The 56,234-nt window shown below is 57.7% G+C and carries 56 protein-coding genes (2 of these 56 only partly in view); 30 read left to right on the top strand and 26 right to left on the bottom strand.

Translation table 11 applies throughout. The features are described from left to right. On the top strand, positions 1-969 hold the 3' portion of the coding sequence (locus ACR0C6_RS17475; protein WP_152459625.1) for an alpha/beta hydrolase. Its footprint begins 132 nt before the window's first position; 969 of the gene's 1,101 nt are visible here — the last part of the coding sequence; the start codon falls outside the window, past its left edge; it ends in the stop codon at positions 967-969. Then, the gene (locus ACR0C6_RS17470) at positions 966-2,186 is read left to right on the top strand and encodes an MFS transporter (RefSeq protein ID WP_480620432.1); all 1,221 of its coding nucleotides are present in this window, start codon (positions 966-968) and stop codon (positions 2,184-2,186) included. Before ACR0C6_RS17475 ends, ACR0C6_RS17470 begins: the two co-directional genes overlap by 4 nt. On the opposite strand, the gene ACR0C6_RS17465 is transcribed toward ACR0C6_RS17470, so the two are convergent. The 3 genes from ACR0C6_RS17465 to ACR0C6_RS17455 are packed head-to-tail and all read right to left on the bottom strand — an operon-like array spanning position 2,183 to position 4,466. Next, a complete protein-coding gene (locus ACR0C6_RS17465; protein ID WP_480620430.1) occupies positions 2,183-2,770 on the bottom strand; it encodes a Smr/MutS family protein in 588 nt (195 codons plus the stop codon). The genes ACR0C6_RS17470 and ACR0C6_RS17465 overlap by 4 nt on opposite strands. Then, positions 2,770-3,810, bottom strand: a complete 1,041-nt coding sequence (gene mltA / locus ACR0C6_RS17460; RefSeq protein WP_224858488.1) for a murein transglycosylase A — start codon at positions 3,808-3,810, stop codon at positions 2,770-2,772. Before mltA ends, ACR0C6_RS17465 begins: the two co-directional genes overlap by 1 nt. Then, positions 3,807-4,466 (bottom strand): Tim44/TimA family putative adaptor protein, encoded by a 660-nt coding sequence (locus ACR0C6_RS17455; RefSeq protein ID WP_152459622.1) that lies wholly within the window; start codon positions 4,464-4,466, stop codon positions 3,807-3,809. The genes mltA and ACR0C6_RS17455 overlap by 4 nt, the downstream gene beginning before the upstream one ends. A gap of 108 nt (positions 4,467-4,574) precedes the next feature. Between ACR0C6_RS17455 and ACR0C6_RS17450 the strand changes: the two genes are divergently transcribed. Both ACR0C6_RS17450 and secB read left to right on the top strand, forming a co-directional pair. Further along, positions 4,575-5,075 (top strand): FxsA family protein, encoded by a 501-nt coding sequence (locus tag ACR0C6_RS17450; protein WP_152459621.1) that lies wholly within the window; start codon positions 4,575-4,577, stop codon positions 5,073-5,075. 54 nt (positions 5,076-5,129) lie between these two features. After that, positions 5,130-5,630, top strand: coding sequence for a protein-export chaperone SecB (gene secB, locus ACR0C6_RS17445; RefSeq protein ID WP_152459620.1), 501 nt, complete (start codon positions 5,130-5,132; stop codon positions 5,628-5,630). A gap of 24 nt (positions 5,631-5,654) precedes the next feature. Here secB and dnaQ read toward each other — a convergent pair whose 3' ends face one another. From dnaQ to ACR0C6_RS17425, 4 genes are read right to left on the bottom strand one after another with little or no spacing between them, the layout of a single operon-like run. Beyond that, positions 5,655-6,377 carry a DNA polymerase III subunit epsilon gene (dnaQ, locus tag ACR0C6_RS17440; protein WP_480446499.1) on the bottom strand — a complete coding sequence of 241 codons (723 nt, stop codon included), beginning with the start codon at positions 6,375-6,377 and terminating at the stop codon, positions 5,655-5,657. Then, positions 6,370-6,963, bottom strand: a complete 594-nt coding sequence (gene coaE, locus ACR0C6_RS17435; RefSeq protein ID WP_480620428.1) for a dephospho-CoA kinase — start codon at positions 6,961-6,963, stop codon at positions 6,370-6,372. The genes dnaQ and coaE overlap by 8 nt, the downstream gene beginning before the upstream one ends. Further along, positions 6,960-7,793: a shikimate dehydrogenase gene (locus tag ACR0C6_RS17430; protein ID WP_480446501.1), complete on the bottom strand. Its 834-nt coding sequence runs from the start codon at positions 7,791-7,793 to the stop codon at positions 6,960-6,962. The genes coaE and ACR0C6_RS17430 overlap by 4 nt, the downstream gene beginning before the upstream one ends. Next, positions 7,790-8,389 (bottom strand): Maf family protein, encoded by a 600-nt coding sequence (locus ACR0C6_RS17425; protein ID WP_480446502.1) that lies wholly within the window; start codon positions 8,387-8,389, stop codon positions 7,790-7,792. The genes ACR0C6_RS17430 and ACR0C6_RS17425 overlap by 4 nt, the downstream gene beginning before the upstream one ends. Positions 8,390-8,793: 404 nt before the next feature. Between ACR0C6_RS17425 and ACR0C6_RS17420 the strand changes: the two genes are divergently transcribed. From ACR0C6_RS17420 to ACR0C6_RS17390, 7 genes are all read left to right on the top strand, one after another. Beyond that, positions 8,794-9,243 carry a CopD family protein gene (locus ACR0C6_RS17420; RefSeq protein ID WP_171171524.1) on the top strand — a complete coding sequence of 150 codons (450 nt, stop codon included), beginning with the start codon at positions 8,794-8,796 and terminating at the stop codon, positions 9,241-9,243. Positions 9,244-9,365: 122 nt separating this feature from the next. Then, positions 9,366-10,637 carry a transcription termination factor Rho gene (rho, locus tag ACR0C6_RS17415; protein WP_152459614.1) on the top strand — a complete coding sequence of 424 codons (1,272 nt, stop codon included), beginning with the start codon at positions 9,366-9,368 and terminating at the stop codon, positions 10,635-10,637. Positions 10,638-10,668: 31 nt separating this feature from the next. Further along, a complete protein-coding gene (gene mnmE / locus ACR0C6_RS17410) occupies positions 10,669-11,955 on the top strand; it encodes a tRNA uridine-5-carboxymethylaminomethyl(34) synthesis GTPase MnmE (RefSeq protein ID WP_480446503.1) in 1,287 nt (428 codons plus the stop codon). Between the two features lie 12 nt (positions 11,956-11,967). Further along, positions 11,968-13,836 carry a tRNA uridine-5-carboxymethylaminomethyl(34) synthesis enzyme MnmG gene (gene mnmG / locus ACR0C6_RS17405; RefSeq protein ID WP_480620426.1) on the top strand — a complete coding sequence of 623 codons (1,869 nt, stop codon included), beginning with the start codon at positions 11,968-11,970 and terminating at the stop codon, positions 13,834-13,836. Beyond that, positions 13,833-14,453 (top strand): 16S rRNA (guanine(527)-N(7))-methyltransferase RsmG, encoded by a 621-nt coding sequence (gene rsmG / locus ACR0C6_RS17400; RefSeq protein WP_480446505.1) that lies wholly within the window; start codon positions 13,833-13,835, stop codon positions 14,451-14,453. Before mnmG ends, rsmG begins: the two co-directional genes overlap by 4 nt. Next, positions 14,446-15,249 (top strand): ParA family protein, encoded by an 804-nt coding sequence (locus ACR0C6_RS17395; protein WP_152459610.1) that lies wholly within the window; start codon positions 14,446-14,448, stop codon positions 15,247-15,249. The genes rsmG and ACR0C6_RS17395 overlap by 8 nt, the downstream gene beginning before the upstream one ends. A gap of 20 nt (positions 15,250-15,269) precedes the next feature. Then, positions 15,270-16,166 carry a ParB/RepB/Spo0J family partition protein gene (locus ACR0C6_RS17390; RefSeq protein ID WP_480446507.1) on the top strand — a complete coding sequence of 299 codons (897 nt, stop codon included), beginning with the start codon at positions 15,270-15,272 and terminating at the stop codon, positions 16,164-16,166. Here the strand turns inward: ACR0C6_RS17390 and ACR0C6_RS17385 are convergent. Genes ACR0C6_RS17385 through rph form a run of 4 tightly spaced genes read right to left on the bottom strand, consistent with a single transcriptional unit; the run spans position 16,156 to position 18,980 of the window. Further along, positions 16,156-16,509 carry a YbaN family protein gene (locus ACR0C6_RS17385; protein WP_152459608.1) on the bottom strand — a complete coding sequence of 118 codons (354 nt, stop codon included), beginning with the start codon at positions 16,507-16,509 and terminating at the stop codon, positions 16,156-16,158. The genes ACR0C6_RS17390 and ACR0C6_RS17385 overlap by 11 nt on opposite strands. A gap of 2 nt (positions 16,510-16,511) precedes the next feature. Further along, positions 16,512-17,666 (bottom strand): radical SAM family heme chaperone HemW, encoded by a 1,155-nt coding sequence (gene hemW / locus ACR0C6_RS17380; protein ID WP_480620424.1) that lies wholly within the window; start codon positions 17,664-17,666, stop codon positions 16,512-16,514. Then, a complete protein-coding gene (gene rdgB / locus ACR0C6_RS17375) occupies positions 17,656-18,270 on the bottom strand; it encodes an RdgB/HAM1 family non-canonical purine NTP pyrophosphatase (protein WP_480446509.1) in 615 nt (204 codons plus the stop codon). Before rdgB ends, hemW begins: the two co-directional genes overlap by 11 nt. After that, positions 18,267-18,980 (bottom strand): ribonuclease PH, encoded by a 714-nt coding sequence (gene rph / locus ACR0C6_RS17370; protein ID WP_425079459.1) that lies wholly within the window; start codon positions 18,978-18,980, stop codon positions 18,267-18,269. The genes rdgB and rph overlap by 4 nt, the downstream gene beginning before the upstream one ends. A 112-nt stretch (positions 18,981-19,092) precedes the next feature. Between rph and hrcA the strand changes: the two genes are divergently transcribed. Then, entirely contained in the window at positions 19,093-20,157 is a 1,065-nt protein-coding gene (gene hrcA, locus ACR0C6_RS17365; RefSeq protein WP_152459604.1) for a heat-inducible transcriptional repressor HrcA, read from the top strand. 10 nt (positions 20,158-20,167) lie between these two features. Continuing rightward, positions 20,168-20,731 (top strand): nucleotide exchange factor GrpE, encoded by a 564-nt coding sequence (locus ACR0C6_RS17360; protein ID WP_171116719.1) that lies wholly within the window; start codon positions 20,168-20,170, stop codon positions 20,729-20,731. A 58-nt stretch (positions 20,732-20,789) separates the two neighbouring features. On the opposite strand, the gene mutS is transcribed toward ACR0C6_RS17360, so the two are convergent. Continuing rightward, positions 20,790-23,402, bottom strand: a complete 2,613-nt coding sequence (mutS, locus tag ACR0C6_RS17355; RefSeq protein WP_480620462.1) for a DNA mismatch repair protein MutS — start codon at positions 23,400-23,402, stop codon at positions 20,790-20,792. A gap of 161 nt (positions 23,403-23,563) precedes the next feature. Between mutS and ACR0C6_RS17350 the strand changes: the two genes are divergently transcribed. Together ACR0C6_RS17350 and ACR0C6_RS17345 are read left to right on the top strand one after the other, a co-directional pair. Further along, positions 23,564-25,819: an NADP-dependent malic enzyme gene (locus ACR0C6_RS17350; protein WP_171230141.1), complete on the top strand. Its 2,256-nt coding sequence runs from the start codon at positions 23,564-23,566 to the stop codon at positions 25,817-25,819. Positions 25,820-25,822: 3 nt separating this feature from the next. Further along, positions 25,823-26,695 (top strand): ribokinase, encoded by an 873-nt coding sequence (locus tag ACR0C6_RS17345; protein WP_480620422.1) that lies wholly within the window; start codon positions 25,823-25,825, stop codon positions 26,693-26,695. Here the strand turns inward: ACR0C6_RS17345 and msrA are convergent. From msrA to ACR0C6_RS17325, 4 genes are all read right to left on the bottom strand, one after another. Beyond that, on the bottom strand, positions 26,692-27,363 hold the full coding sequence (msrA, locus tag ACR0C6_RS17340) for a peptide-methionine (S)-S-oxide reductase MsrA (protein ID WP_480620420.1): 672 nt from the start codon (positions 27,361-27,363) through the stop codon (positions 26,692-26,694). The two genes, ACR0C6_RS17345 and msrA, sit on opposite strands and share 4 nt — an antisense overlap. A 190-nt stretch (positions 27,364-27,553) precedes the next feature. Continuing rightward, positions 27,554-27,835: an SCP2 sterol-binding domain-containing protein gene (locus ACR0C6_RS17335; RefSeq protein ID WP_152459599.1), complete on the bottom strand. Its 282-nt coding sequence runs from the start codon at positions 27,833-27,835 to the stop codon at positions 27,554-27,556. A gap of 79 nt (positions 27,836-27,914) precedes the next feature. Beyond that, complete coding sequence (locus ACR0C6_RS17330; RefSeq protein WP_480446713.1) at positions 27,915-28,319, bottom strand: DUF1810 domain-containing protein; 405 nt, start codon at positions 28,317-28,319, stop codon at positions 27,915-27,917. A gap of 32 nt (positions 28,320-28,351) precedes the next feature. Next, a complete protein-coding gene (locus ACR0C6_RS17325) occupies positions 28,352-29,578 on the bottom strand; it encodes an argininosuccinate synthase (RefSeq protein WP_152459598.1) in 1,227 nt (408 codons plus the stop codon). Between the two features lie 201 nt (positions 29,579-29,779). Here ACR0C6_RS17325 and ACR0C6_RS17320 point away from each other — a divergent pair, with 201 nt between their 5' ends. Further along, positions 29,780-30,487 carry a hypothetical protein gene (locus ACR0C6_RS17320; protein ID WP_480620418.1) on the top strand — a complete coding sequence of 236 codons (708 nt, stop codon included), beginning with the start codon at positions 29,780-29,782 and terminating at the stop codon, positions 30,485-30,487. Positions 30,488-30,545: 58 nt separating this feature from the next. Next, positions 30,546-31,772 carry a threonine ammonia-lyase IlvA gene (gene ilvA, locus ACR0C6_RS17315; protein ID WP_480620416.1) on the top strand — a complete coding sequence of 409 codons (1,227 nt, stop codon included), beginning with the start codon at positions 30,546-30,548 and terminating at the stop codon, positions 31,770-31,772. On the opposite strand, the gene ACR0C6_RS17310 is transcribed toward ilvA, so the two are convergent. Further along, a complete protein-coding gene (locus ACR0C6_RS17310; protein WP_170345824.1) occupies positions 31,769-32,098 on the bottom strand; it encodes an Hpt domain-containing protein in 330 nt (109 codons plus the stop codon). The genes ilvA and ACR0C6_RS17310 overlap by 4 nt on opposite strands. Before the next feature lie 163 nt (positions 32,099-32,261). On the opposite strand from ACR0C6_RS17310, the gene ACR0C6_RS17305 reads away from it, so the two are divergent. Beyond that, positions 32,262-33,536, top strand: coding sequence for a PP2C family protein-serine/threonine phosphatase (locus ACR0C6_RS17305; RefSeq protein WP_171233540.1), 1,275 nt, complete (start codon positions 32,262-32,264; stop codon positions 33,534-33,536). Here ACR0C6_RS17305 and ACR0C6_RS17300 read toward each other — a convergent pair. Then, positions 33,533-33,976, bottom strand: coding sequence for an NUDIX hydrolase (locus tag ACR0C6_RS17300; RefSeq protein ID WP_171230133.1), 444 nt, complete (start codon positions 33,974-33,976; stop codon positions 33,533-33,535). The two genes, ACR0C6_RS17305 and ACR0C6_RS17300, sit on opposite strands and share 4 nt — an antisense overlap. A 76-nt stretch (positions 33,977-34,052) precedes the next feature. On the opposite strand from ACR0C6_RS17300, the gene hslO reads away from it, so the two are divergent. From hslO to ACR0C6_RS17260, 8 genes are all read left to right on the top strand, one after another. Next, on the top strand, positions 34,053-35,039 hold the full coding sequence (gene hslO / locus ACR0C6_RS17295) for an Hsp33 family molecular chaperone HslO (RefSeq protein WP_171230132.1): 987 nt from the start codon (positions 34,053-34,055) through the stop codon (positions 35,037-35,039). Then, positions 35,014-35,628, top strand: a complete 615-nt coding sequence (locus ACR0C6_RS17290) for a CoA pyrophosphatase (RefSeq protein WP_480446515.1) — start codon at positions 35,014-35,016, stop codon at positions 35,626-35,628. The genes hslO and ACR0C6_RS17290 overlap by 26 nt, the downstream gene beginning before the upstream one ends. Continuing rightward, positions 35,625-36,779, top strand: coding sequence for a CCA tRNA nucleotidyltransferase (locus tag ACR0C6_RS17285; protein WP_480620414.1), 1,155 nt, complete (start codon positions 35,625-35,627; stop codon positions 36,777-36,779). Before ACR0C6_RS17290 ends, ACR0C6_RS17285 begins: the two co-directional genes overlap by 4 nt. A gap of 191 nt (positions 36,780-36,970) precedes the next feature. Beyond that, positions 36,971-38,809, top strand: a complete 1,839-nt coding sequence (locus tag ACR0C6_RS17280) for an ABC transporter ATP-binding protein (RefSeq protein ID WP_480620412.1) — start codon at positions 36,971-36,973, stop codon at positions 38,807-38,809. After that, positions 38,806-40,638 carry an ABC transporter ATP-binding protein gene (locus ACR0C6_RS17275; RefSeq protein ID WP_171230128.1) on the top strand — a complete coding sequence of 611 codons (1,833 nt, stop codon included), beginning with the start codon at positions 38,806-38,808 and terminating at the stop codon, positions 40,636-40,638. Before ACR0C6_RS17280 ends, ACR0C6_RS17275 begins: the two co-directional genes overlap by 4 nt. A gap of 39 nt (positions 40,639-40,677) precedes the next feature. Further along, positions 40,678-41,907 carry a class I SAM-dependent RNA methyltransferase gene (locus tag ACR0C6_RS17270; RefSeq protein ID WP_480620410.1) on the top strand — a complete coding sequence of 410 codons (1,230 nt, stop codon included), beginning with the start codon at positions 40,678-40,680 and terminating at the stop codon, positions 41,905-41,907. A 21-nt stretch (positions 41,908-41,928) separates the two neighbouring features. Further along, the gene (locus ACR0C6_RS17265; protein ID WP_152459586.1) at positions 41,929-42,714 is read left to right on the top strand and encodes an ion transporter; all 786 of its coding nucleotides are present in this window, start codon (positions 41,929-41,931) and stop codon (positions 42,712-42,714) included. A gap of 59 nt (positions 42,715-42,773) precedes the next feature. Further along, positions 42,774-43,292 carry a L,D-transpeptidase family protein gene (locus tag ACR0C6_RS17260; protein ID WP_480620408.1) on the top strand — a complete coding sequence of 173 codons (519 nt, stop codon included), beginning with the start codon at positions 42,774-42,776 and terminating at the stop codon, positions 43,290-43,292. On the opposite strand, the gene ACR0C6_RS17255 is transcribed toward ACR0C6_RS17260, so the two are convergent. From ACR0C6_RS17255 to cysQ, 7 genes are all read right to left on the bottom strand, one after another. After that, positions 43,289-44,728, bottom strand: coding sequence for a nodulation protein NodH (locus tag ACR0C6_RS17255; RefSeq protein WP_480620406.1), 1,440 nt, complete (start codon positions 44,726-44,728; stop codon positions 43,289-43,291). The two genes, ACR0C6_RS17260 and ACR0C6_RS17255, sit on opposite strands and share 4 nt — an antisense overlap. Before the next feature lie 6 nt (positions 44,729-44,734). Continuing rightward, complete coding sequence (locus tag ACR0C6_RS17250; RefSeq protein WP_480620404.1) at positions 44,735-46,435, bottom strand: DUF5927 domain-containing protein; 1,701 nt, start codon at positions 46,433-46,435, stop codon at positions 44,735-44,737. Further along, positions 46,432-47,418 carry a glycosyltransferase family 2 protein gene (locus ACR0C6_RS17245; protein WP_480620460.1) on the bottom strand — a complete coding sequence of 329 codons (987 nt, stop codon included), beginning with the start codon at positions 47,416-47,418 and terminating at the stop codon, positions 46,432-46,434. Before ACR0C6_RS17245 ends, ACR0C6_RS17250 begins: the two co-directional genes overlap by 4 nt. Positions 47,419-47,596: 178 nt before the next feature. Then, positions 47,597-48,640 (bottom strand): glycosyltransferase family 2 protein, encoded by a 1,044-nt coding sequence (locus ACR0C6_RS17240; RefSeq protein ID WP_480620403.1) that lies wholly within the window; start codon positions 48,638-48,640, stop codon positions 47,597-47,599. 7 nt (positions 48,641-48,647) lie between these two features. After that, on the bottom strand, positions 48,648-49,631 hold the full coding sequence (gene galE, locus ACR0C6_RS17235) for a UDP-glucose 4-epimerase GalE (protein ID WP_480620401.1): 984 nt from the start codon (positions 49,629-49,631) through the stop codon (positions 48,648-48,650). Between the two features lie 70 nt (positions 49,632-49,701). Beyond that, complete coding sequence (locus tag ACR0C6_RS17230) at positions 49,702-50,502, bottom strand: 3-deoxy-manno-octulosonate cytidylyltransferase (protein ID WP_480620399.1); 801 nt, start codon at positions 50,500-50,502, stop codon at positions 49,702-49,704. Next, positions 50,502-51,299, bottom strand: a complete 798-nt coding sequence (gene cysQ, locus ACR0C6_RS17225; RefSeq protein ID WP_224858559.1) for a 3'(2'),5'-bisphosphate nucleotidase CysQ — start codon at positions 51,297-51,299, stop codon at positions 50,502-50,504. Before cysQ ends, ACR0C6_RS17230 begins: the two co-directional genes overlap by 1 nt. Before the next feature lie 122 nt (positions 51,300-51,421). On the opposite strand from cysQ, the gene ACR0C6_RS17220 reads away from it, so the two are divergent. Further along, positions 51,422-52,246: an ABC transporter permease gene (locus tag ACR0C6_RS17220; protein ID WP_152459578.1), complete on the top strand. Its 825-nt coding sequence runs from the start codon at positions 51,422-51,424 to the stop codon at positions 52,244-52,246. Here ACR0C6_RS17220 and ACR0C6_RS17215 read toward each other — a convergent pair. Next, positions 52,243-52,845: an alpha-ketoglutarate-dependent dioxygenase AlkB family protein gene (locus ACR0C6_RS17215; RefSeq protein WP_480446524.1), complete on the bottom strand. Its 603-nt coding sequence runs from the start codon at positions 52,843-52,845 to the stop codon at positions 52,243-52,245. The genes ACR0C6_RS17220 and ACR0C6_RS17215 overlap by 4 nt on opposite strands. A 212-nt stretch (positions 52,846-53,057) precedes the next feature. Between ACR0C6_RS17215 and dnaK the strand changes: the two genes are divergently transcribed. From dnaK to dnaJ, 3 genes are all read left to right on the top strand, one after another. Next, on the top strand, positions 53,058-54,965 hold the full coding sequence (dnaK, locus tag ACR0C6_RS17210; protein ID WP_152459576.1) for a molecular chaperone DnaK: 1,908 nt from the start codon (positions 53,058-53,060) through the stop codon (positions 54,963-54,965). A gap of 180 nt (positions 54,966-55,145) precedes the next feature. Next, positions 55,146-55,871 carry an FkbM family methyltransferase gene (locus ACR0C6_RS17205; protein WP_480620396.1) on the top strand — a complete coding sequence of 242 codons (726 nt, stop codon included), beginning with the start codon at positions 55,146-55,148 and terminating at the stop codon, positions 55,869-55,871. A 3-nt stretch (positions 55,872-55,874) separates the two neighbouring features. Beyond that, positions 55,875-56,234 carry the 5' end (the start) of a molecular chaperone DnaJ gene (gene dnaJ, locus ACR0C6_RS17200; protein ID WP_152459574.1) on the top strand. 789 nt of this gene lie beyond the right edge of the window, so 360 of the gene's 1,149 nt are visible here — the first part of the coding sequence; it begins with the start codon at positions 55,875-55,877; the stop codon falls past the right edge of the window.

The raw sequence follows: 56,234 nt of genomic DNA, 5'->3' as shown, positions 1-56,234 counted from the left end.
GCGCGTGAGGCTGATGGCTCCTATGGATTCCGACGCGGTGAAACGCTCAGGTTCCTGGAAACGACGGTTTCTATTCCACCCACGCATACTCCGGGTACGCTCCGCTTCTCCTACGCGAACCCGAATCCGCGGAAAGAATTCGTTCTGGCAGACGTGACCGAGTTGGATGGACCGCAGGGGCTACGCAAACACCTGCGAGGACAGGATGATGTCACGATCTTTGTGCACGGCTACAATTCGACCCAGACAGAAACGATCTTCCGCGCGGCGCAACTGACACATGACATCGGCCTCCCCGGATCAACGCTGGTGTATTCCTGGCCCAGCCGCGCGACGGGCTATGGATATGCCTATGATCTGGACAGTATGCTGTTCGCCCGCGACGGGTTGGAACAGACCATCCGCGAACTGAAAGCCATGGGTGTCAAACGCGTTATTCTGGTCGCGCATTCCATGGGCGGTGCGTTGACGATGGAGATGATGCGGCAAACCGAATTGCAGGAACCCGGCTGGGCCAAGCGAAACATCGAAGGGGTCGTTCTGATCTCGCCTGATCTTGATCTTGATCTGTTTCGCTCGCAGATGAAACGTATCGACAACCCCCCCGATCCGTTCATCGTAATGGTGTCGCAAAAGGACAAGATCCTGAACATCTCGGGCCGCTTGCGTGGCACGGATGAGGGCCAGCGGTTGGGGAACATCAGTTCGGTTGACTCGCTCGAGGAATTCCCGATCAGCGTGATCGACACGACTGCTTTCAACAGTGACGCGGCATCCTCGCATTTCGTTGCCGCGACCTCTCCGGCTTTATTGTCGATCCTCAACTCGTTGCGGCGTGTCAACAATACCTTCGGGCGTGAAGATCGACCGACCATTGATATTCTGGTGCCACCCAGCGAGCGCAATCCAGACGGGGCCACTGAAATTGTTCTGACGGAAACCGGGCAGGCACAGGTTACCACTCCGTGACGCGGTTCAATCTGCGTCGGTATCTTCTGGACAATGCCACCTGGCTTGGCGCCGGCGTTCTTCTGACGTTTTTATCCAGCTTCGGGCAGACATTCTTCATCTCGATCTTTGCCGGTGAAATCCGCGCGGAATTCGGCCTCGGCCACGGTGCGTGGGGTGGGCTATACACATTGGGCACAACCCTGTCGGCCATCGTGATGATCTGGGCCGGAGGGCTGACGGATATCTTTCGCGTCCGGGTGCTGGGTCCAGCGGTTCTGGCTGGGTTGGCCCTGGCCGCCCTTGCCATGGCGCTGAATACCTGGCTGCTCCTGTTGCCAGTGGTGATTTTTCTGTTGCGCCTGCTGGGTCAGGGGATGAGCACACATCTGGCCGCGGTCGCCATGGCGCGGTGGTTTACGGTCACGCGGGGCAAGGCGCTTTCCATTGCATCCATCGGCTATGCCATCGGTGAGGCCCTGCTGCCCCTGATCTTTGTTGCAGCCATGGTTTACCTTGACTGGCGTTGGCTGTGGGTGGTCGCGGCGGGGATGACTGCCTTGGGAATACCCGTGTTGATGCGGCTGTTGCGCGAGGAACGAACACCGCAAAGCCTTGCCAGCGAATCCTCTGCCATTGGGATGCAGGGTCGCCACTGGAGCCGTCGCGACGCGCTGTTTGACCCCTTGTTCTGGTTCATGGTGCCCGCCGTGCTTGCGCCATCGGCATTCATCACCGCGTTTTTCTTCCATCAGGTTTATTTCGCCGAGGTCAAAGGCTGGCAGCATATCCAACTGGTCGCTCTGTTCCCGATCTTTACCGGGGTATCACTGCTGTCGATGTTTGCTGCGGGCTGGGCATTGGACAAATGGGGCACTGCGCGCATCATGCCATTCTATCAGCTTCCGATGGCGGTTGGGTTTGTGGTTCTGGGCATGACTGAATCAATCAGCGGCGCGACGATCGGGTTGGTGTTTCTTGGCCTGACGGTCGGAGCGAACAGCACGTTGCCCAGCGCGTTCTGGGCAGAATTCTATGGGACCCGGCATATCGGGGCCATCAAGGCGTTGGCTGCGGCTGTCATGGTACTGGGGTCAGCCATCGGCCCCGGTCTAACCGGCGTTCTGATTGACCTTGGTATCCTGCTGAGCATTCAGTTTTTCTGGATTGGCCTGTTCTTCGTGCTGGTATGCAGCCTTGTTTGGGTCGGTATTTCCCGCGCCCGTCGCGACCTTTAACGCACGCGCCTGAGATACACGTAATACGCCCCGTCTCCGCCGTGGCTGATATGAGCCGGCGTGACCTGCAACACCGCCTGGGCCAGCGGTGGGATCGACAACCAATGGGGAACCTGATTTCGCAGAACGCCGCGCGGCGTCGGAATCGGACCGGGCTCGTCCCGATCCTTGCCTTTGCCGGTCACGACCAGAACCAGGCGCTTACCCTGTGCCTGCGCGCTCAGGACAAATCGGATCAGCGCCGGATGGGCCGAAGCCACCCGCATACCGTGCAGATCCAGCTTGCCTTCGGGTTTCAGCTTGCCGCGCTTCATCCGGCCAAAGGCCTTGTTGTCCATCTGAACCGGTGCATTGCGCAACGTATCCGTCACCGAAGGCTTCAGGTCGTTCGGTTTCGGTTTCGACTGATGGGCCTGTCCAAGTTCGAATGACTGAAAACGCGGTTTCGGCGTTTTCTTGGGCTTGGGTTTCGGCAAAGAGGTCGGATGGATCGTCTGCGGGATCTCGGGGTGCAGCCTCTCGGCCTGTTTGGCGACCTTGCGCCACAGCTCGATCTCTTCGCTTGTCAGTTTGCGCCGGGTCATCAGAATTCATCCGGCAGCAGGGCATAGGCACGCTGGATGGGCAGCAACAGCACCATCCGGCCCGGATCCTTCAGCTTGCCCGCGGCCTGCCCGGCTTCGTCCCCCGTTCCGAAAAAGATATCGGCCCGCTGCGCGCCTTTGATGGCCGCACCTGTATCCTGCGCGATCATCAGGCGGCGGATCGGTTCCTTGCCGTCCTTTTCCACCCAAACCGGTGCGCCCAGCGGGGTATAGGCCGGATCAACCGCGATGCTGCGCATGGTCGTGACAGATCGGTTCATGGCGCCCAGCGGCCCAAGCTCGGGCGCGACACGTGAAACTTCGCGGAAAAACACGTATGATGGGTTGTGGAGCAGCAATTCCGCACCGGCCTCGGGGTTCTTGCGCACCCAGGCGCGGATCATCTGCGCGCTGACCTCATGCGCGCCAAGAATGCCGCGCCGCACCAGTTCCACGCCAATTGACCTGTAGGGATGCCCGTTCGCACCGCCATACCCGACGCGCAAAGCGCCGCCATCCGGCAATCGAACGCGGCCCGAACCCTGGATTTGCAGAAAAAACAACTCTACGGGGTCATCGACCCAGGCAATCTCAAGCCCGCGGCCCTGCATGACATCACTGGTCAGGATTTCTCGCCGGCTCAGCCAGGGCCCCTCAGCGCGGGCCTCGGGCGGCATTTTGTAGATGGGATACTTGAAACGATCCGTCCGGGTGCGCGCACCATCAAGTTCGGGTTCGAAATACCCCGTGAACAGGGCATCCTCACCATCCTCGACCAGAACAGGGCGAAAAAAGAGCTCAAAGAACGACCGTGCCGCTTCGGCATCATAGGTTCTTGCCACACCGCACAGGGCCCGCCAATCGGGATCCTTCAGATCCCCGCAGGTGTTCAGAAAAACTGACAGGGCTGCACCGTGGTCATCCTCGGCCCAGCCACGCAGATCATCGAACGACAGAATGGATCGCGTTGCCTCGGCCCCGGCAGCGCTGGCAGTGGTCATTGCACCCACCAGTAAAAGCGACCGGAGCGTGGCAATCATGCGTCCGTGGCAACAAGCAGCCAGTTCGGGTCGTCCTTGCCCATCACACGGGCAAAGGTCCAGCTGTCCTTTTGGCGTTTCACGGTGTTGGGGCTGCCTTCGACGATATCGCCACCGCGATCCCGCACGACCGATGTCAGTTCACCCACGAATTTCATGGTGATCTCGGCCTGATTGGTATCCTTGTCGAATTTCACATCCGTCAGGGTCGTCTCTCGGACACCGATGAACTCGGCCTCGATCGTCAGGCCCTGATCTTCTCGTGCGGCGACGCCCGCAACGAAGGATTCAAAAACTTCTTCCGACAGGAATGGCTGGATCTCGTCCAAGTTGCCCTTCTCAAACCCCATCACGATCATTTCATAGGCACCGCGGGCACCCTGAACAAACTCGGTGACGGAAAAACCGGGTTCAACGCGTTTCATCGCCGCCAGCGTCTGTGCCAGCTCGCTGTCTTCCGGGACATGGTCTGTGATGTCATGATCCGGGCCGCCTTCGATCACTTCGAAATCGCGGCGCGACTTATGCGCTTCGGGCTGCTGCTGCACAGGCGGTTTCTCAAAACCTTCACGCGTGCCCAACACGCTCTTGAGGCGCAGGATCAGGAAAACGGCAATTCCGGCCAGGACCAGCAACTGGATCATGGGTTCGTTCATTTCATCCTCTTTTCAGAACCGCGGCTTTGTATACGCGGCCTCATGCCACTATGTAGGTGACCGTAGGTGGCAAGTCCACAGCCCGGCCTAAGGGAAAGGATAACGCAAATGTATCTGTTCTTGGCATTTTTGTTGGTGCCCATCATCGAGATCGCGCTGTTTATTCAGGTTGGCGGGTTGATCGGCTTGTGGCCAACCCTTGCCATCGTAGTGCTGACGGCGGTTTTGGGCACTGTTTTGGTGCGGACACAAGGTCGCATGGCGTTGGGAAACCTGCAACGGTCGTTTGCCGAACTGGACGACCCGACCGAGCCGCTGGCCCATGGTGCGATGATCCTGTTGTCGGGCGCTTTGTTGCTTACACCGGGATTCTTTACTGATGCCATTGGATTTGCGTTGCTTGTTCCCGGCGTGCGGGTTGCGGTTTTCAGGTATCTCAGATCGAAAGTCACCGTTACCCAGTTTCAGATGGGTCAAGGCCCCGGTTTTCAGTCTCGGGGAAATCCGTTCGATCAGGGTGACATCATAGATGGTGACTTTACCGAGGTCCGCCCAAAAAATGATCCGTCAAAGCCGTCTAAATGGGTGGAAGGCCCCCACCGGCATTGAGGTGCCGCGCCCAACTTGATAAGCAGTGGCGAATTTCATTTTTGGAGTAGATCCATGGCCGAAGAAAAAGCTGCAGAAAACACTGCGGCCAAAGCCGCCCCGCAAGTTCAGATGCGTGTTCTAGGGCAGTTCATCCGCGACATGTCCTTTGAGAACGTTATGGCCCAGAAGGGTGTTTCCGGTGACGTACAGCCCGAAATCGCGGTTCAGGTGAATCTGGATGCCAAGAAGCGCCCGGCTGACCACCAGTTCGAAGTGTCGATCAAGCTGAACCTGACATCCAAAGCCAAAGGCCTGGAAGATGTTCTGTTCCTGTGTGAACTGGACTATTGCGGCCTGTTCCACGTGGAAGGTGTGCCGGAAGACCAGTTGCACCCGTTCCTGATGATCGAATGCCCGCGGATGCTGTTCCCGTTCCTGCGCCGCATCGTCAGCGACATCACCCGTGACGGCGGTTTCCCACCGGTGAATCTGGACAATATCGATTTCGTCGCCCTGTACCGCAACGAATTGATGCGTCGTCAGGCCGAACAGTCCCAGAAGACAGACGCCTGAGGGTTTGGCCCGTGCCTGACAGGGTCAGGTGCGGGTCCACAGGGCATTGTCGCCCAGTTTTTCTATGAATGCATCATGTGCCGCGCGTTCATCCTCGGTAATGCGAGACGGCAGTGGCGTTGCTCGTGGTGCCGGTCGCCAATCATCGCCGCCGCCTGCCACGGATGATGCAGATGTTGACAGTCCAAAATCGGGCTGTCGTCCTCCGATCAGCTCAAGATAAACCTCGGCCAGGATTTCCGAGTCGAGCAACGCGCCGTGCAGCACACGGTTCGAGTTGTCGATATTGAAACGACGGCAAAGCGCATCCAGTGAGGCCGGCGAACCGGGAAACCGTTTGCGCGCAATCGCCAGTGTATCCAGCGCCTGTTCCATCGGGATGAGCGGGGCACCCATCCATTTCAGTTCGGCATTCAGGAACTTCATGTCGAAAGATGCATTGTGGATCACCAGCCGCGCATCGCCGACGAATTCGCGAAAAGCGTGACCGATCTTGGCAAAAACCGGTTTGTCTTTCAGCGTCACTTCACCCTTTTCCGGCGGACGCGGGCTTTCCAACAGGTCCGGGCCGATGCCATGCACGCCAAATGCCTCTTCCGGCATCGAGCGTTCGGGGTTGATGTAGACGTGATACGTCTCACCCGTTGCGACGTGGTTCCACAGTTCAACGGCGCCGATTTCAACGATCCGATCACCGCTTTCGGGATCGAAACCCGTGGTTTCGGTGTCGAGTACAATTTCACGCATCTGCCATCCCCGCCCGTATTTGCCTGACCACATCCTGCACCTGCGCGCGGGCGTGGTCCAGAGTGTCGGTCACGATAACGTAATCCGACCGCGCGCATTTTTCTTCATTCGGCATCTGCTTGGCGCGGATTTGCTCGAACTGCGCCTCGGTCATTGTGCCCCGTTCCATGACGCGCCGCTTTTGCTCGTCGGCCGGGATCGAAACACACGCCACCGCGTCCATCGCCGCGTCACCGCCCGTTTCAAACAAAAGCGGAATGTCGAACACCAGGATGTCGTTTGTCGCGGTATCACGAAATGCAGCGCGGTCAGCAGCGACCAGAGGGTGGACGATGGCTTCGATGGCCTTCAGCGCAGCGGGATCCGTGGCAATTACCTGTTTCAGCGCCTCCCGGTTGACCGCACCGTCCTGAATGGCCGACGGAACCATTCGTTCCATGGGGCCAACGGCCGCGCCCCCCCTGGAATACAGGCGATGCACCGCCGCGTCCGCATCCCACAAGGCACAACCTTCTTCGACGAACATCTGCGCCGTTGTGCTCTTCCCCATGCCGATGGAACCGGTCAGGCCAAGCGCAAAACTCATGCCAAGGCCGCCGCACGTGCATCAGCATCAACTTCGGGGCGCACACCGAACCAGCGTTCAAAACCGGGCACTGCCTGATGCAACAACATGCCCAGCCCATCGACTGCGGTGCATCCCGCCTGTTCAGCGGTTTGCAACAGCCGGGTTTTCAATGGCGCATAAACCAGATCCGTCACCACGGCACCGGGCTGCAACCCATCAAGCGGAACCCGCAATTCCGGTTGGCCCTGCATGCCCAACGAGGTGGTGTTCACCACGAGTTCTGCGTTTTCGATGACATTTCCGGCCTGAACCCAATCCACCACGCGGATACGTTGACCGAATTCCTCTTTCAGATGATCCGCCCGGGCACGGGTTCGGTTGGTCAGCAGGATTTCCGGAACGCCCGCGTCAGACAATGCCTGCAACACGGCGCGCGCGGCTCCTCCGGCGCCGAAGACAACAGCCGGCCCGTCCTTTGCATTCCAGTCCGGCGCACCGGTGCGAAGATTCTCCATGAACCCGTACCCGTCAGTGTTATCCGCGTGGATCGAGCCATCTTCACGAAACACCAGAGTGTTCGCCGCACCTATCACCGTTGCGCGGTCAGACGCATGATCCGCGATCCTCAAGGCGGCTTCCTTGTGGGGAACAGTCACATTGGCGCCGACAAAACCCGCCTTGGGCAGGGTGCGCAGCACAGTTTCCAGGTCGGCGGGTGCCACATCCATCGGGATGTAATGACCGGCAAGACCGTATGTCTTCAGCCAATGACCATGCAATTTGGGGGATCGTGAGTGACCAATGGGATGTCCAATCACACCGGCCAAAGGAACCCGATAGTCCGTCATTGATCGATTACCCCTTTGACAGCCAGAAAGTTGAGCAGCTCCAACAGGGGCATACCCAAAACGTTAAAATAGTCGCCGTCAATGGTGGCGAACAGGCGGACACCTTCTTCCTCCAGCTTGTAAGCTCCGACGGCGTGGCGGATACTGTTCCAGTTTCGCGCGACGTAATCCTTCAGATAGGCGTCGGAACTGGCCCGCATCCGCAATCGCACCTGCCCCACATGCCGCCAGACCGGCTGAGCATTCTGAAAGATCACCGCTGCGGACAAAAGCATGTGCCGCTTGCCTCGCATGGCTTTCAGCTGGGCCAACGCCTGTTCGGGGGTTTCCGGCTTTGACATCAGCTGACCGTCAAAATCCAGAACCTGATCACATCCCAGAACCATGGCACCGGGGTTTTTGTCGCTGACCTTCCGGGCCTTCATTTCTGCGAGTGTGTCGGCAATGTCCCGTGGAGATGCGTTTTCAGCCAGCAGGGCGCGTTTGGCCGTCTCTTCATCCACGCGCGCGGTTTGAACCACAAACGGTACGCCTGCATTTTCAAGCAGCTGCGCGCGAATGGCGGATCCGGAAGCAAGAAGAATGGGGACAGACATGTGGAAAACCCCGTGCGCAAATCATTGAGAGTTCAGGGGTGCTTTGTATGGTTTTCCGGTTGACACGCAACCCCGTGGATTTCGCGCCAGAGATCCCCGAGTCGCTCAAATCCAATCCCGTCCGGACAAGGATAAGTCAGTTTCTCTGGAAAACCCCGATATCCCAAATTCTCCTACCAGTTATCCCCAAGCGGAACAAGGAATGATGTGAATAAGATATTGATTTTAAATGCTAAAAATATCCACCAACAGAATCACCTGAAAAATTCCGTGTTCTGTCCACCTGGGGAAAACACTTGTGTAAAAAAGTAATCCACGGATTTTACTCACCCTACAAAACCATCATCCTTTTTCTTTTCCTATTTTTTTATTAGGGAGGGTCCCGAACAACGCCCGGAGCCGAAATGACCGATCTTCTGTTCACTTTGTACCCATGGGTGAAATCGCTCCATATCATGGCGGTGATTTCGTGGATGGCGGGTCTGTTCTATCTGCCCAGGTTGTTTGTCTATCACGTCGAAAAGGCGCAGGCCGTCGAAGGCGCACAGGACATTTTCTTTGAAATGGAAGAAAAACTGCTGCGTGTGATCATGAGACCGGCGATGATCGTGGCTTGGGTTTGTGGTTTGATCATGGTGTTTACGCCGGGCATCGTGGGATGGGACTGGAGCTGGCCCTGGGTCAAGGGCGCGGCGGTGATCGGCATGACCTGGTTCCATCACTGGCTGATGGCGCGACGCAAGGATTTTCTGGAAGGGCGAAACACGCTCAGTGGGCGGCAGTTTCGCATGATGAACGAGGTCCCGACCGTTTTGATGGTTGCCATCGTTCTGGCGGTTGTTCTGAAGTTCTGAGGGCCTGTTTGACTCCGCCCCGCACTGCGCTTATGTAGGGATCAACACGCCCGTCCGGGCGGCGTATCTTCCATACTGAAATTCCACTTCGTGCCGCGTTGCCTGCGGTGAAGGTATATATCATGACAACCGAATCCCTGAATCTTGCTGATCTGAAAGCCAAAAGCCCCAAAGACCTTCTGGCGATGGCCGAAGAGCTGGAGATCGAAAACGCCTCGACCATGCGCAAGGGCGAGATGATGTTCCAGATCCTGCGCGAACGCGCTGATGAAGGCTGGACCGTTGGTGGCGATGGCGTGCTTGAAGTGCTTCAGGACGGTTTCGGCTTCCTGCGCTCGCCCGAGGCGAACTATCTGCCCGGCCCGGATGACATCTATGTCTCACCCGAGATGATCCGCCAGCACTCATTGCGGACAGGGGATACCGTGGAAGGCGAGATCAAAGCCCCGGATGAGAATGAGCGCTATTTCGCGCTGACGAAGGTGACCAAGATCAACTTCGAAGACCCGGAAAAGGCCAAGCACAAGATCCTGTTCGACAACCTGACGCCGCTTTATCCGGATGAGCGGCTGAAGATGGAGATCGAGGATCCGACCATCAAGGACAAGTCCGCACGGGTGATCGACCTGGTCGCGCCGATCGGCAAGGGCCAGCGGTCGTTGATCGTGGCGCCGCCGCGCACCGGTAAGACGGTGATCCTGCAAAACATCGCGCATTCGATCGAGCGCAACCACCCGGAATGCTACCTGATCGTCCTGCTGATCGACGAACGCCCGGAAGAAGTCACCGACATGCAGCGTTCAGTGAAGGGCGAGGTCGTATCCTCGACCTTTGATGAACCCGCGACCCGCCACGTGGCCGTGTCAGAAATGGTCATCGAAAAAGCCAAGCGTTTGGTCGAACATAAACGAGATGTTGTTATTCTTCTCGATTCGATCACAAGACTTGGTAGAGCCTTTAACACAGTGGTCCCATCCTCGGGTAAAGTTCTGACCGGTGGTGTGGACGCAAACGCCCTGCAACGGCCCAAGCGTTTCTTTGGCGCGGCGCGGAATATTGAGGAGGGTGGTTCGCTGACCATCATCGCGACCGCACTGATCGATACCGGCAGCCGGATGGACGAGGTCATCTTTGAAGAATTCAAAGGTACAGGCAACTCGGAAATCGTTCTGGATCGCAAGATCGCGGACAAGCGTGTGTTCCCGGCCATCGACATCCTCAAATCCGGCACGCGGAAAGAGGATCTTCTGGTCGACAAGGGCGATCTGGCCAAGACCTTCGTTCTGCGGCGTATCCTCAACCCGATGGGCACGACCGACGCAATCGAGTTCTTGTTGTCCAAGTTGAAGCAGACAAAGACAAACAGCGAATTCTTCGATTCCATGAACACCTGACACTGGTCTTTAACTCTAGCGAGGCCTTCGAATGGATACGATATTCGCCTTGGCCAGCGCGCAGGGCAAAGCCGGGGTGGCGGTCATCCGCCTCTCGGGTCCGGACTCCCATTCAGCAGCGGCGCGCCTGACGGGTGGTGCGCTGCCAAAGCGTGGCATGGTCCTGCGCACTCTGACCGATCATGGCGGAGCGCGTTTGGACGACGGATTGGTCTTGACCTTCCAGGCTCCGGCCAGTTTTACCGGTGAGGACGTGGCCGAGCTTCAGATTCATGGAAGCACCGCCTCTGTTAACGCCGTGCTGCGTTGCCTGTCGGATACGGAAGGGTTGCGCATCGCTGAACCGGGTGAGTTCACACGCCGGGCACTGGAAAACGGCAAGATGGACCTGACTCAGGTCGAAGGCCTGGCCGATTTAATCGATGCAGAAACGGAAGCACAACGTAAGCAGGCGCAGACCATTCTGGCGGGCGAGCTGGGCACATTGGCCGAACGGTGGCGTCGGGATTTGATACGGGCTGCGTCCCTGTTGGAGGCTGTCATCGATTTTGTTGATGAAGAAGTTCCAACCGATGTGACGCCGGAAGTGCGCGAACTGATCCAAGGCGTCATGTCGGACCTTCATCGCGAAGCAGATGGCGTCAAGACTGCCGAGCGAATTCGTACAGGGTTCGAGGTTGCGATCGTCGGCCTTCCAAATGCGGGAAAATCCACCCTTTTGAATGCCTTGGCGGGCCGTGAGGCGGCCATTACTTCAGAATATGCCGGGACCACGCGTGATGTGATCGAAGTTCGCATGGATCTGGCTGGATTACCGGTGACCTTGCTGGATACGGCAGGGCTGCGAGAGACTGAAGATCATGTCGAAAACCTGGGTATCGAGCTTGCGCGCAGCAGAGCGGAGGCCGCCGATCTTCGCGTTTTCCTGTCTGAAACACCGAAGGACCTGGGGGTGGAGATGCGGGAAGATGATATACATGTTTTGCCCAAAGCAGATCTTAGAGGGATCGGGGAAAAGGGTGTGTCAGGGAAAACTGGCCAGGGAATAGATGCGTTAGTAGACCAGATATCGTGTGTTCTGTGCCAGCGAACCACTACCCATGGTATTGCAACTCGGGAACGTCACCGCATTGCAATCACCAGAGCATTGGACTCACTCACATCTGCAATCGCGGTTCTGGAATCAGGCCCAGACCTGTATGATATCGCGGCAGAGGAGCTGAGAACCGCCATACGCGCTCTTGAATCCCTGGTGGGCAGAATAGACGTGGAGACTCTGTTGGATGAAATCTTCTCGAGCTTCTGTTTGGGAAAATAAGGAGTGTTTCACGTGAAACATTCGAAGTTTGATGTCATCGTCATCGGCGCGGGTCACGCCGGAACCGAGGCCGCCCATGCATCAGCCAGAATGGGCGCAACAACTGCGCTTGTAACGCTGTCTGCAACGGACATTGGCGTCATGTCCTGCAATCCAGCGATTGGCGGTTTGGGGAAAGGCCATCTTGTGCGAGAGATTGACGCCTTGGATGGCGTCATGGGTCGCGTGGCGGATCAGGCCGGCATTCAGTTTCGGCTATTGAACCGTCGTAAAGGGCCAGCCGTTCAGGGGCCGAGAGCGCAGGCGGATCGCGCCCTTTACCGTCTTGCCATGCAACAGGTAACAGAGAAACAGGATAACCTGTCTGTCGTTGTCGGCGAGGTTGTCGATTTTCTGATGAACGGCGAAAAAGTTGCAGGTGTTGTTCTTTCTGATGGATCAGAGCTTACCGCCCGCGCCGTTATTCTGACGTCCGGTACGTTTCTAAGGGGCGTCATCCATATCGGTGACGTGTCTCGCCCAGGCGGGAGAATGGGGGATCGGCCTTCCATCAAACTGGCTGAGCGGTTGGATGGATACGATCTTCCCATGGGGCGATTGAAAACCGGCACACCGCCGCGTCTGGATGGGCGAAGCATTGATTGGTCCGATCTTGAAAGGCAGGACGGCGACGATGAACCAGCCCTGTTTTCTTTCATGTCGAAATCCGTTGTCGCGCCCCAGATTTCTTGCGGAATTACGCATACAAATGCGCGAACACATGAGATCATTGCGGCAAATCTTTCGAAATCTGCCATGTATGGCGGTCACATCGATGGCGTAGGCCCGCGTTATTGCCCTTCGATCGAAGATAAGATCGTACGCTTCGCCGACAAGGAATCGCATCAAATCTTCCTTGAACCCGAAGGGGTCAACGACCACACAATCTATCCGAACGGCATATCGACATCTCTGCCCCAGGATGTTCAGCTGGACTATGTGCGGTCAATCAAAGGCTTGGAAAATGCAGAGATTCTGCAACCGGGATATGCGATTGAATACGACTATGTTGATCCGCGTGTCCTGAGCGCTTCTTTATCCTTGCCGGATGTTTCCGGACTATATCTAGCGGGCCAGATAAATGGGACCACAGGATATGAGGAAGCCGCGGCTCAGGGCATGGTGGCGGGCCTCAACGCGGCGTTGGAGACCCAAGGGCGGGAGCCCATCCATTTTACACGATCCGACAGTTACATAGGCGTAATGATCGACGATTTGACAACTCGAGGAGTTGCTGAACCTTACCGCATGTTCACGTCACGCGCGGAGTTCCGGCTATCTCTGCGCGCCGACAATGCTGATCAACGGCTGACACCAATTGGTTTGGAATTGGGGTGCGTCGGAGAAGAGCGCAAGGTACAGTTCGAAGATAAAATGCACCACCTTGAGAGTGTGAAGTCAAAGCTGACGAAACGGACTTATACGCCCAAGGAAGTTCTCGCTGCCGGTATAAACGTTAATCAGGACGGAAACCGGAGGGATGGGATGGCAATTCTGGCATTCCCTGATACCTCGTTTGAAGATTTGTTGCCTCTCGTTCCTGATTTGCAGGACGTCGACCCAAAAATCAGGCTCCAGATCGAGCGGGACGCCTTGTATGCCAACTACATTGCCAGGCAAAAGCGGGACGTCGAAGCAATGAAGCGGGATGAATCCTACGTTATCCCGCATGAGTTCGATTATTTTTCCTTGGACGGCCTGTCGTCGGAGATGAAACAGAAGCTGTCGCAAGCGAAGCCCGCAAATATCGCACAGGCAAGCCGTGTCGAGGGCGTCACGCCAGCAGCACTGACGCTTGTTCTGGCAAAACTACGCCGGGATCAAAGAGCTCGCCACGCATGAAGGTTGATTTTTCGAAGTTTGAAGACCTGAATGTTTCACGTGAAACATTCGATCGCCTCGTGACCTATGTTGATCTGGTGAAGCGCTGGAATCCCAAGATCAACCTCGTGTCTAAGAACAGTTTGGAGCATATCTGGGACCGGCATATTCTTGATTCCGTGCAAGTCTATCGGTGCGCTGACAGGTTTGACACCTGGGCAGACCTGGGAAGCGGAGGCGGATTCCCTGGTATGGTCTGCGCCATCATCGCCGCGGAAGAAAATCCAGGCGCCGCATTCAATATGATCGAGAGCGACCAGCGGAAATCAGCTTTCTTGCGCAGCGTTGCGCGGGAATGCGGCATAAAATGCACGGTGACTTCAAAAAGGATTGAATCGGTTGATCCTTTGGCTGCAAACATAGTTTCCGCCCGAGCGCTGGCTGACTTGCGCACCCTGTTGTCCTTTTGTGACAGGCATTTACACACCAACGGGACAGCGTTGTTGCCCAAAGGCGCAAATTGGAAAAAAGAGCTGGAAGACGCACGTGAGGAATGGAATTTCAAGGCTGAGGCGATTACAAGTTTAACTGAACCTCAAGCCGTTATCCTTAAGATAAATGGAGTATCACGTGGTTGATTTATCTCGACCTTCAGGGCCTCGGATAATTGCTGTTGCCAATCAGAAGGGCGGGGTCGGAAAAACAACCACAGCAATCAACCTTGCAGCAGGATTGGCCGAATCCGGGTGTCGGGTCCTGGTGGTTGACCTAGACCCGCAGGGGAACGCTTCGACGGGTTTGGGTGTCGAAGATCGAGACTGGACAACTTATGATCTGATCCTAGACGACGCGCCATTGGAAGCCGTCGTTCAGGAGACTGAAATCGAAGGTCTTTTCGTTGTTCCGGCGACCGTTGATCTGAGTTCCGCCGATATTGAACTGATCTCCAACGAAAAACGCAGCTATCTTTTGCATGATGCTTTGAGGCAGCCAGCCATAGATGCGTTTGAACTGGATTTTGTGCTTATCGACTGCCCGCCGTCCTTGAACTTGCTGACCGTGAATGCAATGGTTGCGTCGCATTCGGTGCTTGTGCCGTTGCAGAGCGAGTTCTTTGCCCTTGAAGGGCTTTCACAACTGATGCTGACGATTCGAGAGGTCCGCCAAACGGCGAACCCAGATCTGAGAATCGAAGGTATTGTGTTGACCATGTATGACAACCGCAACAACTTGTCCCGTCAGGTTGAAAAGGACGCGCGTGACAATCTGGGTGAGATGGTCTTTAAAACGAAGATACCCAGAAATGTGCGGGTCAGCGAAGCGCCGTCATATGCGCTGCCTGTTTTGCAATATGACTCGGGATCGCTTGGGGCCATGGCCTACCGGCATCTTGCTCGTGAGATCTTGCACAAGAACAATAAGACCGCTGCCTGAGCGGGAACGAGGAGGGCGACATGAGCGCCAAGAAAGCAAAGTCCAGAGGTTTGGGGCGGGGGTTGTCTGCCCTTATGGCGGATGTGAATCCTGAATCAGAAGGCCGGATTTCAACGGATGCACGCAGACCGGATCTGAAAGTCCCGATTGAAAAGCTGAAAGCCAACCCCAACCAGCCGCGCCGGACATTCATGCCCGAGCAGTTGGACGAGCTGGCAGCGTCGGTCAAGGAAAAAGGTATCATTCAGCCGTTGATCGTTCGCGCGACGGGGCCCGATGAATACGAAATCGTCGCGGGGGAACGCCGTTGGCGCGCGGCGCAGATGGCGCAGCTGCATGATATCCCGGTGATTGTACGCGATTTCGATGATACGGAAGTGTTGGAAGTTGCGATTATCGAAAACATCCAACGCGCGGATCTGAACGCGGTGGAAGAGGCCGCCGGCTACAAGCAGTTGATGGACCGGTTTGGTCACACGCAGGAAAAGCTTGCCGAGGCCCTGGGCAAAAGCCGCAGCCACATCGCAAATCTTTTGCGGCTTCTGTCCTTGCCGTTGGATGTGCAAACCCTTGTTATTGAAGGTAAATTATCCGCCGGGCACGCCAGGACACTGATTACGGCGGAAAATCCGTCGGAACTTGCGAAACAGATCGTCAAAGATGGCTTGTCGGTGCGCGCAACCGAGGCGTTGGTCAAAAAGCAGCTACAAGGCAGTGCCGAGCGTTCTACACCCCGCTCCAGAAATCTGGATGCCGGAAAGGATGCAGACACACGTGCCTTGGAAAAAGACCTGTCCGCGATCCTGGCGATGAAAGTGTCAATCAATCACAAGGCCGGAACGGAAACGGGACAAGTTGTTCTGACCTACGAAAACCTGGATCAGCTGGACGACTTGTGCGCCAAGCTCAGCCGTTAGGCCGTGACCAGATAAAGATCATGACACCGCCCAGCACAACCGCCTGAATGATCAACACGAAAAGCGGAGCGGACAACAAAACAGAGAGTCCGAAAACGGCGGCGATCGAGACGGTTGCCGCCTTTTTTGCGGCTGGGCGAATGGCGCCGGAGCTTTGCCAATCAAGAATCAGTGGCCCAAAAAGGTTATGGGTCACAAGCCAATTGTGCAGCCGCGAGGATGAACGGGCGAAGAAAAACGCCGCAAGCAGAAGAAAAGGCACCGTAGGAAGTAGGGGCAGGACAACCCCAACAGCTGCCATGGCAACACAAAGCAATCCCAGTCCGGCCCAAAGATACTGCATGCTCAGTCCAACAGCTCCCGGATGACTGCGTTCAATACGGCGCGCCCATCTGATGTGGCGATGAGGCGCCCGTTGCTGCGCCGAACCATGTTGATGTCGGTCAGATGATCTATGGCTTCAGAGGGAAGAGAGCGGCCAGACAAGGCTTGCCATCTGTCCATATCTAGTCCCTCAGCAATCCTCATACCCATCATAAGGTATTCATTTGCCTGATCTTCAACGGGCAACGCGCTGCGGTTCTTTTCACCATTGCCCTGATTGGCGGCATCAAGCCAACGCTGGGGGTTCAGATAGGTTTCGGTCGCGTATTTCTGACCATTCAGGGTAATCCTCCCATGGGCACCGGGGCCGATGCCCACATAATCGCCGTATCGCCAGTAAATCAGGTTGTGCTGCGATTCTGCGCCCGGTCGGGCATGGTTCGAAACTTCATAGGCCGGCAAGCCATGTGCTTCGCAGATTTCCTGCGTGGCCAGATACATGTCGGCGGTACTGTCATCTTCGGGCAGGCCACGTAACTTACCGACGGCGTATCGATCCCCAAAGGCCGTCCCGTCTTCGATCGTCAATTGATAGAGCGACAGGTGGTCGATGGCCATCGATAGCGCTTGGGTCAGCTCCTCTTGCCAGGCGTCCAGCGTCTGGTGTTGGCGCGCATAGATCAGGTCAAAGCTGACCCGGTTGAAACAGTTGCGGGCGATGTCAAAGGCGGCGCGGGCCTCTGCCACGGTGTGGATGCGGCCCAGCCGCCTCAGGTCTTCGTCATTCATCGCCTGAATGCCCATCGAAACCCGGTTCACGCCCGCATCGCGATAGGCGGCGAACCGCCCGGCCTCGACCGAACCGGGATTGGCCTCGAGCGTGATTTCCATGTCATTGGCGGGCCGCCACAGGGCGCGGGCGGTGTCGATCACGGCGGCCACGGTTTCAGGCGCCATCAGCGACGGGGTGCCGCCGCCAAAGAAGATCGTGTTCAGAACCCGATCTGGCGTTTCGGCGGCAGATCGGTGAAGTTCGGATAGATAGGCGTCAAGCCATTGTTTTTGATCAATATTCTTGGAAACATGGCTGTTGAAGTCGCAATAGGGGCATTTGGCCTCGCAAAAGGGCCAATGCACGTACAGGCCAAAGCCCCCGTTGCGCCAATCATCCGCCAAAGCAGCCTTTCACGAACATTTCCACCGCGCGACCGCGATGGCTGATCTTGTTCTTTTCCCAGCGATCCATCTCGGCAAAGGTAATGTCGTAGCCGTCGGGGACAAACATCGGGTCATAGCCGAACCCGTCCTTGCCGCGGATCGGCCAGACCAGATGACCGGGCGCGATGCCTTCGAACACTTCGTCGTGCCCGTCGGGCCAGGCCAGAACCAATGTGCAGCGGAATTGGGCCGTGCGGGGGTGCGGCGCGTTTTTTGCTTCAAGCTCATCATGGGCGCGGGTCATGGCCATCAGGAAATCGCGGCCATTTCCGGTTTCGGCCCAGTCGGCGGTGTACACGCCCGGCGCGCCGTCCAGCGCATCGATGGTGATCCCGGAATCGTCCGACAGGGCGGGCAGTCTGGTGGCCTGTGCGGCGGCGTGGGCCTTGATCCGGGCATTGCCGACAAATGTGTCCTCGGTCTCTTCCGGCTCGGGCAGGTCCATCTCGGCCGCGCCCACGACCGTCACGCCAAAGGGCTCGAGCAGATGGGCCATCTCCTCAAGCTTGCCTTTGTTGTGGGTGGCGACCAGCAACCTGTCGCCGTCGAACTTGCGGGTCATGCGGTGGCGGCCTTTTGCGCGGCCGCAAGTTCGGACACGCCTTTTTCCGCCAGATCCATCAGTTGATCCATTTGGGCGCGGCTGAAAACCGAGCCTTCGGCGCTCATCTGCACTTCGATCAGTTTGCCGGATCCGGTCATGATGAAGTTTCCATCTACGCCCGCTTCGCTGTCTTCGGGGTAATCAAGGTCCAGCACCGGCTGACCGGCGTAGATACCGCAAGACACGGCGGCAACCGGATCAACCAACGGGTCCGAGATCACGTCGCCTGCCTTCATCAGCTTGTTCACCGCCAGCCGCAGCGCGACCCAGCCGCCGGTGATCGAGGCGCAGCGGGTGCCGCCATCGGCCTGGATCACATCACAGTCCACGGTGATCTGACGCTCGCCCAGAGCAACCCGATCAACGCCGGCGCGCAGGGCGCGGCCGATCAGGCGCTGGATTTCGACCGTGCGGCCCCCTTGTTTGCCCGCGGCCGCCTCGCGCCGCATCCGCGTATTGGTGGCACGGGGCAGCATGCCGTATTCGGCTGTGACCCATCCCAGGCCCGAGCCCTTGATAAACGGCGGCACGCGATCTTCGATCGTGGCGGTGCACAGAACATGCGTGTCGCCCATTTTGATCAGGCAGGAACCTTCGGCATGTTTCGTGACTCCCGTCTCGATTGAAACGGCGCGCATTTCACTTAAATCTCTTCCAGAGGGTCGCATCGGAATTCCTTTGTTTGCTGGGTTGGGGATAACGCCCCGCAGCGTTACGATGCAACCCCGATTGACCTTTCATTTGCCTGCTATTTAATGACGAACGAGCAGGGGAAGACGGATGAGCGAAGCGAGCAAGATTCTGGACGAGATGAACGACCGGTCACGAGAAGTGTTCCGGCTGATAGTCGAGAGCTATCTGGAAAGCGGAGAGCCCGTCGGCAGCCGTACTTTGACGCGTACGTTGTCAGAAAAAGTCAGCGCTGCAACCGTCCGCAATGTGATGCAGGATCTGGAGTTTCTGGGCCTTCTGGATAGCCCCCATGTCAGCGCCGGCCGAATCCCGACGCAGCAAGGCCTGCGAATGTTTGTGGACGGATTGCTTGAGGTCGGTGACCTGGGTGCCGATGACCGGCAGAAACTGGAGCAGACATTAGGCTCTAACACAGGTGATGTTGGTGGAATGCTGGACCGTGTCGGCTCTGCCTTGTCGAACGTTACACAAGGAGCCTCGCTGGTTCTGACGCCCAAGCATGAATCGGAAATCAAACATATCGAATTTGTTTCTCTGGGCCATGATCGGGCTTTGGTGGTTTTGGTTTTCTCGGACGGACATGTGGAAAACCGGCTGTTCACGCCGCCACCCGGGCAAACGCCCAGTTCCATGCGCGAGGCCGCGAATTTCCTGAACGCACTTATCGAGGGGCGGACACTCAGCGAAGTGCGGCGGCAAATGCAGACGCAGATCGATGCGCGCAAGCAGGAAATCGACACTCTGGCCCGTGAGATGGTCGAAAGCGGAATGGCCGTCTGGGACGGAGACGGAAGCGACTCGGCCCGTTTGATCGTGCGCGGGCGCGCGAATCTGTTGAACGAACCCGGTCAGGCCGAGGAACTTGACCGTATCCGCACCCTGTTCGATGACCTTGAGCGCAAGCGAGACATCGCCGAATTCCTTGAATTGACCGAAGAAGGCGAGGGTGTGCGCATTTTTATCGGGTCTGAGAACAAACTTTTCTCACTTTCGGGTTCCTCTTTGGTGGTGTCTCCTTATATGAACGCTGATCGAAAGATAATCGGTGCGGTGGGGGTTATCGGACCCACACGTCTGAATTATGGGCGGATCGTACCGATCGTGGATTATACGGCGCAACTGGTCGGCAAACTGATATCCGACCGGAGCTAGAGGGTAAAAGATGGCAGAGCCGAAGAACGAAGATTTTCTGGATGATATCGCAACCGCCGAGGCCGAAGAGCTGGCCGAAGAGCTGATGGATATCAGCGAAGAAGAACTGGAACTGGACGCGCTGCGGGCCGAACGGGATGACTATAAAGACAAGTTCATGCGCGCGCTGGCGGATGCCGAAAACATGCGCAAGCGCAGCGACAAGGCGCGCCGCGATGCGGAACAGTATGGCGGGTCCAAGCTGGCCCGCGATATGCTGCCCGTCTATGACAACATGAAGCGCGCCCTTGAAGCTGCGACGGATGAGCAAAAAGAAGTGGCTGCTGGTTTGCTGGAAGGCGTCGAATTGACCATGCGCGCATTGAAGGACGTGTTCCAGAAGCATGGAATCGAAGTGATCACACCCGAAGTGGGCGACCGGTTTGATCCGAACGTGCATGAGGCCATGTTCGAGGCACCTGTTCCCGGAACCAAGGCAGGAGATATCATTCAGGTATCCGCCGAAGGGTTTATGTTGCACGATCGTCTGCTGCGCCCGGCGCAGGTGGGCGTGTCGTCAACCCCGGCAAGCTGATACGCGCCCAAGGGCGCGTGCCTTCGGCGAGAGTATTTGGGAAAAGATGAAGGGGCGGTCAGGATTTGGCCGCCTCTTTCAGTTTGTAGATCAGATCGAGGGCTTCGCGCGGGGTCAGGTCGTCCGGCAGGATCTGGTCCAGCATATCGGTTACGGGCGACGCCTTCGGGACCGGCTGCGGGGGCGGCGCGGCGGAAAACAGCGGCAGATCGTCGATCAGCACCTTCTGCTTGCCGCCTTCGCGTTCCGTTTTCTCCAACTGGTCCAGAACCACGCGGGCGCGTTCGACCACGGATGCGGGCAGCCCGGCCAATTGCGCGACCTGCACGCCATAGGAGCGGTCGGCGGCGCCCTTGTGGACCTCGTGCAGGAATATCACCTCGCCGTCCCATTCCTTGACCGCGACAGTGGCGTTTTCGACGCCCTCCAGCTTGCCGGCCAGCGCGGTCAGCTCGTGGTAATGGGTGGCGAACAGCGCACGGCTGCGGTTGGCGCCGTGCAGATGTTCCAGCGTGGCCCAGGCGATGGACAGGCCGTCATAGGTGGCGGTGCCGCGCCCGATTTCATCGAGGATCACCAGCGCCCGGTCATCGGCCTGGTTGAGGATGGCCGCGGTTTCGACCATCTCGACCATGAATGTCGACCGGCCCCGCGCCAGATCGTCAGAGGCGCCCACGCGGCTGAAAAGCTGGCTGACCACGCCGATATGAGCCTGCTCGGCCGGGACGTAGCTGCCCATCTGGGCCAACAGGGAGATCAGCGCATTCTGGCGCAGGAAGGTCGATTTACCGGCCATGTTCGGGCCGGTCAGCAGCCAGATGGCGGCGCCGTCCTCGGCGCTGAGGTCGCAGTCATTGGCGATGAAGGCATCACCGGACTGCTGGCGCAGCGCGTGCTCCACCACCGGGTGGCGGCCCGCGACGATATCAAAGGCGCGCGAGCCGTCCACCTGTGGGCGGCACCAGTTCTCTCCCCGCGCCAGATCGGCCAGCGCGGTGGTCAGGTCCAGCTCGGCCAGCCCGCGCGCAGCCTGATTGATGCGGGCGGCTTGCGCCAGAATCTCATCAGAAAGCCTTTGATAGAGCCGCTTTTCGATCTCCAATGCCAAATTGCCGGCGTTCAGGATGCGGGTTTCGATCTCGCTGAGTTCAACTGTGGTGAACCGCACCTGGTTGGCGGTGGTCTGGCGGTGGATATAGGTCTCGCTGAAGGGCGGGTTCAGCATCTTTTCGGCATGGGTGGCCGTGGTTTCGATGAAATAGCCCAGCACGTTGTTGTGCTTGATTTTCAGCGAGGCGATGCCGGTATGTTCCGCATATTTCTGCTGAAACCCGGCAATGACCGAGCGGCCTTCGTCACGCAGGGTGCGGGCCTCGTCCAGTTCGGCGTCAAAGCCCGGCGCGATGAAGCCGCCATCGCGCGCCAGCAGCGGCGGGTCGGCGACCAGCGCCTGATCCAGCAGGTCGAGCAGTTCGTCGAAGCCCACGAGGTTCTGCGCCGCGGTCGCCAGAAGCACCGGCAGGTCCTGACCGGCACAGATCTCGGCAATTGCCTGCGCCTGCGCCAGCCCGTTGCGGATGGCGGCAAAGTCGCGCGGGCCGCCTCGGTCCAGCGACAGGCGCGACAGGGCGCGGTCCAGATCGGGCGTCTTGCGCAGCGCCTCGCGCAGATCGGCGGTGATCAGGCTGTCCCGGGCGGCAAAATCGACCGCGTCCAGCCGCGCATGGATCACATCCAGGTTGCGCGAGGGGCTGGACAGGCGTTGTTCCAGCAGGCGCGCACCGCCCGGGGTTACGGTTCGGTCCACCACCGACAGCAGCGATCCGGCCCGCCCGCCGGACAAAGACCGTGTCAGTTCCAGGTTGCGGCGGGTGGCCGCGTCGATCTGCACGACGCGATCTTCGGATTCTTTCAGCGGCGTTTGCAACAGGGGCAATTTGCCCTTCTGCGTGATCTCCAGATAATCGATCAGCGCGCCCATCGCGGACACTTCGGCGCGTCCAAAGCTTCCGAACGCGTCCAGCGCGCCCACGTGAAACAACCCGCAGATGCGTTTTTCAGCCGCCGTGCTGTCAAAACTCGCCCGTCCGACAGGGGTGAGAGAAATACCCAAATCGCGGACCGGCTCATTCAGTTTTTCCTGCACGCTGTCTGCCACGATCAGTTCCGACGGGGCCAGCCGGGCCAGCTCGGGGCTCAGCCGGACCGAGGTCAGCGGCATCACATGAAACGCCCCGGTCGATATGTCCGCCCAGGCCAGCGCGGCCTCGTCGCGCACCTCGGCATAGGCGGCCAGAAAGTTGTGGCGGCGCGCCTCCAGCAGGGCGTCCTCGGTCAGGGTGCCGGGGGTGACAAGGCGCACCACATCGCGCTTTACCACCGATTTAGAGCCTCTTTTCTTGGCCTCGGCCGGGCTTTCCATCTGTTCGCAGACGGCGACGCGAAAGCCCTTGCGGATCAGTGTCAGCAGATAGCCTTCGGCCGAATGCACCGGCACTCCGCACATCGGAATATCTTCGCCATTGTGTTTGCCGCGTTTGGTCAGGGCGATGTCCAGCGCCTCGGCGGCGTTCACGGCGTCTTCAAAGAACATCTCGTAGAAATCGCCCATGCGGTAGAACAGCAGGGCATCCGCGTGGGCTTCTTTGATTTCCAGATATTGCGCCATCATCGGCGTGACGTTGGACAAGGCTGCTCCCCTCTGGCGTATTCCGGCGCGACCTTACAAACCCGGCCCCTGCGACGAAAGGTGAAAACGTATTGTCGTTGAGACGCGCCTTTGCCTGCGCTATGAGGCAAAAGCCCAACAGATGTAAAGAAACGACATATCCGATGCCCAAAGCGAAGATCACCAAAGAAGAGGCGCTGGCCTTTCACCTCGACCCGACCCCCGGCAAGTGGGAGGTGCAGGCCACCGTCCCGATGACCACGCAGCGGGATCTGTCATTGGCCTACAGCCCGGGTGTGGCCGTCCCATGTGAAGCCATCGCCGAGGCGCCGGAAACCGCGTATGACTATACCAACAAGGGCAATCTGGTTGCTGTGATCTCGAACGGGACGGCGGTTCTGGGTCTTGGCAACCTTGGCGCGCTGGGCTCGAAACCGGTGATGGAGGGGAAATCCGTTCTGTTCAAGCGGTTCGCCGACGTGAACTCGATCGATATCGAGCTGGACACCGAAGATCCGGATGAATTCTGCCGCGCGGTGCGACTGATGGGGCCGACCTTCGGCGGCATCAATCTGGAAGACATCAAGGCGCCTGAATGTTTCATCATCGAACAGCGCCTGAAGGAAGAGATGGACATCCCCGTCTTTCACGACGACCAGCACGGCACGGCCGTGATCTGCGCGGCCGGGTTGATCAACGCACTGCATATCTCGGGCAAGAAGATCGAGGATGTGAAGATCGTTCTGAACGGGGCCGGGGCGGCGGGGATCGCCTGTATCGAATTGCTCAAGGCGATGGGCGCCCGCCATGAAAACTGCATCGTCTGCGACACAAAGGGCGTGATCTATCAGGGCCGTACCGAGGGCATGAACCAGTGGAAATCGGCACATGCGATCACCACGGATCTGCGGACTCTGGAAGAGGCCATGAAGGGCGCGGACGTGTTTCTGGGCGTGTCGGTCAAGGGCGCGGTCACGCAGGAGATGGTCGCAAGCATGGCCGACAATCCGGTGATCTTCGCCATGGCCAATCCCGATCCGGAAATCACCCCGGAAGAGGCGCACGAGGTCCGTGTGGACGCCATCGTGGCGACCGGGCGCAGCGATTATCCAAACCAGGTCAACAACGTTCTGGGCTTTCCCTATTTGTTCCGCGGCGCGCTGGACATTCACGCCCGCGCCATCAATGACGAGATGAAGATCGCCTGTGCCCATGCGCTGGCCAATCTCGCGCGCGAAGACGTGCCGGATGAGGTCGCGATGGCTTATGGCAAATCGCTGACCTTCGGGCGCGACTACATCATTCCCACGCCGTTTGATCCGCGCCTGATCCACCGTATCCCGCCCGCTGTTGCCAAGGCGGGAATGGATACCGGCGCGGCCCGCCGTCCGATCATCGACATGGACGCATATGAGCTGAGCCTGAAGTCCCGGATGGACCCGACCGCAAGCATCCTACGCGGGCTGAATGCCCGGGCGCGACAGGCGCAAAGCCGCATGATTTTTGCCGAGGGCGATGATCCCCGCGTGCTGCGTGCCGCCGTCATGTACCAACGTTCAGGCTTTGGTAAGGCGCTCGTGGTCGGTCGGGCGGATGATGTTAAAGACAAACTGGAAGCCACCGGTCTTGGCGATGCTGTGCGGGAAATCGAGGTTGTGAACGCTGCCAACACCGCGCATCTCGAGACCTATTCGAATTTCCTCTATGAGCGTTTGCAGCGTAAAGGCTTTGACCGCAAGGATATTCACCGACTGGCAGCGCGGGACCGCCATGTGTTCTCATCCCTGATGCTGGCCCATGGCCACGGAGACGGGTTGGTCACAGGTGCAACACGAAAATCGGCACACGTAATTGATCGTATCAATCATGTGTTCGATGCCGATGCCGCCCATGGTGCTGCCGGTGTGACGGCACTTCTGCATAAAGGCCGGATCGTTCTGATCGGTGATACACTGGTGCATGAATGGCCGGACGAAAACGATTTGGCTAACATTGCCGAACGTTCCGCTGCAGTGGCCCGACATATGGGTCTGGAGCCCCGGGTTGCTTTTGTCAGCTTCTCGACATTTGGATACCCGGTTTCGGAACGTGCCGAGAAGATGCACCGAGCGCCGGCGGTTCTGGACCAGCGCGGCGTCGATTTCGAGTATGAGGGCGAAATGACAGTGGATGTTGCCCTGAACGTGGATCAGCAGGCGGCTTATCCGTTTTCCCGCCTGACTGGGCCTGCGAACATCCTGATCGTTCCTGCGCGGCACTCAGCGTCGATTTCGACCAAGCTGATGCAGGAAATGGGAGGTGCCACCGTTATCGGGCCGATCCTGTCGGGCGTCGACAAGCCGATTCAGATTTGCTCGACCGTCTCAACCGCGAACGATATTCTGAACATGGCCATTCTGGCCTCGTGCGACATCGGATAAACCATGACAATATGGAACCTCGGCTCGATCAACGCGGATATGGTCTATGACTTGCCGCATCTGCCTGCGCCAGGGGAAACTCTGGCCGCCCACGGGCTGGACCGGTTCCTTGGCGGAAAAGGTGCCAATATGTCGGTGGCGGCTGCGAGGGCCGGATCTCGCGTCAGCCATATCGGCGCCGTCGGGCATGATGGGCGCTGGGCGAAGGATCGACTGACGGAATATGGCGTGGACACACGCTATATCTCTGAGGTGAATCTGCCGACGGGGCATGCGATCATTGCGGTGGACGCCGAGGGTGAGAACCTGATCATCCTCTATCCGGGGGCCAACCACGCCTTGGATATCAGCCATCTGGGGCAGGCGCTGTCATCGGCAAGCACCGGTGATCTGCTGATCTTGCAGAATGAAACCAACGCACAGGTCGAAGCCGCGCAGTTGGGGCGTAAACTTGGATTGACCGTATGTTACGCCGCCGCACCGTTTCAGGCACAGGCGGTTCAGGCGGTTTTGCCCTATCTGGATTTCCTGATCCTGAACGAGATCGAGGCCGAACAATTGCGGCAGGAAACCGGGATGGGTGCGGCTGATCTGCTCGTGCGGCATGTCATTGTCACGCTGGGCTCAAAAGGTGCCAGGTATTTGCAGCAGGGCAATGACCCGGTAGAATTTTCGGCTCACAAGGTGCAGGCCGTGGATACCACCGGGGCAGGTGATACTTTTACCGGTTACGTGCTGGCTGGAATGGATCGCGGAATGCCGATGGAACAGGCCATTCTGCAAGCGAACCGCGCCGCTGCCTTGATGGTCACGCGGCACGGGACCGCGGATGTCATTCCCGATCTGAGAGAAGTGCGCGACGCGACCTTCGATTAAGAACCGGCAAAAGGCGCATCTGAACCCCAAAGCTGTTTGACACGCGCGTCACGGCCACAGGCTTTGCGATATGCTTTATAGGCGTTTTGCTGACGTTTGGGCCCAAAGCGGGTAAAGATCAGCTTGTTCCCTTTGTAGTAATCCTGATGATAGGCCTCGGCAGGGTAAAACGTGCCCGCGTTCAGGATCGGGGTGACCACCTTTTGGCCCAATGCCCGCTCTGCGTCTTTCTTCGCCTGTTCCGCCAACGCCTTTTCGCCTGGGTTAGAGACGAAAATTGCGGTTCGATAGCTGTCGCCCCGGTCGCAGAACTGACCACCGGCATCCGTGGGGTCAACCGAGCGGAAGAACATGTTCAGAAGCGTTTCACGTGACACCCGGGCCGGATCGAAAGTGATCTGAACCGCTTCATAATGGCCGGTTCCACCTTTGGAGACCTGATCATAGGTGGGGTTGGCGGATTTGCCGCCGGTATAGCCCGACACGGCCGCAACAACGCCCGGCACCGATTCAAAATCGGACTCGACACACCAGAAACAGCCTCCCGCAACTGTCAGCGTTTCGGTCCCTGCCGCGGGGGCGGGCAGAGCGCGTAACATCGCAGCCAGCGTGATCAGGGTGAACAGAATGGCCGGTTTGAAGGCATCCAGAAAAGCGGTTCGCGACATGTCGGGTCTCCTTTCGGCACCAAGGTGACCCGAACCCGAAGGACATTCAATTGCCTGACATCTGATGTCACGGGCTGGTGAGGCAAGTTTATCGGCGGCGGATTTCGGAGAGAAACCTTGCGCAGGCCGTCTTGTCGGTGGGACAGGGCGCTCTAGCGAGGTGGAATTCCGCGATCAACCTGCCTTCGGATTAACCCAGAAGCTGCCCCAGTTTCATCGCAACGCCCATATTGCCCGAGATTTTGAGCTTGCCCAAAGCGACACCTGTCATCGGGTTCAGTTTTCCGGTCAGAAGCTTGGTCAGGTTGTCCTGCGAGATGCGGATCGTGCAATCCGTTTCCTGGTCCTGTGTCGATGCCTGACTGTCGGCCAGAACAATCACGCCGTCCTCGCCACAATCGAACTTCAACGAGCCGTCAAAGGTTTTGCCGTTCAGGCCTTTTTGAATTTCGTCGGCGATATGCTGAAGCATCCGGGTTCCTTTCGCAGTTTCCGAATGCGTAAAACGTCAGGTATCGAACAGGCAAGGCTGACCCGACTGGAACTTCCGATCACGAAGCGCCAAGGCTCTGAACGGTTCGCGCGCAGGGCTCGCCATCGTAGAAAGCGTCAAGAATTGCCTGAAACTCGACCGGAGCATCTGCCACCGAGGAAAACAATGTCATTGAAGAGCGAAGTTTTTTCGCGTCAACCCCACCCAGAATGTCGCTGGCATCGCGCCCCTGATGCAGCAACATCAACGAGGCCGCTTGCGTCAGACGGTGGCGCAGTACCGGGTGGTTCAGATAGCGCGTGGCTTCATCCAGATCTTCGATGCCGTAAAGCTGCGCCATATGGGACTGGCCCAGCTCGGCCAGTTGCGGAAACACGAACCACATCCAGTGGCTGGTCTTCTGCCCCTGTTCCAGTTCGCGCAGGACATCGGCCCAGACCGTGTCCTGCGCTTCGATGAACATTTCCAGTTCGTCGTTCAGACCGTCATCTTCGGTCACTTGGACAACCGCTTGTCGCGCGCGGCCAGCAGTTTCAGCCGCAACGCGTTCAGTTGGATGAAGCCCGCGGCGTCTTTCTGATCATAGGCACCCGCGTCTTCTTCGAAGGTCACATGCGCCTCGGAATACAGCGAGTGATCCGACCAGCGGCCCACGGTCGAGGCCAGACCCTTGTACAGCTTCACGCGGACGGTGCCGGTGACGTGTTCCTGGCTCTTGTCGATGGCGGCTTGCAGCATTTCACGTTCAGGCGAGTACCAGAAGCCGTTGTAGATCAGTTCCGCATATTGCGGCATCAACTGGTCCTTCAGATGCATCGCGCCGCGGTCCATGGTGATGGATTCGATGCCACGATGCGCCTCAAGCAGGATGGTGCCGCCGGGAGTTTCGTAGATGCCGCGCGACTTCATACCGACAAAGCGACCTTCAACAAGGTCCAGACGGCCGATGCCGTGCTTGCCGCCATATTCGTTCAGCTTGGTCAGGATGGTCGCGGGGCTCATCGCCTCGCCATTGATGCTGACCGCGTCGCCTTTTTCAAAGCCGATCTCGATGAATTCAGGCTGATCGGGCGCGTCCTCGGGATGGACGGTGCGCTGATAGACATAGTCGGGCGCCATATCGGCGGGGTCTTCCAGAACCTTGCCCTCGGACGAGGTGTGCAGCAGGTTGGCATCGACCGAAAACGGCGCCTCGCCGCGCTTGTCCTTGGCAATCGGGATCTGGTTCTGTTCGGCGAATTCCAGCAGCTTGGTGCGGCTGGTCAGATCCCATTCACGCCAGGGTGCAATCACTTTGATGTCGGGGTTCAGCGCATAGGCCGCCAGTTCGAACCGCACCTGATCGTTGCCCTTGCCGGTCGCACCATGGGCCACGGCGTCAGCGCCGGTGGCTTCGGCGATTTCGACCAGACGTTTCGAAATCAGGGGGCGCGCGATGGATGTGCCCAAAAGGTACAGACCCTCGTACTGCGCATTGGCGCGGAACATCGGGAAGACGAAGTCGCGCACGAATTCTTCGCGGATATCCTCGATATAGATGTTCTCGGGCTTGATCCCCAGCAGCTCGGCCTTTTTGCGAGCGGGCTCCAGCTCTTCACCCTGACCCAGGTCGGCGGTGAAGGTGACGACCTCACAACCATATTCGGTCTGCAACCATTTCAGAATGATCGAGGTATCAAGGCCACCGGAATAGGCCAGAACAACTTTCTTGGGCGCGGACATCTGACTTCCCCTTATGCGTAGAACGATTGGCCCCTAGCGGGTTTTGCGCGCGGGGGCAAGTTGTGAGGATTGACGCAGTACCTGAATTGGGGTGAAACGGGTGCAGAGAATAACAAGCATTGATTGAAGGGGCGGTTTCAAATGTTGGGATGGCAGATTTTCTTGCATTCTGTGCGGATGGTATTTGGAAACATCAAGCAGGTGCTACAGATTACGGTTGGTCCTGCTCTTATTGCGACAATCATCATCGTGGGCGTGTTCTGGGCGCTTGGTATTCCGCTTGAGGCGCTTGAAGACAACGCAGGCGCGTTGCCGTCAGGTGCAACCGCAGGTTCAGCCTTTGTTTTTGCGGTCGTTTTGCTGGCGGTAATGTCCGTCACGATGTTCTGGATTGCGGTGTCATGGCACCGCTTCATCCTGTTGGAAGAGTATCCCACGGGAATACTCCCGACATTCCGCTTCGACAGGATTCTTGCCTATTTCGGTCGCTTTCTGATGTTGGGGGTTTTGATGGTGATCGCTTATATCCCCATGGGTCTGGTCGCTGCTGCACTAGGCGAAAGCCTTGCGGTGCTTTCGACCATTTTGGTGATTGTTTACACTTTTTTTCTGGTCGTGTGCTTCTATCGCCTGTCAATTATTCTGCCCGCGGCGGCGATAGGAAATCCCATATCGATCGGTGAGGCATGGAACAACACATCCGGGGTCAGTGGTGCAATCTTGTTGCTGCTGCTTGTCGCCCTCCTGTTCCAGATTCTGGTGCAGCTGGCTTTCACCCTTCTGGCAATAATACCGGTGCTGGGTGTATTGCTGACCGTGTTCTTTGGCACGCTCATTCTGCCGATGATCAATGTCAGTATCCTGACCACGATGTACGGAATCTTCATCGAAAAACGCGAACTGTCCTGAGCGGCGTACACATATGTATTCCTTGCCCTTGCCGCGATGATGGGGCAGGGAAATCGACATGACTGATTTCATGACCCGCGCCCGCGCTGCCGAACAGGCGATGCGCACCGTGTTTCCGGCAACACCGTTGCAGCGGAATGCGCATCTGTCTGACCGTTATGGGGCCGATATCTGGCTCAAGCGCGAAGACCTCAGCCCAGTGCGGTCTTACAAGATCCGTGGTGCGTTCAATGCCATGCGCAAGCAGCAGGGGCAGGACCTGTTCGTCTGTGCCAGTGCTGGCAACCACGCGCAGGGTGTGGCGTTCATGTGCAAGCATCTGGAGGTGCGCGGTGTGATCTTCATGCCGGTCACGACGCCGCAGCAGAAAATCCAAAAGACCCGCATTTTCGGCGGCGACAATATCGAGATCCACCTGACTGGCGACTATTTCGACGATACTCTGGCCGCCGCGCAAGCATGGTGCGCGCAGCAGGGCGGGTATTTCCTGTCACCCTTCGATGACGCTGATGTCATTGAAGGCCAGGCCTCGTTGGCGGTCGAGATCGAAGAGCAAATGGGAGGCGTGCCGGATCACGTCGTTTTGCCGGTTGGCGGCGGCGGCATGTCCTCGGGCGTGGCCACATGGTTCGGGGATCGCAGCCATTGTCTGTTTGTCGAACCGGCCGGAGGTGCCTGTCTGCGCGCTGCTTTGGCTGCGGGCCATCCGGTCTCGCTGGATCATGTGGATACCTTCGTCGATGGCGCAGCGGTTGGACGGATCGGTGAGAAACCGTTTGAATTGCTGAAGTCTCGCCATCTGTCGGATGTGCTGGTTCTGTCCGAGGACCGAATCTGCACCACCATGATCGAGATGCTGAATGTCGAAGGCATCGTTCTGGAGCCCGCCGGCGCGCTGGCGATCGAAGCGGTGGGCGATATCCAAAGCTTTGTGCGGGGCAAGACCGTGGTCTGCGTGACATCCGGTGGCAATTTCGATTTTGAACGCCTGCCCGAGGTCAAAGAACGCGCCCAACGCTATTCCGGGGTGAAGAAGTATTTCATCCTGCGCCTGCCGCAGCGCCCCGGCGCGCTGAAGGAGTTTCTGGGTATTCTCGGCCCCGAGGACGATATCGCCCGCTTCGAATACATGAAAAAATCGGCGCGCAATTTTGGTTCGGTCCTGATCGGGATTGAAACCCGCAAGCCTGAAAACTTCATGCGTCTATTTGCGCATCTGGATGAGGCAGGGTTCACCTACACCGACATAACCGAAGACGAAACGCTGGCGCAGTTCGTGATTTAATCCAGATTCTGGCGCAGCTCAGCCTCGAATTTCTGTTTCGAGCTGTCAAATACGGCCAGAATAGCGGGCAGATCGACATCCTCGCCCTGACCCGCGGCCGCCTGCCGTTCGCCGTCCTGACAGAGTTTCGAGAACTGGTCGAATCCAAGACTGAGCGCGCTGCCCTTCAGGAAATGCAGATTCTGTTCCAGCTCGGACCGGCTTGTATCCTGATGCAGGCGGGCGATGACCTCCTGCACTTCTTCCAGAAAGATGTCGACCACCTCATCAAACTCATCCGGGCCAACCTCGTCCCGCAATTGTCGGACTCTGCCCCAGTGGATCATACTGCGTCACCTGCCGTTGAACATGCGTTTCCAAGAATAGGCAACACCAGTAAAAACCGGGTTAACGGCCAAGCGGGATTGCGGCCTTCGGTCTTCACCGGATGTTAAAACCGTCGCCACTAGGATCGCCCAGTGTGAATGAACGCATCAGGTCAGAGGGTAAATGGTGCCAAGGGCGAGTCTTGAGGAAACCAGATCAGATCTGGATTTCGGCGCGATCCGTAAAGTGCTGGTGGTTGATGACAGCCGTCTGCAGCGGCGCATCCTGGTCGCATCGCTCAGAAAATGGGGCTTTGAGGTGGTCGAGGCCGATACGGGCGATGCCGCCCTGGCGCATTGTCTGGACGATCCGCCCGATCTTGTTCTCAGCGATTGGGTCATGCCGGGGATGAGCGGGCTTGAGTTTTGCAACGCGTTTCGCGCCCTGGATACCGATCAATATTGTTATTTCATCCTTCTGACTTCCAAAAGTGAAAAGCAGGAGGTTGCGCGCGGACTGGATGCCGGGGCAGACGATTTTCTGATCAAACCCCTGGAGGCGGATGAGTTGCGGGCGCGCATATCCGCAGGCGCGCGCATTCTGGACATGCAGCGCGAGCTTTCGCAGAAAAACCGCCTGATCGAATCCGCGCTCGAAGAACTCAGGCTGGCGCATGACGCGATCGATAAGGACCTCATTCAAGCCCGAAAAATCCAGGAATCGCTGGTTCCGGAATTTACGCGGAGCTTTGGAAAATCCCGGGTCAGCCTGTTGTTGAAACCCTGCGGTCATATCGGAGGAGACCTTGTTGGCATGTTCTCGCCCGGGGTCAATCGGCTGGGGTTCTACAGCATAGATGTATCCGGGCATGGCATCACCTCGGCCATGATGACGGCGCGTCTGGGCGGTTATCTTTCCAGCAAGCATTTCGATCAAAACGTCGCAATGGAGAAGAGGTTCAACAAATTCTACGCTCTGCTGCCACCGGAAGACGTCGCAAGCATGCTCAATTCCCGATTGATGGCGGATGAAGGGATCGAGGAATATTTCACGATGGTCTACGCCATTGTGGATCTTCGAAACGGGCACCTCAAGATGGTGCAGGCCGGGCATCCGCATCCGCTTCTGCTGCGGCAGGATGGCAGCACTGAATTTCTGGGTGATGGCGGGTTGCCGATCGGGCTGATCGAAGATGCGAGTTTTCAGCAAATCGAGATTCACATGAAACCCGGCGACAAACTGTTGGTGTATTCGGACGGATTTACCGAATGTCAGCTTGCCGAAGGCGGTTTGCTGGAGGAAGACGGTTTGCGACAGATGGCCCAGCAGTGCATTTCTGAAAAGGGTGGGTCGGAGTTTCTGGACGACATGTTCTGGCGATTGACCCAGGAGATTTCGCCCAAAGATGGCATTGGGGATGACGTATCCGCCGTTTTCTTTGAATATAACGGGTCTTAAAGCAAACTGAGATGCATTTCCGCAAAGTGCCGGTCACCGTCATTGCCCAGCAATTCAACGGCATCGGCGGCTTCCATCCACAGTGCTTCGTGGAATGCCTCGCTCGGCGGGCCTTTGCGGCGTACGGGACGGGCGCGGTAGATCAGGCAGACCTTTTCGGCCCACAGATCGTATTCGGGCATATAGGTGAACCGGCGAAAAGCGCCGATGCGACGCGGGTTGGCAACATGCCACCCGGTTTCTTCATAGACTTCGCGATGCAAGGCCGAAATCGGTGATTCGCCCGGATCGATGCCTCCACCCGGCAATTGCAGATCCGGGCCCGGTTCGGTCTGACAGGTCAACAGCAATTGGCCGCCACGTGGCAAAAGGGCATATACGCCAACCCTTCGGGTGTATTTCCGCCCCGTCTCGGGGGTTTCACCGAACCGCCTGATCATGTATGGCCCCTTTCAACCCGATCTGTACGACCTATATGGTGCCGGTATGCCAACCCGTGGCGTGTAAGGAAACCCCATGTCTCTTGGAACAAAAATCGCGTGGGACGATACCGTCCTGCCCTTTCAACTTGATGCATCCGACATGCGCGGCCGCGTGGCCCGTCTGGATGGCGTGCTGGATGGTATCCTGAAACAGCATGACTATCCCGAGCAGGTCGAGGCGCTTGTGGCCGAGATGGCCTTGCTGACCGCGTTGATCGGCCAAACGGTTGCGTTGCGCTGGAAACTGTCGTTGCAGGTACAGTCCAAAGGGGCGGTGCGCATGATCGCAACCGACTATTATGCGCCGCAGGAAGAGGGCCAGCCCGCCCAGATACGGGCTTATGCCAGCTTTGACCGGGACCGGCTTTCCAATTCTGCGCCTTTCGATCAGGTGGGCGAAGGGTATTTTGCCATCATGATCGATCAGGGAGAGGGCACGCAGCCGTATCAGGGCATCACTCCGCTGGCCGGTGGATCGCTGAGCGCCTGCGCCGAGGCATATTTCGCGCAATCCGAACAGCTGCCGACGCGGTTTTCGCTGAGCTTCGGCAAATCGACCGAGCCGGGCGTGGGCGAGCATTGGCGTGCAGGCGGCATCATGCTGCAACACATGCCCAAAGCGTCGCCCTTTGCCGCGTCGGGTGAAGGAACCGGTGACATCCTGACCGCTGCCGATCTGGTCGATGGCGAAGAAGGTGAAAACTGGGGTCGCGTCAATATCCTGCTGGATACCGTCGAGGATTTGGAGATGATCGGCCCCTCTGTTGCGCCGACCGACCTTCTGGTTCGCCTGTTTCACGAGGAACAGCCGCGTGTCTATGATGCGCAGTCCGTTCAATTTGGCTGCACCTGTTCCGAGGATCGTGTGCGACAGAGCCTGTCGATCTATTCGGCCAAGGATATCGAAAAGATGACCACGCCCGAGGGCGAAGTCACCGCGGATTGTCAGTTCTGCGGGGCTCATTATGTGTTGGACCCGGCAACTGTCGGGTTCGATGCCGAAGACCCCAAAGGTGCATGACCCGGTTGAAAAGATCCGGGCGGCCCTGCGCCGCCCCGGTCACGGGTCCAGCGACTTTGACCTGAACCCGGATACCGTTCTGCCGCCCGGACGACGGTTGCGACCCGCCGGTGTTCTGGTGGCCATTTCACTGGCTGATGACACACCGCAGGTCATCCTGACCAAACGCTCATCCGCGCTGAAGCATCACCCGGGCCAGATCGCCTTTCCCGGTGGCAAACAGGACGAAACCGATGCTGACGTTACGGCTGCGGCGCTGCGGGAAGCTGAGGAAGAGATCGGCCTGCCCCCGGAAATGCCCGAGATCCTGGGATTTCTGCCGACGCATGAGACCGTGACCTCGTTCACTGTGACACCGGTTGTCGCGGTTTTGCGGGACAGGTTCCAACCCGTGCCTGAACCCGGCGAAGTGGACGAAGTTTTCGCGACCCCCCTTGCCCATCTTTTGAATCCTGAGAATTATCTGATCGAGTCGCGCCGATGGCGCGGCCAGAGACGCAGATACTACGCAGTTCCGTACGGCCCCTATTACATTTGGGGCGCGACCGCCCGCATATTGCGCGGGCTTGCTGCACGGGTGAATGAATGATGCAGATTGACGAAGCCTGGATCAGTGAACCAGCGACGCAAAGGGTCTGTTCGGCTCTGACCTCTTCCGGGGCTCAGGCGCTTTTCGTGGGTGGATGCGTGCGCAACGCGCTGCTTGGCGCACCAGTGTCGGATATCGACATTGCCACCGATGCAAGGCCCGAGCAGATCGTCGAACTGGCGCAGGCTGTCGGGCTCAGGGCCATTCCGACCGGCATCGAGCATGGTACGATCACAGTGGTCAGCGCGGGCATCCCGCACGAGGTCACCACCTTCCGCCGTGACGTGGAAACCGATGGCCGCCGCGCGGTCGTGGCATTTTCCGATCACGTCGAAGAAGACGCGGCGCGACGGGATTTCACCATGAACGCGCTCTATGCCCAACCCGATGGCACCGTGCTGGACCCTCTCAATGGTCTTCCCGACCTTGAGGCCCGGTTGGTGCGGTTCATTGGAACCGCCGAGAACCGCATTCGCGAAGACTATCTCCGTTCGCTTCGCTACTTCCGTTTTCACGCCTGGTACGGGGATCCGGATGGCGGTTTCGACCCCGATGCCCTGGCCGCCATCGGCGCCAATCTTGACGGGCTGGAGTCGTTGTCGCGCGAGCGGATCGGGGCAGAGCTGCTGAAATTGCTGGCGTCACCTGATCCGGCCCCTGCCGTTGCGACCATGCGCAGTACCGGTGTTTTGGCCCGGGTGTTGCCGGGGGCGGACGATCGGTCTTTGGCCCCTTTGATCGCGCTGGAACAGGCAGCTGGAGCCGATCCCGATCCGGTGCGACGCCTCGCAGCCATTGCCTCGCCCGATGAAGCCGCGACATTGCGGTTGAGCCGTTCGCAGTTGCAACGCCTGATCAGGATGCGTGAAGAGGCACAGTCCACAACCAGTATTGCTGAACTGGGATACCGTTATGGCGATGAAGGGGGATTGCACGAGACGCTTTTGCGCTGCGCCTTTCTGGAACAACCCTGGTCCGAAGATTTGCGGCGCGATCTGCATGCAGGCGCAGCAGCGCGTTTCCCTGTCCAGGCCAGAGATCTGATCCCCAACTTCACCGGCCCGGCGCTGGGCAAGAAGCTGGCTGAGCTGGAAAAACGCTGGATCGCATCCGGTTTTGCGCTGTCACGCGAAGAGTTGCTGGCACATTAGCGCGAAGTCTCAAAAGGGGATGACATCTCGGATCCTTTGTGCTTAGGTTCGCCTGTCACATGGATGGAGGAATGCGAATGTATTACGGGATCTGGTTCGGCTAAAGCCGGGACACCTGCCCCGTAAAGGGTGGTGTTCGGGCGCCATCTTTCTTCGCACGTCTATTTTCCTGCTCAATCGGAGCACTTTCCATGTTTCGCTATTTCGAAAACCTTGTTGACCCTTTTGTTGCCTATCGTGAGGCTGACGCACCGCCGACGCGGTTGTGGCCCTTCATGCTGGATTATTCGCGGCCCTTTTTCCAGGTATTTTTCTGGGCGGCGCTGGTTTCCATAATCGTCGCGGGTGTTGAAATCGGGCTGATCTACTACATGGGTCGCGTAGTGGATCTGTTGGGCGGCACGCCGGCAGAGGTCTGGCAAAATCACGGAACGGAATTGTTGTTGATGGCAGCCTTTGTGTTGCTGTTGCGTCCGCTTCTGCATTTGGTCGACGTACTTCTGCTGAACAATACGATTTTGCCGAACTTTGGTACGCTGATCCGTTGGCGTGCGCACAAACACGTGTTGCGTCAGTCGGTTGGCTGGTTCGAGAACGACTTTGCCGGGCGGATTGCCAACCGGATCATGCAGACACCTCCTGCGGCGGGTGAAGTGGTGTTTCAGGTTTTTGACGCGATTTCCTTTTCGCTGGCCTATTTGATCGGTGCGGCGATCCTGCTGTACGCGGCGGATCCGCGTCTGTTGATCCCGCTGCTGATCTGGTTCGGATTCTACGCCATGCTGGTGCGCTGGACCGTTCAGCGTGTTGGTCCGGCGTCAAAAGCGGCCTCGGATGCGCGTTCGACGGTCACGGGGCGGGTGGTGGACAGCTATACCAACATCCATTCGGTCAAAATGTTTGCCCATGGCCCGCAAGAGCTGGACTATGCCCGCGAGGCGATCGAGGAAACCCGTCGGACATTTCAGATCGAAATGCGGATTTTCACTATTATGGATGCCGTTCTGGTCACTTTGAACGGTATGCTGATCGTGGGTGTTGTGGGCTGGGCGATTGCCTTGTGGATGCAAGGCAGCGCTTCGGTCGGTGTCGTTGCGGCGGCTACCGCCTTGACCCTGCGCCTGAATGCCATGACCGGATGGATCATGTGGGCCCTGACCAGCTTTTTCCGCCAACTTGGTATCGTGTCCGAGGGGATGGAGACCATTGCCCAGCCCATCGACTTGCTTGATGCGCCTGACGCGAAACCCTTGCGGCTTACCAAAGGTGAGATCCAGATCCGCGACCTCTCGCATCACTATGGTCGCGAGGCCGGCGGTTTGGACCATATCGACCTGACCGTCCGGCCCGGTGAAAAGATTGGTTTGATCGGTCGCTCGGGTGCTGGCAAATCGACACTGGTAAAGCTGCTGTTGCGGTTCTACGACGTCGAACGCGGTGCGATTTATATTGACGGTCAGAACATTGCGCATGTCACCCAGGACAGTCTGCGCAGCCATATCGGTATGGTTCAACAAGACAGCGCCTTGCTGCATCGCTCGGTCCGCGACAACATCCTTTATGGCCGGCCAGATGCGTCCGAGGCGCAGATGATCGCCGCCGCCAAACAGGCCGAAGCACATGAGTTCATCCTCGATTTGCAAGATCCGCAGGGTCGGACCGGGTACGACGCGCATGTCGGTGAACGGGGGGTGAAGCTGTCAGGTGGCCAGCGGCAGCGTGTGACGCTGGCGCGGGTGATCCTGAAGGATGCGCCGATCTTGTTGTTGGATGAGGCGACATCCGCCCTAGATTCCGAGGTCGAAGCGTCAATTCAGGAAACCCTATACGGCATGATGCAAGGAAAAACCGTGATCGCCATTGCCCACAGGCTCAGTACCATCGCGCAGATGGATCGCATTCTGGTGATGGATGCAGGCCGTATCGTCGAGGAAGGCACGCATTCCGATCTTCTGGCGCAAGGTGGCCTTTACGCCCAATTCTGGGCGCGGCAATCTGGTGGTTTCATGAACCCGGAGGCTGCTGAATGAGGATTGCCGACCTCATCTATCCGTTCAGGAACATCGAAACGCCCCCACCGCAGACGTTGGGGGCGTTCATCCGCTGGAGCCTGTCCGGGGCGTGGCCAATGCTGTTTGTTGCGGCGTTCTTCTCGGCCATTGCAGGCGCGATGGAGGCGGTCACGGCTTGGATACTGGGCCGCGTGATTGATGTGGCGACCGCCAGCGGGCCCGAGAATTTTCTGACCGCTGCCAATATGTGGATGATCCTCGGTGCGGTCGCTTTCTTCATGTTGCTTCGCCCGATCCTGTTTGGCCTGTCATCCTTGTCGAACAACTACATTGTCATGCCAAACATCACACCTTTGGTTCTGGCCAAGCTGAACCGTTGGACCCTGGGTCAGTCGGTGACCTATTTCGACGATGATTTTGCCGGTCGGATCGCGCAAAAGCAGATGCAGACATCGAACGCCATGGCTTCGGTCGTGTCGGAAACGATCAGCGCGATTGTGTTTGCCCTGGCGTCTCTGGTGGGGTCTTTGCTTTTGTTGGGGTCTATTCATCCTTTGGTGATGCTGCCCTTCGCAGCATGGCTGGCTGTGTATTTCATGCTGGTGCGCTGGTATCTGCCGCGCATCCGCAAACGTTCCGCCGCGCGGGCCGGGGCGCGGGCGATGGTGTCTGGGCAGGTGGTCGATACGATCACCAACATCAAAACCGTGAAGCTGTTCGCCCACTCGGAATTCGAAGATCAGGCGGCGCGTGAATCGATGGTGGATCTGCGTGAAAAATCGCTGGATTTCGGCAAGTTGTCGGCAAGTTTCCGGTTCATCCTCATGACGCTGGCCGGTGTCCTGCCTGTCTTGCTGCTGGGCGCGACCTTGTGGCTGTGGCAGGGCGGCATGGCGACCGCCGGGGATATCGTGGCTGCCGGGGCGGTTTCGATCCGTATTGCTCAGATGACCGGTTGGGTCAGTTTCACCTTGATGGGGCTGTATGCCAATGTCGGTGAAATCGAAAACGGGATGAAAACGCTGACCAAGCGTGACCGGGTCGAAGATACGCGCGGGGCGAAGGACCTTGATGTGACCGAAGGGTCGATTTCTTTCGAAGGCGTCAGCTTTGCTTACGGTCGCGATATCGGTGGCGTCACGGATTTGAGCCTAACCGTCAACCCGAGCGAAAAACTGGGCATTGTCGGTGCATCAGGGGCGGGGAAATCCACGCTCGTCTCACTGTTGCTTAGGCTCTATGACAGGGAAAGTGGCGCCATTTGTATCGATGGCCAGGACGTGTCTCAGGTAACGCAGGACAGCCTGCGCCGACAGATAGGTATGGTCACGCAGGAAACGGCGATGTTCAACCGGTCTGCTCGTGAGAACATTCTGTATGGCCGGCCGGACGCCTCAGAGGCCGAGATGATCGAGGCCGCAAAAAAGGCCGAAGCGCATGATTTCATCCTGAGTCTTGAAGATGCTCATGGTCGAAAAGGCTATGATGCTCATCTGGGTGAACGGGGCGTGAAACTCAGCGGCGGGCAGCGACAAAGGATCGCTCTGGCGCGCGCCATTTTGAAAGATGCTCCAATTCTGGTTCTCGACGAAGCGACATCGGCGCTGGATTCCGAGGTTGAAGCTTCGATTCAGACCGCGCTGCATCGGGTGATGCAGGGCAAAACGGTGCTGGCCATTGCGCACCGGCTGTCGACACTCAGCGAAATGGACCGGATTGTTGTTTTGGACGAGGGCAGGATCGCCGAAACCGGAACGCATGAGGCGCTGCTGGACCTGGGCGGCCTGTATGCGCGGTTCTGGCACCGCCAGTCGGGCGGGTTCATTCAGGCAGAAGCTGCGGAATAAGGGTTTTTTTGCTGCGAAAGCCCGGCTATCAGGCCTCTCATGACGCAGCAATTCACAATCACAAGGCTTGGACATCAGGGCGACGGTATTGCCGATGGCCCTGTTTACGCCCCTCGTACCCTTCCCGGTGAGATCGTCAGCGGCACCCTTGTCGGTCAGCAAGTGACCGATATCCGGGTCGAGACACCGTCCGAACACCGTGTCAAAGCCCCTTGCCGCCACTACAAAGCGTGCGGTGGCTGCCAGTTGCAGCACGCATCCGATACATTTGTGGCCGACTGGAAAATGCAAATCGTCCGCAAGGCGCTGATGGCGCAGGATCTCGAAGCACCCTTGCGCCCGATACACACATCGCCCGAACGGTCACGTCGGCGGGCTACGATTGCCGTAAGGCGCACGAAAAAGGGCACGTTGGCGGGGTTTCACGGTCGTGCATCCGGCACGATCACCGAGATACCCAATTGCCGGTTGCTTGATCCGGCCTTGATCGCGGCCATTCCGGTGGCCGAGGCGCTGGCCAACCTGGGCGCAAGCCGCAAGGGCGTTCTGGCTGTCACGCTCACACTGTCCGAAGCTGGTCTGGATGTGGCCGTAACAGGTGGCAAACCGCTGGACGGCCCCTTGGAACTGGCGTTGGCGCAGGCGACCGAGAAACATGGGCTGGCCCGGCTCAGTTGGGATGACGAGGTTATTGCCATGCGGCATGCGCCGGTTCAGCGCTTTGGAGCAGCCGGAGTCACGCCACCCCCCGGAGCTTTCTTGCAAGCAACAAAGGACGGAGAAAAGGCTCTGTCAAAGGCAGTTTCCGAGGCTACACGGGGTGCGAAACGTATCGTTGACCTGTTTGCGGGCAGCGGAACGTTCTCTTTGCCGTTGGCGGAAAGCGCCGAAGTTCACGCGGTTGAAGGCGAGGCCGCCATGATCGAGGCGCTGGATCAGGGCTGGCGCAGGGCACAAGGGCTGAAACGCGTAACGACCGAGGCCCGTGACCTGTTCCGCCGCCCGCTGATGCCGGACGAGCTGAAATCTTTCGACGCCATTGTTCTGGATCCGCCTCGTGCCGGTGCCGAAGCTCAGGTAGATGAGATTGCACAGGCGCAACGCCCGGTGATCGCCTATGTCTCGTGCAACCCCGTCACCTTTGCGCGTGATGCGAAAACGCTGGTTAACGCGGGTTACACCCTTGAATGGGTACAGGTCGTTGACCAATTTCGATGGTCAACACACACGGAACTTGCTGCGCGGTTTGTTCTGAACGCAGCATCTTGATCTTACCGGGGAAACTGACACATGGGGTCCAAACAGCGTTTGCTGAATATTATCGAAGCGCCCGTTTTCGGGCGGTTCATAACGGCCGTGATCATTTTCAATGCCATTCTTTTGGGGATGGAGACATCGCCGACCCTGATGGAACTGGCCGGCCCCTTGATCGTGGCGCTGGACAGGCTTTGCCTGGCGATCTTTGTGGCTGAAATTTCCATGAAGCTGATTGCCACCGGGCGCAGGTTCTTCACAAATGGCTGGAACATATTCGATTTCCTGATCGTAGGAATTGCCCTGGTTCCCAGCGCCGGAGGTCTGTCGGTGCTGCGCGCCCTGCGAATTCTGCGGGTGTTGCGCGTGATTTCCGTGGCGCCTCGTCTGCGTCGCGTGGTCGAAGGGTTCATCTCGGCCCTTCCCGGCATGGCCAGTGTGTTTCTGCTGATGGCAATCCTGTTCTATATCGGTGCGGTAATCTCGACCAAGCTGTTTTCGGCATCGTTCCCGGATTGGTTCGGCGATCTGGGCCTGTCTGCTTATACGCTGTTCCAGATCATGACGTTGGAAAGCTGGTCGATGGGCATCGTGCGCCCGGTGATGGAGGTCTATCCCTATGCCTGGGTCTTCTTTGTTCCCTTCATCATGGTCACGACCTTTGCGGTGGTGAACCTGTTGGTGGGTCTGATCGTCAATTCGATGCAGGATGCCCATCATGCCGAGGATGAGGTTAAAACCGATGCCTATCGCGATGAGGTTCTGGAACGGCTGGAAAGCATCGAACGTCGACTGGCCGAGCAGTCGAACATCAAAAAGTGATTTCAGTTTTTCCCATTTTTGGCATAATGATCGAAAAAAAGCAGAGCAGGCAGTGAAACATGGATCGTCGAGTATTCGGTTTAGGCGCGTTGGCAACGCTGAGCCTTTCGGCTTGTGCCTCTAGCGGCCCAAGATTTCTGACTTATAACGGACCCGAGGTGACCTCTTTGGTGGTCAACAAGGGTACGCGAAAACTTTACTTGTTGCACAACGAAAAGATCCTCAGGGAATATGACGTCGATTTGGGGTTTGCCCCGAATGGAACAAAGAACCAGCGCGGTGACGGCCGAACACCCGAGGGCACCTATCTGATCGACCGTCGCAACCCCAGAAGCCGGTATCACCTATCCCTGGGCATTTCTTATCCCAACTCGCAGGACATCGCCAAAGCCAAGGCTGCGGGCGTTGATCCGGGTGGGGATATCTTCATCCACGGTGAACCCAATCTGCGTTCTGAGCGGCGGCGCGCAAAAAAGAAGCGGGATTGGACAGCTGGATGCATCGCAGTCAAGAATGACGAAATCGAAGAGATTTATGCGATGGTCAACAAAGGTACGCTGATAACCCTGCGCCCTTAGGCCGATCCTGGCGCCCAGTCACTGAACCCGAATGCTTCATAGTCGCGCTGATAGGCTTGAACCGCCAGCGCTTCGAGGTTTTTGTCGTAGATCAGGTGCAAAGCATATGGTTCATCCTGTGCGCAGCAGCTAGGCTGAGGCGGGTTTGAATGCCCCATGCTACGCGCCAGATCCGGCAAGGCCGTCATCAGATCCTCTTCTCTCAGAATCAGATCGGGCATGGTGAAGGATGCGATTCCCTCCAACGTCCTGGACTGGCTGCACCACGTGCCGTCCACACGGACCGGTGTCTGCCCGTTGAGGTTGAGGCGCAGAAAGTCCAGAAAGCCCGAAAAAGCTTCGCGGTGTTGTTCGACAGAATAATTGTTGTCCCGCACTTGCCCCGGGATCGGCAGCTTGAGCCGGTTGCGAAGGTAATTCCGCACCATCTTGTAGCTGCCCGGCCCCGTATTCAGAATATGACTGCAAAACGCCGTATGTGCCCGGGCCAGAGGGTGACGCAGAACCGTGAATTGCCGATGACCGGGATGGCCCTGTTTCCATGAGCGGACCTGTTTGCGGTTTCGATCCGTGATCAGCTTGTCGGTCTGACATCCGTCCAGATCAGCCAGCCATTGCACGATAACAGGCTCTATTCCGCCCCGAATGGGCAAATACATCAAAGGAGACCTTGCAGCGGCAACGTAAAGCGGTACAGCCGCGCCGCGCTGGGGCTCAAAGCTTGTTGACCGATGCAATCCGAACCGATCCTGATCGCACAGGGCTTGTTTCATTTCATCAGTATTGGTGACCTTCGACAATGCCGGCGCCGGGTTTTGCGGTTTCAGGGTATCATCCAGTCGGGTCAGCCGACCCTCAACCCCCAGCCATATAGCCAGCCCGTTTATGACCTCCAGCTCGGTCAGGTCTTCATAGTGAATGAAGAACCCGGTTTGGCCTGTCTTTTGCAGGTGCCGTTGCACCATAAGCTGATGGTCTTGCAGCTGGTTCAGGTAATCCGAAAATTCGTCGGCGTCGAAGTCAACCTGCGCGTCGACGCGGCGTTTCACATTCTTCAGCAGCCACTGCTGCGTTTTCTGTGCTATTTTCAGCGACAGGTAACTGTCCAATGGGTTGCGGGTCAGAATGATCTTGGCACAACGCGGGTCGTTCAGCATAGGTTTCAGGATACGTGGGTCATGGTCTTCGAAATACCGAAAGCCATTGATGTCACCCGGTGCTGATTTGATGGCCTTGAGCATTCGCATGGGGTCCGCATCCCGGTCTTCCAGCGAAAGGCCAAGCAGATGATCGGATTTCAGGCTGCCCGCAAAATGCGGATTAAACGCCTCTCCGTGACAGGTGACCCCGTCCAGCGCGTTCAGGTTGGCCTCAAGCAGGTTCGAACCTGTGCGCATGGCGGCCAGAATCACGAAGTAGTCAAATTGGGCTGACATGGGCAATCACTGCACCAGATACGGTTTTCGGTATGGCTTTTCCTGGCGACCGAACACATCGTCCGCCGGGAAATCGCCCATCAGATATGGGTGCATTCCCTGATTCTTGAGATTTTGCAGGAACTTCCCGAATCCGGACAGATCGACCATGGTTGGCACTTCGGTCAGATGGCTGGTCTGCTGCATGCCTATTTCTTCAACAATGCCCTGCAAGGCATCCATCGGAGATTCAATGAAGTCGGCCAGCGTCCAACTGCGCATCCGCGCCTTGGTCCAGACCGATGTCAGCACCTCCAGCTGCTTGGTTTCAATTTGTTGCAGGCGCGCCGCCTCACTCCGGATTTCCGAGAAGTTCATATTGGATCGGAACAATGGGATCGCCCAAGCGCCCGTGATGACCGAAATCTGCGCGTTCTTGTCCCGCGCCAGAAACCAGTTGATTTCCTGAGTGTCCCGCGGGCTGAACTGGAAACACTGGCGTTCACCGCGCGTATTCCAGATCAGGTTCGACAGAAAGGCGGTCGGGTTATAGTCCCGCAGCGCCGCACTGTCGCTGAGGGCGCCATTTGTTATGGCTTCTCCTTGCGAAAACTCGGCGCGTTCCGGCCCGAAAAGATGCCCGTGGACTCTGGCTCCGGTGGTTGCGGCCAACCAAGGTTCGAAATCCTCGAACAGTTCCGAAAAGCCTTGGAATACGGAATATTGTGACGATGTCAGACCGTTTTCACTGCCATGGCGGGGAAAACGGCTTTGCATATACAGCCCGTCGCGCCCACGAGTTCGCCGTTCCACCGCTTTGGAAAATACGCGATCGATCTTGCCCGGATTGGGCTCTGCCGGTTTCATCGCCCCGGCCTGATCCGTCAGGAATGCCTGGTACAATCGCTCTGCGCGGGGCCAGATTTTTCGGGCGACAAAACAATCCGATCGGCGCAGCAATTGCAGATGATCATCATAGAAGATGTGCGGGCGCCCCTGGTAATCGAATTTGGATAGGGTCAGGGACCTGCTTTCAATATGCGTGGAATACAAGCGTGCCAGCGTCTGGAAATAGCTTTCATCCGGAATCCAGACATGACGGAAATACTTGTCATACAGCTTGCGCCTGGGGTCTTGAAGGATTGCCGACAGCGTTTGGCGGGTCAGGCACCACCATTGGCTTCCCATATGCGGAACCAGTCCGTCGGGGATTTTTCTGCGAAACCCCATCAGACGCTGAAGTTTTACATATGCGTCGAATAGTTTGCGATGTTTGCGCCACGAAAACGGAAACCGCAGGGTGAACCGTTCATGATCCAGCCCGCCGATGGTCCAGCTGACATCGGATGTCGTCGCGCTTTCGATGAAATCGACACGCGGCCGGTCTGACAGGTAATCGATCAGTTCCTGAACCGGTCGCAAAGGCAGGCAGGCCCCCGATGCAAGAAACACATGCCGAACTTCGGGGAAACGCTCCAGCATCAACTCGGACGCGCTTTGCGAGGCGGCAACGATACCCCAGCCACCCCAATCGCACCGATGTCGGTCAGAAAACACGATCGATGGATTGTTCGAACAGGACGCAACAAACCGGGAATAAACAGTGTCTGGCACCTTGCGATCCACATGGATGACCACCGGGCATCCCGCTGCTGTCCAGTGGCGCGCGACCTGCTCGGCGCGGTCCAGCGAAGTATGAACCAACATGACAATACCCAGACCGCTCATGCCCAGTTTCCTTTCGACATGAGGCCCAGGATTTCAAGCTGTCGCCAGTTGATATAGGCCTCGGACCACTCGCACCAGAAAACAGGCTTGTCCTCAAGCTGAGTGGCATAGGCCTTGTATTCGCCCGAGCCGCGGTAATGCTGGCCACGCAGCAATTCCTCGCGGGCTTTTTCCCCAAGAGTATTGATCAACTTGGCATGAAGCAGTGATCCGCTGGCCTTTTCGCCGCCCCATTCGTCGTAAACCTGGTTGAGCCCGCGTGGCAAAAGCGAATGGGTCGAGCTGACATAGACGTAGCGCCGGTTCCATTTTACCAGCGGAATCTTGTTCAGCGCCGGTGCTTTGGAGGGGTTGTCCTGAAAGAACACGCGCGCCCGTGGACCCCCTTGAATCCAAAGGTTCTTGTACTCGGGATTCTTGGTGATCATGTAATTCCCGGGATCGAACCAGCGCGCGATTTCGAACGGGTTCTGACCTTCGGCATAGGGTTCGGCGTCCACCGGACCTTCAGGGTACATGTCGATCAGCATCGTGCCAAAACTGCGCACGGCACTGCCATCCAGCCAGTCCGTCAAGGCTCGGATTGGACGGGTGTCGCAGAACGGATAGATGAAGAATTCGTCCGGATCGACGCTCAGCACCCAGTGATCGTGCGCGTATTTGCGCAACAGATAGTTCGACCAGTCCAGACCATAGCTTGCCCGTTTGTAGCTGGTCGTCGTCCGCCAGACCGAAACGTCAGCCTGTTCTTTCAAAAATTCAAAACTGCCATCATCGCTGTTGTTGTCGACAAACAGAAAATGGTTGATGCCCAGTTTGCGATAATATTCAAGAAAGAAAGGCAGGCGAATTTTCTCGTTCCGCACAACGCTCATCAGCAGGATATCATCACGCCGTATGGCCTGTGTGTTGTTGCTGACTGGCTTGAGCTCGCGACGTCGTTTGAGGCAGCGCAGAATACGGCGCTTGCGCCGCAATCTCATTTTGTAGGACTCAAACAGGCTCACGTGACTGCCCAACCTTTTTATAACGCGAGCTTTCCCCGAACCAGCCGTGACCGTTGGCACGACATGGCATTCCCGGTTTATGCCATCTTTGCATCTTCTGACGCAACGTCTTTAAAACCCGCAAACTGTAAACGTGCGGTTGATGCCCTTGTTTTCAATCCCAGCCTCCGCCGTTCATCAGACCCAACTGTTCCAGCTGGCTCCACCCGGTGTAGCGCACCGACTGTGGGGTCCACATGTCCGGCTGGTTGATTATCCCATCGTAGTATGGCCCGAATTGGTCCGGATCATGAAAATGTTGGCGTCGCTGCTTTTCGGTGTTGGATTTCTCGATAACGTCCGGCAGGAACTTCGTGTGCAGCAACACGCCCGACGGGGCATCGCCGCCCGGGCCATCATAGGTTTCGTTCAGATGGCGCGGCAGGGCGGAATGGCATGAGTTCACATAGGCATAGCGCCGCGACCAGCGCATCAGCGGGATCTTGTTCAGCGTGGGTGATCTTTGCCGGGTTTGCGCAAAGAACATCCGTTCCCGCGCGCCGCCCTGCACCCAAAGATTGCCCACCGGGCTTTGCCGCTGCGCGCGATACGGTCCTGCATCGAACCAGCACAGCAGATTTGTGGGGTCGGTGTCCGGGTCATAAGCCGCATCACCCAAGGGGCCCTTGGGATAGAGGTCCAGCATCAGCGTCCCGAACCCGATCTTCCCGCGCCGGTCCAGCCAGGTTGTCAGGTCATGCAGGGACCGGGTGTCGCAGTGGGTATAGACCAGCAGTTCATCCGCATCCACCATCAGGCACCAGTGGCGGTGGCCAAAGCGCATCTGCAACCAGGTCAACCAGTCCAGGCCAAACCGCGATCCACGATAGCTGGAATGGGTTCTCCACACCGAGACATCCGGTTGATCTTGCAGATACTCGGATGATCCATCGTCGCTGCCGTTGTCGACGATCAGAAAATGATCGACGCCCAAGGCGCGATAGTGACGAAAGAACCAGGGCAGGCGGATGATTTCATTGCGCAAGGTGACAAAGGCCAATATGTCACCCCGCTGGATTCGGGATGTCTGATCATTCTGGCAGGTCAACTGATGTCGACTGCGCAGCGACCTCCAGAGCAGCCGCCGACGTTTCCAGCGCAACCTGTACTTCCGTGCCCATCCGATCCGGGGAAGTGTCAAAGCAGTGCTGGATGTCACCGGGTCCTCATTTTTCGTAGTGACCGTTCTGGTGCCAGCGCCAGGCATCTGCGATCATCGTCTCTAACGTAGATCTTTTGGGCTTCCAGCCCAGTTCATTTTCAGCCCGCACAGAACCAGATACCAGCTTGGTGCAATCTCCTGCCCGACGAGGGCCCACTGTATACGGAACGGGACGGTTGGTGACGGACCTGGATTGCTCGATCACCTCAAGAACGGAAAACCCGGACCCGGTGCCCAGATTGAAGACACGGCTGCCTTTGCCCTGTTCCAGCCAGCCCAGCCCCAGAATATGCGCATCTACCAGATCGCAAACATGTACATAATCGCGGATACAGGTGCCGTCGGGCGTATCATAATCCGTGCCAAAGACGGTCAGACCGTCCCGCTTGCTGTCAATCGCGTCCAACATCAGCGGGATCAGATGGGTTTCGGGGCGGTGAAACTCGCCCACTTCGCCTTCGGGGTCTGCACCTGCAACGTTGAAATACCGGAAAATGACATGGCGCAGCCCATGAGCCGCCTCGAAATCCTTGAGGATATCTTCGATCGCGCGTTTTGATGCCCCGTAGGCGTTCAGGGGATACTGCGCCGTGGATTCATCAAGAACCACATTGTCGTGCTCGCCATATGTGGCACATGTGGACGAAAAGACGAAATCCAGACAGCCGGCCGCAACAGCTGCTTCAATCAGATTCAGTGAACCCGTAACATTGTTCGACCAATACACGCCGGGCTGACGCATAGCATCGCCAACCTGGCTGAGCGCCGCGAAATGCATCACTGCATCTGGTTTGTGTTTCGCGAACACCTCATCCAGGCGGTCCCGATCCAAAAGGTCGCCCTGTTCAAAAGGGCCAAATTGCACCGCATCCTGCCAACCCGTGATCAGGTTGTCGTAGGTCACAGGAAGGTAACCTGCCTGCGCAAGCGCCTTGCAGGCATGTGAGCCGATATACCCGGCACCACCGGTGACAAGAATTGTCTTCATGGCATATCCATCGGGGCTGGTTGAGGAACAGTTTCGCCAAAGGCGCCGTCAGAGTCATGGGGAAAAGACGTCACTCCAGCCCCATGGCTGCCATCATCTCTTCAATCTTGGGCACGTCCTGCGGGTTGTTCAGCTCCCAGAACTGACGGCCCCTTGCCTCGACCTCGACGCACAGAACCTTGCGCCCGTTTTCCATGAACCTGAGCTGTTCCAGGCCTTCCAGCTGTTCCAGAGGCCCGGCCGGCCAGCCCGGATACGCCGCAAGGGCGTCGGGCCGATAGGCGTAAACGCCGACATGGTGAAACACGGGTGTCGCTTCATCGCCGGCGTATGTCTGCGACGTGAAGGGGACGACCTCTTTCGAGAAGTACATCGCACTGTGATCGCGTCCGAACACTGCCGTCGTGCCACCGACACGGCCATGCTTGCGGTCGTTCAGCAGACTGTTCAGCGCACTGCCGTCACAGCGCAGGACAGGGGTCGCAACACCGGCATCCGGGGCGGCGCGCAGGCCGGAAACCAGATCTTCGACAAACCAATGCGGGGTCAGCGGAGCGTCGCCTTGCAGGTTGACGATGACGTCATACCCGCCACCCAGAACCTCATGCGCTTCGGCGCATCGTTCGGTGCCGTTCTGACAGGTTTCCGAGGTCATCACGACCTCGGCCCCAAAGCCCTCGGACACGTCGCGAATGCGCTCATCATCCGTCGCAACAACAACGCGATCGACACCCGAGACTGACCTGGCTGCACGCCAGGACCGTTCGATCAGTGTCATGGACGCGCCTTTTGCGCCGGTCAGGGGAACCAGCGGCTTGCCGGGATAGCGGGTCGAAGCGTAACGGGCGGGAATGGCAATCAGTACAGACATCAGGCTTCCTTCAACTCAACACCCGGAGCGTAGGCAATAAAGAACGGATTTGCATAGCCATCCTTGCCATAAAGCAACGGAGTATGGTCGTCAAAACGCACAACCCGGCCACCGGCTCCGGCCAGTACCGCATGGCCTGCCGCCGTATCCCATTCCATCGTGCGCCCGACGCGCGGATAGATGTCCGCCTCGCCCGTGGCAACCAGACAGAACTTGAGTGACGACCCCGCGCTTTTGCTGTCCTTCACGTGATATTTGTTGATGTAGTCCTCGGTGGCCTGATCCCTGTGGGACTTCGACGCCACGACCAAAAGCCCGGAATTATCCGGTTCAGAGACTGATATGGGTGTCAAAGGACCGGTCTCGTTTTTGTCGAAAGCGCCTGTTTCCTCGACCGCGCGGCCATCAGCCAGCGTGAAGAACATACGACCCCGCGCCGGGGCATAGACCACTCCCCGGGTTGGCACTCCGTTTTCGACAAGTGCGATGTTGACGGTAAAGTCGCCGCGACGGTTGATGAACTCCTTGGTGCCGTCCAGCGGATCAACAATGAGGAAAGTGTCGCCTTTTTCAGAATGGGAAGCGGCCTGTTCTTCGGTGACCAGAAGAATATCCGGGAATGCCGCACGCAAGCCTGCCGAAATCAATGCATCAGCGGCTTCGTCTGCCTCGGTCACAGGGCTGGAGTCGGATTTGACTTTGACATCGAAATCATCCGCCTCGTAGATTTCCATGATCTTGTCGCCTGCCTCCAGAGCCAGTCGCCGGATGACGGGAATAAGCGCGTCGTAGGTCACAAAAAAGCTCCGTTCCTGTGGTTTGTTGATCCAAAATCGCGATCGACTTATGATGCGGCGGTTACGGAACGGCAAGATATTCATGCCAGTTTAGAGGCGACGAAGCAGAAAAGACCCTTTGAATGTTCTATTTCAAGCGCAACCAAACGCTGCTGGGCGGCGCTTTCACGACGGCTGAGCTGGTATTCCATGCCACCGTGCGAAAGGTGCGCTCGCAACATCCGAATGCAATAGTCGCCATCCTGATCAATGTTTTGCAGCTTGTGGTGATGGGAACCACTTTCTACCTGCTCATGTCACTGATGGGCCGGGGTGGAATACCGAAGATCAGGGGCGAATTTCTGCTGTATGTCCTGTCCGGCGTGTTCCCCTTCATGCTGCACATCCAGTCGATAGGCGCGATTTCAGGGGTTGGGTCCGCGAACAATCCGATGATGCTCCATTCGCCGATGAATGTGATGGTGACGATCCTGTCTGCGGCGCTCGGTATTCTTTACAAGCAACTGCTGGCCATGTTCGTGATCCTGTTCATCTACAGTGTCGCGGTCGCCCCGATCGAGGTGCAGGATCCCGGCGGTGCTTTCGCGATGCTGATAATGGCCTGGTTTACCGGATGCGCGGTAGGTTTGGTGTTCATGGCGATGAAACCATGGTTTCCGACGACTGTGGGAATGCTCACCAATATCTACCGTCGCCTGAACATGGTGTTTTCGGGAAAGATGTTCGTTGCAAACACACTGGGCGGCGGATTGCTGATGATGTTCGCCTGGAACCCGCTGTTTCATATTATCGACCAGTGCCGGGGCTTCATCTTCCGAAACTACTTTCCGCGAAACACAAGTTGGGAATACGCGCTATGGGTCGGGATAGCTTTGTTGATGATCGGTTTGATGGCTGAGTTTTTCACGCGCCAGCATGTTTCGCAAAGCTGGAACGCGCGCCGCTAACATGCGACCCGCAGCGTCAAGTTGATCCGTCCACCTTTTGGCAACAGCCGGGATGATCCGTATCTGATCCGGTCGATTCCGTGATAGGCCAATCGTACCGGACCGCCCATGATCACCACGTCGCCCGAGCCGAGCCAGATCGACTCGGTCTTGCCGCCACGAGTTGTGTTCCCAATTCGGAACAGGGCGTCATCGCCCAGGGAAACCGACAGAACGGGCCAGGAAAAATCTGCCTCGTCCTTGTCCTGATGCAGGCCCATCTTGGAGCCTTCCCCGTAGTAGTTGATCAAACAGCAATCCGGCGCGCGCTCGGTGCTGACCAGATCGTGCCAGATATCAAGAATGACCGGGGGGATTTCAGGCCAGACCCCGCCTTTCGGGTGCTTATCCTGATAGCGATAGCCTGCCTTGTCGGTCACCCATCCCAGATCCCCGGCCGAGGTCATTCTTACCGACATCTCTTTGCCCGAAGGCGTGACGGGTCGAAACAAGGGTGCCGCTTTCAGAATCGGTCGAAGGGCCGCGATCAGCCGTGCCTGGGAAGCAGGGTCAATATAGCCTTTCCTGATTTCGAACCCTCGCAAGACCACCCGCGTCATTCCGGAAACCCCAAACCTTTCCAATTTCTTGCCAAAAAAGACCTCAAATTCCCGAAAACCTGCACTCTACGGTGCTTGCAGGCCTCTTGCCTCGCCCTTATATACGCCGGGACGCGCGATGGTAGTGCTGTCGCGCACATCAGATCGGGAGTGGGATGCCATAAAGGGTCCGACCCTCGGGACATCGCCTTGAAGAGAAAGGGATTGCAAAAATGGGAAAAGTAATCGGGATTGACCTCGGAACCACGAACTCCTGCGTAGCCATCATGGAAGGCTCGCAGCCGAAGGTCATCGAAAACGCTGAAGGGGCGCGGACCACGCCTTCGATCGTCGCCTTCACCGAAGATGAGCGACTGGTCGGTCAGCCTGCAAAACGTCAGGCGGTCACCAACCCCGACAACACGATCTTTGGCGTCAAACGTCTGATCGGTCGTCGCGTGGATGATGCCGAAGTAGAAAAAGACAAGAAAATGGTGCCGTATTCCATCGTGAATGGCGGCAATGGTGACGCGTGGGTTGAAGCCCGCGGTGAAAAATACTCCCCCAGCCAGATTTCCGCTTTCATTCTGGGCAAGATGAAGGAAACCGCCGAGAGCTATCTGGGCGAAGATGTCACCCAGGCGGTCATCACCGTTCCGGCATATTTCAACGACGCCCAGCGTCAGGCCACCAAAGATGCCGGTAAAATCGCCGGTCTGGAAGTGCTGCGGATCATCAACGAACCGACAGCTGCTGCGCTGGCCTATGGTCTGGACAAGGAAGAAACCCAAACCATCGCGGTCTATGACCTTGGTGGTGGTACTTTCGACGTGACAATCCTGGAAATCGACGATGGCCTGTTCGAGGTCAAATCGACCAATGGTGACACCTTCCTGGGTGGTGAAGACTTTGACATGCGCATCGTCAACTACCTGGCGGATGAGTTCAAAAAGGAACACGGTGTCGATCTATCTCAGGACAAGATGGCCCTGCAGCGTCTGAAAGAAGCCGCGGAAAAAGCCAAGATCGAACTGTCCTCGACCTCGCAGACCGAGATCAACCAACCCTTCATCTCGATGGGCGCCAACGGTCAGCCGCTGCACATGGTCATGAAACTGACCCGTGCCAAGCTGGAATCGCTGGTGTCGGACCTGATCAAGAAGTCGCTGAAGCCCTGCCAGGCCGCTCTGAAAGACGCGGGTCTGTCGGCTGCTGACGTGGACGAAGTTGTTCTGGTCGGTGGTATGACCCGGATGCCGAAAGTGATCGAAGAGGTCACCAAGTTCTTCGGCAAAGAGCCGCACAAGGGCGTGAACCCGGACGAAGTGGTTGCCATGGGCGCCGCCATCCAGGCCGGTGTTCTTCAGGGCGACGTCAAAGACGTGGTTCTGCTGGACGTGACCCCGCTGTCGCTGGGTATCGAAACGCTGGGTGGCGTGTTCACCCGCCTGATCGACCGAAACACCACGATCCCGACCAAGAAGTCTCAGGTCTTCTCGACCGCCGAGGACAACCAGAACGCCGTGACCATCCGCGTGTTCCAGGGTGAGCGTGAAATGGCTGCGGACAACAAGATCCTGGGTCAGTTCAACCTTGAAGACATCCCGCCGGCACCGCGCGGCATGCCTCAGATCGAGGTGACTTTTGACATCGACGCCAACGGCATCGTCTCGGTTTCGGCCAAAGACAAAGGCACTGGCAAAGAACAGAAGATCACCATCCAGGCATCGGGCGGATTGTCCGACGAGGATATCGAAAAGATGGTCAAGGACGCCGAAGAGAACGCGGAAGCCGACAAGGAACGCCGCGAGCTGATCGAGGCGAAGAACCAGGCGGAAAGCCTCATACATTCGACCGAAAAGTCGATGGAAGAGCATTCCGACAAGGTCGACCCGACCACGATCGAAGCCATCGAGTTGGCGATCGCCGCGCTGAAGGACGAGCTGGAAACCGAAAACGCCGACAAGATCAAGTCGGGCATCCAGAACGTCACCGAAGCCGCGATGAAGTTGGGCGAAGCCATCTATAAGGCGCAAGCCGAAGAAGGCGAAGAGGAACCTGCTGCCGCAGACGCTGCACCAGGCGACGATGACATCGTCGACGCCGAGTTCGAAGACCTCGACGACGACAAGCGCGCCTAACGCGTTAATCGGTTCCGGCAGGCCTGGTTCGGGCCTGCCGGAACGGTCTTCACCATGCAGCACGCGTCTCCGAAACCTTCTTTTGGCACCTACGCTCTCTCACATCGGATGGAAATATTGCGCCGGTGGTCTGAGGGCATGCCGCGTCAATGGATGTCGTCCGGAATTCGCAGGATAGTAATGGCCTCTCAGCGAGAGCCTTACGATGTTGAGGTGTTTGGCGGACAGAAATGCCGATTGCACCCATCTGACAACTGGGCCGAACGTCGCGTCATAACCGGCTCGCAGTTCTTTGATCTGGATGAGCGTCAATCGCTGGCCAACCATATTTCGCAGGGCTCTGGCGATTATGTCTTTGTCGACGCCGGTGCAAATGTCGGGCTGTACACCCTGTGGGTCAGATCAGTTGCGCAGAAGTTGGGGCGTAACCTGAAAGCCCTGGCTGTTGAACCGGATCCGGTCAACAAGGCTCGCCTTGGTACCAATCTGGCTGCCAATAAAGCCAGTGAAGTCATCCATTGCGACAAGGCCTTGTCTGACAAACCGGGTGAGGTGTGGTTCGAATCCGCGAACCTTGGCGATCGGGGTCATGCCAAAGTTGCCGAGTCGGGCGATCTGTGCGTTCAGGCGATTCCGTTGTTGGACGCTATACGCGATGCCGGGTTGACCAGGGTTGATGCAATGAAAATGGATATCGAAGGTCAGGAAACCCGCGTATTGCGCGCTTTTTTCGAAGACGCACCGCGAGAGATTTGGCCCGAAGTGCTGCTGATAGAAATCAAGCATTCGGATGACGGGCTTGACGAGGTCTTGAATAAGGCAGGTTACGTGGCCAGTTTTGCAAACAACACCAACGGCGTGTACAGGCTCAATGAAAGCACCGCGTCCGGCGGCACGAAGGAATAACAAATGTCAAAGCGCGACTATTACGAAGTGCTCGGCGTGTCCAAGGGCGCTTCGGCGGATGAGATCAAGAAGGGTTTTCGCAGGAAAGCCAAAGAGCTGCACCCTGACCGCAACAAGGACAACCCGGATGCCGAGGCGCAGTTCAAGGAAGCCAACGAGGCTTACGACGTTCTGCGTGATGCCGAAAAGAAGGCAGCTTATGATCGCTTTGGCCATGCCGCATTTGAAAACGGTATGGGGGGCGGTGGCCGCCCCGGCGGCGGTTTTGGCGGTCAAGGCGACTTCTCCAGCGCATTTTCGGATGTATTCGACGACCTGTTCGGTGATTTCATGGGTGGTCAAAGGGGCGGCGGCGGGCGTCGC

The organism is Ruegeria sp. AL12, from assembly GCF_056540885.1.
Note: the sequence above shows the minus strand (reverse complement) of the source record. Positions and strands in the feature narration are given on the sequence as shown.

Coding starts and splice junctions, on each gene's coding strand:
- ACR0C6_RS17290 (WP_480446515.1), top strand. CDS start 35,014: ATGCCGAAGACCCCAAAGGTGCATGACCCGGTTGAAAAGATCCGGGCG.
- ACR0C6_RS17335 (WP_152459599.1), bottom strand. CDS start 27,835: ATGCTTCAGCATATCGCCGACGAAATTCAAAAAGGCCTGAACGGCAAA.
- ACR0C6_RS17255 (WP_480620406.1), bottom strand. CDS start 44,728: ATGTCAGCCCAATTTGACTACTTCGTGATTCTGGCCGCCATGCGCACA.
- ACR0C6_RS17390 (WP_480446507.1), top strand. CDS start 15,270: ATGAGCGCCAAGAAAGCAAAGTCCAGAGGTTTGGGGCGGGGGTTGTCT.
- ACR0C6_RS17230 (WP_480620399.1), bottom strand. CDS start 50,502: ATGTCTGTACTGATTGCCATTCCCGCCCGTTACGCTTCGACCCGCTAT.
- ACR0C6_RS17450 (WP_152459621.1), top strand. CDS start 4,575: ATGTATCTGTTCTTGGCATTTTTGTTGGTGCCCATCATCGAGATCGCG.
- ACR0C6_RS17350 (WP_171230141.1), top strand. CDS start 23,564: ATGCCCAAAGCGAAGATCACCAAAGAAGAGGCGCTGGCCTTTCACCTC.
- ACR0C6_RS17220 (WP_152459578.1), top strand. CDS start 51,422: ATGTTCTATTTCAAGCGCAACCAAACGCTGCTGGGCGGCGCTTTCACG.
- ACR0C6_RS17325 (WP_152459598.1), bottom strand. CDS start 29,578: ATGTCCGCGCCCAAGAAAGTTGTTCTGGCCTATTCCGGTGGCCTTGAT.
- ACR0C6_RS17305 (WP_171233540.1), top strand. CDS start 32,262: ATGGTGCCAAGGGCGAGTCTTGAGGAAACCAGATCAGATCTGGATTTC.
- ACR0C6_RS17270 (WP_480620410.1), top strand. CDS start 40,678: ATGACGCAGCAATTCACAATCACAAGGCTTGGACATCAGGGCGACGGT.
- ACR0C6_RS17280 (WP_480620412.1), top strand. CDS start 36,971: ATGTTTCGCTATTTCGAAAACCTTGTTGACCCTTTTGTTGCCTATCGT.
- ACR0C6_RS17215 (WP_480446524.1), bottom strand. CDS start 52,845: ATGACGCGGGTGGTCTTGCGAGGGTTCGAAATCAGGAAAGGCTATATT.
- ACR0C6_RS17330 (WP_480446713.1), bottom strand. CDS start 28,319: ATGTTCATCGAAGCGCAGGACACGGTCTGGGCCGATGTCCTGCGCGAA.
- ilvA (WP_480620416.1), top strand. CDS start 30,546: ATGACTGATTTCATGACCCGCGCCCGCGCTGCCGAACAGGCGATGCGC.
- ACR0C6_RS17385 (WP_152459608.1), bottom strand. CDS start 16,509: ATGCAGTATCTTTGGGCCGGACTGGGATTGCTTTGTGTTGCCATGGCA.
- hslO (WP_171230132.1), top strand. CDS start 34,053: ATGTCTCTTGGAACAAAAATCGCGTGGGACGATACCGTCCTGCCCTTT.
- msrA (WP_480620420.1), bottom strand. CDS start 27,363: ATGTCGCGAACCGCTTTTCTGGATGCCTTCAAACCGGCCATTCTGTTC.
- ACR0C6_RS17345 (WP_480620422.1), top strand. CDS start 25,823: ATGACAATATGGAACCTCGGCTCGATCAACGCGGATATGGTCTATGAC.
- ACR0C6_RS17420 (WP_171171524.1), top strand. CDS start 8,794: ATGACCGATCTTCTGTTCACTTTGTACCCATGGGTGAAATCGCTCCAT.
- dnaQ (WP_480446499.1), bottom strand. CDS start 6,377: ATGCGTGAAATTGTACTCGACACCGAAACCACGGGTTTCGATCCCGAA.
- ACR0C6_RS17205 (WP_480620396.1), top strand. CDS start 55,146: ATGGCCTCTCAGCGAGAGCCTTACGATGTTGAGGTGTTTGGCGGACAG.
- ACR0C6_RS17430 (WP_480446501.1), bottom strand. CDS start 7,793: ATGACGGACTATCGGGTTCCTTTGGCCGGTGTGATTGGACATCCCATT.
- ACR0C6_RS17260 (WP_480620408.1), top strand. CDS start 42,774: ATGGATCGTCGAGTATTCGGTTTAGGCGCGTTGGCAACGCTGAGCCTT.
- rsmG (WP_480446505.1), top strand. CDS start 13,833: ATGAAGGTTGATTTTTCGAAGTTTGAAGACCTGAATGTTTCACGTGAA.
- coaE (WP_480620428.1), bottom strand. CDS start 6,963: ATGAGTTTTGCGCTTGGCCTGACCGGTTCCATCGGCATGGGGAAGAGC.
- rho (WP_152459614.1), top strand. CDS start 9,366: ATGACAACCGAATCCCTGAATCTTGCTGATCTGAAAGCCAAAAGCCCC.
- ACR0C6_RS17360 (WP_171116719.1), top strand. CDS start 20,168: ATGGCAGAGCCGAAGAACGAAGATTTTCTGGATGATATCGCAACCGCC.
- rph (WP_425079459.1), bottom strand. CDS start 18,980: ATGCGACCCTCTGGAAGAGATTTAAGTGAAATGCGCGCCGTTTCAATC.
- secB (WP_152459620.1), top strand. CDS start 5,130: ATGGCCGAAGAAAAAGCTGCAGAAAACACTGCGGCCAAAGCCGCCCCG.
- mutS (WP_480620462.1), bottom strand. CDS start 23,402: ATGATGGCGCAATATCTGGAAATCAAAGAAGCCCACGCGGATGCCCTG.
- ACR0C6_RS17455 (WP_152459622.1), bottom strand. CDS start 4,466: ATGAACGAACCCATGATCCAGTTGCTGGTCCTGGCCGGAATTGCCGTT.
- ACR0C6_RS17310 (WP_170345824.1), bottom strand. CDS start 32,098: ATGATCCACTGGGGCAGAGTCCGACAATTGCGGGACGAGGTTGGCCCG.
- ACR0C6_RS17285 (WP_480620414.1), top strand. CDS start 35,625: ATGATGCAGATTGACGAAGCCTGGATCAGTGAACCAGCGACGCAAAGG.
- ACR0C6_RS17425 (WP_480446502.1), bottom strand. CDS start 8,389: ATGTCTGTCCCCATTCTTCTTGCTTCCGGATCCGCCATTCGCGCGCAG.
- ACR0C6_RS17250 (WP_480620404.1), bottom strand. CDS start 46,435: ATGAGCGGTCTGGGTATTGTCATGTTGGTTCATACTTCGCTGGACCGC.
- ACR0C6_RS17245 (WP_480620460.1), bottom strand. CDS start 47,418: ATGAGATTGCGGCGCAAGCGCCGTATTCTGCGCTGCCTCAAACGACGT.
- ACR0C6_RS17300 (WP_171230133.1), bottom strand. CDS start 33,976: ATGATCAGGCGGTTCGGTGAAACCCCCGAGACGGGGCGGAAATACACC.
- mnmE (WP_480446503.1), top strand. CDS start 10,669: ATGGATACGATATTCGCCTTGGCCAGCGCGCAGGGCAAAGCCGGGGTG.
- ACR0C6_RS17465 (WP_480620430.1), bottom strand. CDS start 2,770: ATGACCCGGCGCAAACTGACAAGCGAAGAGATCGAGCTGTGGCGCAAG.
- ACR0C6_RS17265 (WP_152459586.1), top strand. CDS start 41,929: ATGGGGTCCAAACAGCGTTTGCTGAATATTATCGAAGCGCCCGTTTTC.
- rdgB (WP_480446509.1), bottom strand. CDS start 18,270: ATGACCCGCAAGTTCGACGGCGACAGGTTGCTGGTCGCCACCCACAAC.
- galE (WP_480620401.1), bottom strand. CDS start 49,631: ATGAAGACAATTCTTGTCACCGGTGGTGCCGGGTATATCGGCTCACAT.
- mltA (WP_224858488.1), bottom strand. CDS start 3,810: ATGATTGCCACGCTCCGGTCGCTTTTACTGGTGGGTGCAATGACCACT.
- ACR0C6_RS17275 (WP_171230128.1), top strand. CDS start 38,806: ATGAGGATTGCCGACCTCATCTATCCGTTCAGGAACATCGAAACGCCC.
- hrcA (WP_152459604.1), top strand. CDS start 19,093: ATGAGCGAAGCGAGCAAGATTCTGGACGAGATGAACGACCGGTCACGA.
- dnaK (WP_152459576.1), top strand. CDS start 53,058: ATGGGAAAAGTAATCGGGATTGACCTCGGAACCACGAACTCCTGCGTA.